Source organism: Rhizobium sp. SVR5-9E, assembly GCF_056755095.1.
The window spans coordinates 56,813-113,147 of the sequence record NZ_JBNDHS010000006.1 but is presented as its reverse complement, the minus strand read 5'-3'; the positions used below and the strand labels follow the sequence as shown (position 1 = coordinate 113,147).

The 56,335-nt window shown below is 60.1% G+C and carries 50 protein-coding genes and 2 pseudogenes (1 of these 52 only partly in view); 29 read left to right on the top strand and 23 right to left on the bottom strand.

Features of this window, described 5'->3' with window-relative positions; translation table 11 throughout:
* Positions 1-137: 137 nt before the first annotated feature.
* Positions 138-1,475: an MFS transporter gene (locus ACPYOJ_RS05740; RefSeq protein ID WP_481415375.1), complete on the top strand. Its 1,338-nt coding sequence runs from the start codon at positions 138-140 to the stop codon at positions 1,473-1,475.
* A gap of 59 nt (positions 1,476-1,534) precedes the next feature.
* Here the strand turns inward: ACPYOJ_RS05740 and gcvA are convergent, their stop codons facing one another.
* On the bottom strand, positions 1,535-2,467 hold the full coding sequence (gene gcvA / locus ACPYOJ_RS05735) for a transcriptional regulator GcvA (RefSeq protein ID WP_481415392.1): 933 nt from the start codon (positions 2,465-2,467) through the stop codon (positions 1,535-1,537).
* Positions 2,468-2,590: 123 nt separating this feature from the next.
* Here gcvA and ACPYOJ_RS05730 point away from each other — a divergent pair, with 123 nt between their 5' ends.
* The 4 genes from ACPYOJ_RS05730 to ACPYOJ_RS05715 are packed head-to-tail and all read left to right on the top strand — an operon-like array spanning position 2,591 to position 5,707.
* Entirely contained in the window at positions 2,591-2,977 is a 387-nt protein-coding gene (locus ACPYOJ_RS05730) for a Zn-ribbon domain-containing OB-fold protein (protein ID WP_168830117.1), read from the top strand.
* 10 nt (positions 2,978-2,987) lie between these two features.
* Positions 2,988-4,139 carry a thiolase family protein gene (locus ACPYOJ_RS05725; RefSeq protein ID WP_481415374.1) on the top strand — a complete coding sequence of 384 codons (1,152 nt, stop codon included), beginning with the start codon at positions 2,988-2,990 and terminating at the stop codon, positions 4,137-4,139.
* A gap of 1 nt (position 4,140) precedes the next feature.
* Complete coding sequence (locus ACPYOJ_RS05720; RefSeq protein ID WP_481415373.1) at positions 4,141-4,896, top strand: SDR family NAD(P)-dependent oxidoreductase; 756 nt, start codon at positions 4,141-4,143, stop codon at positions 4,894-4,896.
* Positions 4,856-5,707 carry an enoyl-CoA hydratase/isomerase family protein gene (locus ACPYOJ_RS05715; protein ID WP_481415372.1) on the top strand — a complete coding sequence of 284 codons (852 nt, stop codon included), beginning with the start codon at positions 4,856-4,858 and terminating at the stop codon, positions 5,705-5,707. Before ACPYOJ_RS05720 ends, ACPYOJ_RS05715 begins: the two co-directional genes overlap by 41 nt.
* A gap of 11 nt (positions 5,708-5,718) precedes the next feature.
* Here the strand turns inward: ACPYOJ_RS05715 and ACPYOJ_RS05710 are convergent, their stop codons facing one another.
* Both ACPYOJ_RS05710 and ACPYOJ_RS05705 read right to left on the bottom strand, forming a co-directional pair.
* The gene (locus ACPYOJ_RS05710; protein WP_481415371.1) at positions 5,719-7,983 is read right to left on the bottom strand and encodes a xanthine dehydrogenase family protein molybdopterin-binding subunit; all 2,265 of its coding nucleotides are present in this window, start codon (positions 7,981-7,983) and stop codon (positions 5,719-5,721) included.
* A gap of 11 nt (positions 7,984-7,994) precedes the next feature.
* Positions 7,995-8,462 (bottom strand): (2Fe-2S)-binding protein, encoded by a 468-nt coding sequence (locus ACPYOJ_RS05705; RefSeq protein WP_481415370.1) that lies wholly within the window; start codon positions 8,460-8,462, stop codon positions 7,995-7,997.
* 124 nt (positions 8,463-8,586) lie between these two features.
* Here ACPYOJ_RS05705 and ACPYOJ_RS05700 point away from each other — a divergent pair.
* Both ACPYOJ_RS05700 and ACPYOJ_RS05695 read left to right on the top strand, forming a co-directional pair.
* A pseudogene (locus ACPYOJ_RS05700) lies at positions 8,587-8,702 on the top strand (IS3 family transposase); the annotation flags it as partial.
* A gap of 80 nt (positions 8,703-8,782) precedes the next feature.
* Positions 8,783-9,178: a VOC family protein gene (locus ACPYOJ_RS05695; protein ID WP_481415369.1), complete on the top strand. Its 396-nt coding sequence runs from the start codon at positions 8,783-8,785 to the stop codon at positions 9,176-9,178.
* 17 nt (positions 9,179-9,195) lie between these two features.
* On the opposite strand, the gene ACPYOJ_RS05690 is transcribed toward ACPYOJ_RS05695, so the two are convergent.
* Positions 9,196-11,064 carry a sigma-54-dependent Fis family transcriptional regulator gene (locus ACPYOJ_RS05690; RefSeq protein WP_481415368.1) on the bottom strand — a complete coding sequence of 623 codons (1,869 nt, stop codon included), beginning with the start codon at positions 11,062-11,064 and terminating at the stop codon, positions 9,196-9,198.
* Between the two features lie 226 nt (positions 11,065-11,290).
* Here ACPYOJ_RS05690 and ACPYOJ_RS05685 point away from each other — a divergent pair, with 226 nt between their 5' ends.
* Both ACPYOJ_RS05685 and ACPYOJ_RS05680 read left to right on the top strand, forming a co-directional pair.
* A complete protein-coding gene (locus ACPYOJ_RS05685; protein WP_481415367.1) occupies positions 11,291-12,343 on the top strand; it encodes an NAD(P)-dependent alcohol dehydrogenase in 1,053 nt (350 codons plus the stop codon).
* Between the two features lie 97 nt (positions 12,344-12,440).
* On the top strand, positions 12,441-12,734 hold the full coding sequence (locus ACPYOJ_RS05680) for a ribbon-helix-helix domain-containing protein (RefSeq protein WP_481415366.1): 294 nt from the start codon (positions 12,441-12,443) through the stop codon (positions 12,732-12,734).
* 65 nt (positions 12,735-12,799) lie between these two features.
* Here the strand turns inward: ACPYOJ_RS05680 and ACPYOJ_RS05675 are convergent, their stop codons facing one another.
* Genes ACPYOJ_RS05675 through ACPYOJ_RS05665 form a run of 3 tightly spaced genes read right to left on the bottom strand, consistent with a single transcriptional unit; the run spans position 12,800 to position 14,444 of the window.
* A complete protein-coding gene (locus ACPYOJ_RS05675; protein ID WP_481415365.1) occupies positions 12,800-12,988 on the bottom strand; it encodes a hypothetical protein in 189 nt (62 codons plus the stop codon).
* A gap of 23 nt (positions 12,989-13,011) precedes the next feature.
* The gene (locus ACPYOJ_RS05670; RefSeq protein WP_481415364.1) at positions 13,012-14,127 is read right to left on the bottom strand and encodes a WD40 repeat domain-containing protein; all 1,116 of its coding nucleotides are present in this window, start codon (positions 14,125-14,127) and stop codon (positions 13,012-13,014) included.
* Positions 14,124-14,444, bottom strand: coding sequence for a hypothetical protein (locus ACPYOJ_RS05665; protein WP_481415363.1), 321 nt, complete (start codon positions 14,442-14,444; stop codon positions 14,124-14,126). The genes ACPYOJ_RS05670 and ACPYOJ_RS05665 overlap by 4 nt, the downstream gene beginning before the upstream one ends.
* Before the next feature lie 66 nt (positions 14,445-14,510).
* On the opposite strand from ACPYOJ_RS05665, the gene ACPYOJ_RS05660 reads away from it, so the two are divergent.
* Positions 14,511-14,774, top strand: coding sequence for a hypothetical protein (locus tag ACPYOJ_RS05660; RefSeq protein ID WP_481415362.1), 264 nt, complete (start codon positions 14,511-14,513; stop codon positions 14,772-14,774).
* Between the two features lie 16 nt (positions 14,775-14,790).
* On the opposite strand, the gene ACPYOJ_RS05655 is transcribed toward ACPYOJ_RS05660, so the two are convergent.
* Complete coding sequence (locus ACPYOJ_RS05655; protein ID WP_481415361.1) at positions 14,791-15,240, bottom strand: hypothetical protein; 450 nt, start codon at positions 15,238-15,240, stop codon at positions 14,791-14,793.
* Between the two features lie 489 nt (positions 15,241-15,729).
* Between ACPYOJ_RS05655 and ACPYOJ_RS05650 the strand changes: the two genes are divergently transcribed.
* The 8 genes from ACPYOJ_RS05650 (at position 15,730) to katG (ending at position 25,960) form a co-directional block, all read left to right on the top strand.
* A complete protein-coding gene (locus ACPYOJ_RS05650; RefSeq protein ID WP_481415360.1) occupies positions 15,730-17,397 on the top strand; it encodes an aromatic/alkene/methane monooxygenase hydroxylase/oxygenase subunit alpha in 1,668 nt (555 codons plus the stop codon).
* 98 nt (positions 17,398-17,495) lie between these two features.
* Positions 17,496-18,578 carry a 2Fe-2S iron-sulfur cluster-binding protein gene (locus ACPYOJ_RS05645; RefSeq protein WP_481415359.1) on the top strand — a complete coding sequence of 361 codons (1,083 nt, stop codon included), beginning with the start codon at positions 17,496-17,498 and terminating at the stop codon, positions 18,576-18,578.
* Between the two features lie 53 nt (positions 18,579-18,631).
* Positions 18,632-19,690 carry an aromatic/alkene monooxygenase hydroxylase subunit beta gene (locus ACPYOJ_RS05640; RefSeq protein WP_481415358.1) on the top strand — a complete coding sequence of 353 codons (1,059 nt, stop codon included), beginning with the start codon at positions 18,632-18,634 and terminating at the stop codon, positions 19,688-19,690.
* A 17-nt stretch (positions 19,691-19,707) separates the two neighbouring features.
* Positions 19,708-20,076, top strand: a complete 369-nt coding sequence (locus tag ACPYOJ_RS05635) for an MmoB/DmpM family protein (RefSeq protein WP_481415357.1) — start codon at positions 19,708-19,710, stop codon at positions 20,074-20,076.
* A gap of 77 nt (positions 20,077-20,153) precedes the next feature.
* Positions 20,154-21,176, top strand: a complete 1,023-nt coding sequence (locus ACPYOJ_RS05630) for an amidohydrolase family protein (protein WP_481415356.1) — start codon at positions 20,154-20,156, stop codon at positions 21,174-21,176.
* Between the two features lie 4 nt (positions 21,177-21,180).
* A complete protein-coding gene (locus ACPYOJ_RS05625; protein ID WP_481415355.1) occupies positions 21,181-21,990 on the top strand; it encodes an iron-sulfur cluster assembly protein in 810 nt (269 codons plus the stop codon).
* A 65-nt stretch (positions 21,991-22,055) separates the two neighbouring features.
* Positions 22,056-23,690 (top strand): chaperonin GroEL, encoded by a 1,635-nt coding sequence (gene groEL / locus ACPYOJ_RS05620; protein ID WP_481415354.1) that lies wholly within the window; start codon positions 22,056-22,058, stop codon positions 23,688-23,690.
* Between the two features lie 80 nt (positions 23,691-23,770).
* Positions 23,771-25,960 (top strand): catalase/peroxidase HPI, encoded by a 2,190-nt coding sequence (gene katG / locus ACPYOJ_RS05615; protein WP_481415353.1) that lies wholly within the window; start codon positions 23,771-23,773, stop codon positions 25,958-25,960.
* A gap of 91 nt (positions 25,961-26,051) precedes the next feature.
* On the opposite strand, the gene ACPYOJ_RS05610 is transcribed toward katG, so the two are convergent.
* The 4 genes and pseudogenes from ACPYOJ_RS05610 to ACPYOJ_RS05595 all read right to left on the bottom strand — a co-directional run bounded on the left by ACPYOJ_RS05610 (position 26,052) and on the right by ACPYOJ_RS05595 (position 30,261).
* Positions 26,052-28,109, bottom strand: a complete 2,058-nt coding sequence (locus ACPYOJ_RS05610) for a sigma-54-dependent Fis family transcriptional regulator (protein ID WP_481415352.1) — start codon at positions 28,107-28,109, stop codon at positions 26,052-26,054.
* Positions 28,110-28,184: 75 nt separating this feature from the next.
* Entirely contained in the window at positions 28,185-28,667 is a 483-nt protein-coding gene (locus ACPYOJ_RS05605) for a hypothetical protein (protein ID WP_481415351.1), read from the bottom strand.
* A gap of 337 nt (positions 28,668-29,004) precedes the next feature.
* A pseudogene (locus ACPYOJ_RS05600) lies at positions 29,005-29,289 on the bottom strand (IS6 family transposase); the annotation flags it as partial.
* 69 nt (positions 29,290-29,358) lie between these two features.
* On the bottom strand, positions 29,359-30,261 hold the full coding sequence (locus ACPYOJ_RS05595) for a LysR family transcriptional regulator (protein ID WP_481415350.1): 903 nt from the start codon (positions 30,259-30,261) through the stop codon (positions 29,359-29,361).
* Positions 30,262-30,663: 402 nt separating this feature from the next.
* Between ACPYOJ_RS05595 and ACPYOJ_RS05590 the strand changes: the two genes are divergently transcribed.
* On the top strand, positions 30,664-31,404 hold the full coding sequence (locus tag ACPYOJ_RS05590) for an SDR family oxidoreductase (RefSeq protein WP_481415349.1): 741 nt from the start codon (positions 30,664-30,666) through the stop codon (positions 31,402-31,404).
* A 178-nt stretch (positions 31,405-31,582) separates the two neighbouring features.
* Here the strand turns inward: ACPYOJ_RS05590 and ACPYOJ_RS05585 are convergent, their stop codons facing one another.
* From ACPYOJ_RS05585 to ACPYOJ_RS05555, 7 genes are read right to left on the bottom strand one after another with little or no spacing between them, the layout of a single operon-like run.
* Positions 31,583-32,812: an MFS transporter gene (locus ACPYOJ_RS05585; RefSeq protein WP_481415348.1), complete on the bottom strand. Its 1,230-nt coding sequence runs from the start codon at positions 32,810-32,812 to the stop codon at positions 31,583-31,585.
* A gap of 2 nt (positions 32,813-32,814) precedes the next feature.
* Positions 32,815-33,921: a mandelate racemase/muconate lactonizing enzyme family protein gene (locus ACPYOJ_RS05580; protein WP_481415347.1), complete on the bottom strand. Its 1,107-nt coding sequence runs from the start codon at positions 33,919-33,921 to the stop codon at positions 32,815-32,817.
* Positions 33,922-33,948: 27 nt separating this feature from the next.
* Entirely contained in the window at positions 33,949-34,842 is an 894-nt protein-coding gene (locus tag ACPYOJ_RS05575) for a carbohydrate ABC transporter permease (protein ID WP_168830143.1), read from the bottom strand.
* Positions 34,839-35,735 carry a carbohydrate ABC transporter permease gene (locus ACPYOJ_RS05570; protein ID WP_481415346.1) on the bottom strand — a complete coding sequence of 299 codons (897 nt, stop codon included), beginning with the start codon at positions 35,733-35,735 and terminating at the stop codon, positions 34,839-34,841. The genes ACPYOJ_RS05575 and ACPYOJ_RS05570 overlap by 4 nt, the downstream gene beginning before the upstream one ends.
* Positions 35,728-36,786, bottom strand: a complete 1,059-nt coding sequence (locus tag ACPYOJ_RS05565) for an ABC transporter ATP-binding protein (protein WP_481415345.1) — start codon at positions 36,784-36,786, stop codon at positions 35,728-35,730. The genes ACPYOJ_RS05570 and ACPYOJ_RS05565 overlap by 8 nt, the downstream gene beginning before the upstream one ends.
* Positions 36,773-38,350 (bottom strand): argininosuccinate lyase, encoded by a 1,578-nt coding sequence (argH, locus tag ACPYOJ_RS05560; RefSeq protein WP_481415344.1) that lies wholly within the window; start codon positions 38,348-38,350, stop codon positions 36,773-36,775. The genes ACPYOJ_RS05565 and argH overlap by 14 nt, the downstream gene beginning before the upstream one ends.
* A gap of 52 nt (positions 38,351-38,402) precedes the next feature.
* The gene (locus tag ACPYOJ_RS05555; RefSeq protein ID WP_481415343.1) at positions 38,403-39,740 is read right to left on the bottom strand and encodes an ABC transporter substrate-binding protein; all 1,338 of its coding nucleotides are present in this window, start codon (positions 39,738-39,740) and stop codon (positions 38,403-38,405) included.
* Between the two features lie 145 nt (positions 39,741-39,885).
* Here ACPYOJ_RS05555 and ACPYOJ_RS05550 point away from each other — a divergent pair, with 145 nt between their 5' ends.
* Complete coding sequence (locus ACPYOJ_RS05550) at positions 39,886-40,779, top strand: LysR family transcriptional regulator (RefSeq protein WP_481415342.1); 894 nt, start codon at positions 39,886-39,888, stop codon at positions 40,777-40,779.
* A 125-nt stretch (positions 40,780-40,904) separates the two neighbouring features.
* Here ACPYOJ_RS05550 and ACPYOJ_RS05545 read toward each other — a convergent pair whose 3' ends face one another.
* Positions 40,905-41,810 carry a LysR family transcriptional regulator gene (locus tag ACPYOJ_RS05545; protein WP_481415341.1) on the bottom strand — a complete coding sequence of 302 codons (906 nt, stop codon included), beginning with the start codon at positions 41,808-41,810 and terminating at the stop codon, positions 40,905-40,907.
* A gap of 215 nt (positions 41,811-42,025) precedes the next feature.
* Between ACPYOJ_RS05545 and ACPYOJ_RS05540 the strand changes: the two genes are divergently transcribed.
* The 7 genes from ACPYOJ_RS05540 to ACPYOJ_RS05510 all read left to right on the top strand — a co-directional run bounded on the left by ACPYOJ_RS05540 (position 42,026) and on the right by ACPYOJ_RS05510 (position 50,677).
* Positions 42,026-43,000, top strand: coding sequence for an ABC transporter permease (locus ACPYOJ_RS05540; protein ID WP_481415340.1), 975 nt, complete (start codon positions 42,026-42,028; stop codon positions 42,998-43,000).
* Positions 42,997-43,896 carry an ABC transporter permease gene (locus ACPYOJ_RS05535; RefSeq protein ID WP_481415339.1) on the top strand — a complete coding sequence of 300 codons (900 nt, stop codon included), beginning with the start codon at positions 42,997-42,999 and terminating at the stop codon, positions 43,894-43,896. Before ACPYOJ_RS05540 ends, ACPYOJ_RS05535 begins: the two co-directional genes overlap by 4 nt.
* 5 nt (positions 43,897-43,901) lie before the next feature.
* Positions 43,902-44,873, top strand: a complete 972-nt coding sequence (locus ACPYOJ_RS05530; RefSeq protein ID WP_481415338.1) for an ABC transporter ATP-binding protein — start codon at positions 43,902-43,904, stop codon at positions 44,871-44,873.
* Positions 44,870-45,907: an ABC transporter ATP-binding protein gene (locus ACPYOJ_RS05525; protein ID WP_481415337.1), complete on the top strand. Its 1,038-nt coding sequence runs from the start codon at positions 44,870-44,872 to the stop codon at positions 45,905-45,907. Before ACPYOJ_RS05530 ends, ACPYOJ_RS05525 begins: the two co-directional genes overlap by 4 nt.
* 27 nt (positions 45,908-45,934) lie before the next feature.
* Entirely contained in the window at positions 45,935-47,500 is a 1,566-nt protein-coding gene (locus ACPYOJ_RS05520) for an ABC transporter substrate-binding protein (RefSeq protein ID WP_481415336.1), read from the top strand.
* A 117-nt stretch (positions 47,501-47,617) separates the two neighbouring features.
* On the top strand, positions 47,618-49,522 hold the full coding sequence (locus ACPYOJ_RS05515) for a CocE/NonD family hydrolase (RefSeq protein WP_481415335.1): 1,905 nt from the start codon (positions 47,618-47,620) through the stop codon (positions 49,520-49,522).
* Between the two features lie 3 nt (positions 49,523-49,525).
* Entirely contained in the window at positions 49,526-50,677 is a 1,152-nt protein-coding gene (locus tag ACPYOJ_RS05510; RefSeq protein WP_481415334.1) for a CapA family protein, read from the top strand.
* A gap of 345 nt (positions 50,678-51,022) precedes the next feature.
* Here the strand turns inward: ACPYOJ_RS05510 and ACPYOJ_RS05505 are convergent, their stop codons facing one another.
* On the bottom strand, positions 51,023-51,991 hold the full coding sequence (locus ACPYOJ_RS05505) for a LysR family transcriptional regulator (protein WP_481415333.1): 969 nt from the start codon (positions 51,989-51,991) through the stop codon (positions 51,023-51,025).
* Between the two features lie 468 nt (positions 51,992-52,459).
* On the opposite strand from ACPYOJ_RS05505, the gene ACPYOJ_RS05500 reads away from it, so the two are divergent.
* Together ACPYOJ_RS05500 and ACPYOJ_RS05495 are read left to right on the top strand one after the other, a co-directional pair.
* Positions 52,460-53,107: an isochorismatase family protein gene (locus ACPYOJ_RS05500; RefSeq protein WP_481415332.1), complete on the top strand. Its 648-nt coding sequence runs from the start codon at positions 52,460-52,462 to the stop codon at positions 53,105-53,107.
* Positions 53,108-53,323: 216 nt separating this feature from the next.
* A complete protein-coding gene (locus ACPYOJ_RS05495) occupies positions 53,324-54,508 on the top strand; it encodes a GGDEF domain-containing protein (protein ID WP_481415331.1) in 1,185 nt (394 codons plus the stop codon).
* Positions 54,509-54,727: 219 nt separating this feature from the next.
* Here ACPYOJ_RS05495 and ACPYOJ_RS05490 read toward each other — a convergent pair whose 3' ends face one another.
* Together ACPYOJ_RS05490 and ACPYOJ_RS05485 are read right to left on the bottom strand one after the other, a co-directional pair.
* Positions 54,728-55,765 (bottom strand): Bug family tripartite tricarboxylate transporter substrate binding protein, encoded by a 1,038-nt coding sequence (locus tag ACPYOJ_RS05490; RefSeq protein ID WP_481415330.1) that lies wholly within the window; start codon positions 55,763-55,765, stop codon positions 54,728-54,730.
* A gap of 4 nt (positions 55,766-55,769) precedes the next feature.
* Positions 55,770-56,335: the 3' portion of an SDR family NAD(P)-dependent oxidoreductase gene (locus ACPYOJ_RS05485; protein WP_481415329.1), read on the bottom strand. The gene runs 250 nt beyond the window's last position; only the last 566 of its 816 coding nucleotides appear in the window; its start codon lies off the right edge, out of view — the gene reads right to left on this strand; it ends in the stop codon at positions 55,770-55,772.

Genomic DNA, 56,335 nt, shown 5'->3' with positions numbered 1-56,335 from the left:
CTTGGTCGGACGCCTCCGTTGAGTTTTTGTCAATCGCGCGGGCCGCAAAAGTCGTTCACAGCGATTTTGCGATTTTGCCATGCTGTGCCCCTCGGGTCCTATGGGAGAGACCTGCTTGACAGCATGGAGGATCAGCTATGTCGGACGTTCCCGGCACAACGCCTTTTACATCTGAACAAACGAACGAGAACGTCGGTGCGGCGACGGCCCTGACGGCCCATCAGAAGAAAGCGGTGGTCGCCGCGACACTTGGTACGATCGTCGAATACACGGACTGGGTCATCTACGCGACGTTCGCATCGATCCTGGCGAAAGAGTATTTTTCCTCCGGGGACTCACTCACGGCACTGTTGTCGGTCTTTGCCGTGTTTGCGGTTGGCTTCGTGATGCGCCCCGTCGGCGGCGCGATTCTCGGTGCATTTGCCGACAGGCATGGCCGCAAGGCGGGGCTCACCCTATCCATCCTTCTGATGTCAGCCGCGTCGCTTATCATCGGCCTATGCCCAGGCTATGCGGTAATCGGCCCTGCGGCTCCGGTCATCCTGGTATTCGCGCGCCTCGTGCAGGGCTTCTCAGCGGGCGGCGAATTCGGCTCCGCATCGACTTTCCTGGTGGAATCAGCACCTTCAGACAGGCGCGGCTTCGCAGGATCTTGGCAATGGTTCGCGATAAACGCAGGCACTTTGGTCTCGTTCGTGCTCGGCTACATTCTGTCTCAATTCGGCAACGATTCCGGCTTGACGGACTGGGGATGGCGAGTGGCGTTTATCGTCGCTGCGATCCTTGGGCTGATCACACTCTGGATTCGCCTGTCTGTCTCGGAAACTGATGTTTTCAAAAAGCGCGTGGCCGTTGAAGGCGTTCAAAAAAACCCAATGATGGATGTCCTGCTGAAACACCCGAAGGATGCTCTACGTGTCGTCGGCATCGCAATGTCCGGAAATCTGCTCAACTACGTGTGGATGGTCAGCTATCCGAGCTACATCCACCTGGTCACCAAGATGCCAATTGTCGATACGCTTCTTGTAGGCAGTGTCTCCGTGACCATCTCACTTTTCATTATACCGTTTGTGGGAATGCTCTCCGACCGGATCGGACGCAGGCCGGTGCTGATTACCTTCGCGATCGCGTCCGCGATCTGGGCGTGGCCAAGCTTCGCTCTGCTCGTACCCGGCATCACATGGTTCCAGGCGACTGCGTTAATGACTGTATCGATGATCATCATGACGGGGTTCGCCGGTGCGGCGGCCGCCATGATGGCCGAACAATTTCCAGCGCGTATCAGGGCAACAGGCGTCGCTCTTCCCTATGCAATCTCGGTCACTCTTTTTGGTGGGACGGCTCCCTACATCATGACCGCGATGAACGGCTGGGGATATGGCGATTTCATCTGGATCTATGTGGCCGCGATCTGTGTCGTCGCCGCAATCGTCTACGCGAGACTGCCGGAAACGAACGGACGCCCGCTGCGCTGAAGGATCAAGCGTCGGAGATATCGGAAGAGGCCCCGCCCGGTAGCGGGGCCTCTTCGCATCTATGGTTGCGTTTGTGTTTCCACGGGATTGAGCGCCGCAGATTGCGTGGCGGCCGCGGCCTGCTCCAGCAACCATATCCGGAAGCGCCTGAACGCAGGGTTTCGGAGACGGTTGCGGGGATAAATGAAGTAATAGGTGAAATCACCGCGATCCAAGCTGTGCTCAAACGGCTGGACCAACCGCCCGGATCGGAGGTCGTCGAGGAAGAGCGCCTTCTGTGCGATCATGACGCCCTGTCCTTCGAGCGTTGCCTGGTACGCCAGAGTAGAGCTGGCGTACTTGTCTCCAGCATACGGATCCACGGTCTTGCAGCCCGCCGACTCTAGCCAATAGCGCCAATCGTCGGGACGGATGAAGGAGTGAAGGAGGTGTATCCGACTGAGATCACCGAACTCGTTCAAGCCGTGGCTTTCGCGAAACGCAGGTGTGCAGAGCGGAACGAGTTCATTCTTCATAACTCGGTCGACTTCGACTCCGGGCCAGTTGCCGTCGCCCAGGCGGATTGCGCCGTCGACGTTCTCGCGGTCGAAGTCCACGGTCTCGTTGGACGTCGTCAGTCTGACTTCAGTGGTGTCGTTTGACGCGTTGAATGTGCTCAGCCGAGGGATCAGCCATTTCATCGCGAACGTGGTGTAGGCGCGCACACGCAGAATCTCGATCGTCCTCCGACCTGTCAGCTTCAGCGTCTCCTCACGCAGTCCATCGAAATGGCGGGTCACCGCGGCGAGATACTGTTCGCCTTCGGTCGTCAGAACGATCTCGCGGGGGTCGCGTCGGAAGAGCTTGACGCCGAGATAAGTCTCCAGGCGCTGAACCTGGCGACTGACAGCTCCAGGAGTGACGAGAAGCTCCTCTGCGGCACGCCGAATGCTTTGCAAGCGGCCTGCAGCCTCGAAAGCGCGCAAGGGGTTTAATGGCGGTAGCGAGTCCATGAGCACGAATATCTCGCGTGTTGCCTTTTAGTCAACGGTTTCGAGCGGCTTTGTCGTTCTGCCTCGGCGGCAAAATCCAATATTTTCAGGGTGCAAAACAATCCACGATTTGCGGAGGAAACCATGACTATCATCGACCAGGCGGCGCGCCCTGACGCCGCCGAAGTTTCCAAGACTGTGGTGCGTCTCGAAGCGTCCCGCGACAAATCCACCGGCAAGGGGATATTTCCCCGCATTCCTGCGACATCGCCCTCAGCCGATCGCTTCGAGCCGATCACGCTATCGGAGGTCGCCACACTCTACAGCTTTACAGTCATCCACCCAAATCCGAAAACTGGCCTGACACCTTTTGTATTGGTCTACGCCGATTTCCCTGAAGACGCACGCGTGTTTGGTCGCCTGGAGCTTCCCGAAGGACAGAGGCCGGCAATTGGCATGACGATCAGGCCGGTTTCCGAGCGCGCGGCTCCGATGAGTGCCAGCACCAGCTACACATTCGAACTGGCCTAGGGAGGCAGCAATGAACGAGAACGTCTATATCGCCGGTGCTTCAATGACGGCATTCGGTCGCCACAACGATCTTTCGATGCAGGATCTGGCGCAAGCCGCAGTCAGCGGAGCTTTGAAGGATGCAAGGGTCCGCAAGGAAGAGGTCCAGGCGATCTACGCCGCAAACGTCTATGGCGGCATGGTCCTTGGCCAGGTCCTGATGCGCGATCTCGGTATCACCGGTCCCGCGCTCTACAACGTTGAGAACGCTTGCGCGAGCGGCGCGACGGCGGTGCATCTCGCATGCCACGCGCTCAAGCTGGGACTGTACGAGACAGTCGCCGTTTTCGGGGTCGAGCAGCTTACGAAACTCGGCGGCGGCACGATCCCGCTTCAGCGCAACGACTACAAGACCGAGCTCTACGCATCCATGGGTATGACTTTGCCGACCGTCTACGCGATGCGCGGCACCCGCTACCTGCATGAGCGTGGTGAAAAACCTGAACTTCTGGCCGGCATCGCTGTTAAAAACAGGTCGCACGGCGCGCGCAATCCATTCGCCCAGCAGCGTACCGAAGTCACGCTGGATGAGGTCCTAAAATCGCGGCCGGTCGCCGAACCGCTCACCCTTCTGCAGTGCTGCCCGTCCAGTGTCGACGGGGCAGCTGCGATCGTCCTAACCACTAAGCGTCCGACGCAGCATGCGACGCCGGTACGCATTCTCGGATCGGCTGTCCAGTCCGGCCATCAAGAGATCGGGTCTGACGACATCCTCGACGCGGAAATTACAGCCCGCACCGCCCGGCTTGCCTACGAACAGTCAGGCGTTGATCCCAAAGATGTAAACCTCGTCGAGCTGCACGACGCGTTCACCATCGCAGAGCTCCTGTACTATGAAGCGCTGCAGTTGGCGAGGCCGGGGGAGGGCGCAGCTCTCCTGAAGAACGGCGACACTGCGCTCGGCGGTCGGGTTCCCGTCAACCCCAGCGGCGGGCTGCTTGCAAAGGGCCACCCGCTCGGTGCGACCGGCGTGGCACAGATGGTCGAGATCGTCTGGCAGCTTCAGAACCGCGCGGATGGCCGGCAGATTGAAGGTGCGAAGATTGGTCTGACCCAGTGCACCGGCGGCGGCATCGCGGGCGTCGACCATGCCGCTTCCGCCGTTCACATCCTGGGGGTCTGAGATGAGCCAGAAAGATATAGCTGTTGTCACCGGTGGCGCCCGGGGCATTGGCCTCGGGATTGTGGATGCGATGCTTTATGCCGGCTACAATGTTGCGTTGCTCGATTTCGACACGGAGACTCTCCATAAGACCGTCGAGGAACTGCGCGTAAAATATCCCCACTCCGAAATTCTCGGCGTCCGGGCCGACGTCACAGACCGCGAACAGGTCGAAGGCGCGTTCGCCGACATCCGGCGGAGTTTCAGCAGGGTCGACATTCTCGTCAACAACGCGGGTATCGTGCGAGACCGGCGCCTGGTGAAGATGGAGGAGGACGACTGGGATAGTGTCATCGCGACCAATCTCAAATCGCAGTTTTTGACCTGCAAGGCTGTCGTCCCCGGCATGATCGAACGAGGTTACGGACGCATCATCAACATCTCGTCGCGCGCCTGGCTCGGTGGATTCGGGCAAGCCAATTACTCGGCTGCGAAAGGTGGAGTGGTGAGCCTTACCCGCAGCTTGGCAATCGAGCTCGCTTCGGTCGGGATCACCGTCAACGCAGTCGCACCCGGCATCGTCGAGACGCCGCTCTTCCAGACGTTTACCAGCGAGGTGCAGGAGAAACTCAAGAAGAGCGTCCCCATGCAGCGTATCGGAACTCCCGAGGACATCGCCCAGGCGGTCCTTTTCTTCGCGGCCCAAGCGAGCAGTTACATTACTGGTCAACTCATCTATGTCTGCGGTGGCCGCTCCCTGTCTAGCCCTAGCGTGTGAGGCTGCCATGGCTGTTACTCTCACCATAGACAATGCCGTAGCGACGGTGCAGCTCGACCGTCCGGAAAAACTAAATGCCCTCGATGTGGAGCATCTTGTGGAACTGCGGAAGCACCTGGCTTCCGCATCTGCAGATCCATTTGTCCGGGCAATCGTTCTAACGGGGGGTACTGGTCGGGCTTTCTGCGTTGGTGCCGATCTTACGGCCAGCCGCCAGAACGACGTCGGTGTAGCCGAAGGCTTCGGCCTGACGTTGGAGGAGTCGGGTCAGAGAGGACTTTATATCCGACTCCTCGATCTTCAGGGCTTGCAGATCAAGAAGCCGTTGATTGCGGCGGTCAATGGATTCTGCCTCGGCGGGGGGCTAGAGCTTGCCCTGCAGTGTGATTTCATTGTCGCATCGCACGCGGCGTCGTTTGGGCTTCCCGAAGTCGTCGTCTCAAGCCTGCCAGGTGCGGGAGGTGTCCCAAACCTACTGAAAGCCATTCCGAGGAACGTCGCGATGCGAATGCTTTTGACGGGCGAGCGGATCAGCGCGCAACGGGCCTACGACATTGGGCTGGTGACTGACCTGTGTCCGCCCGAAGAACTGGCCGCTGTGTCAGCCTCAATTGCTTCGAAGATCGCCGAAAACGGCCCCTTGGCAGTGCAGTTGGTCAAGATGCTTGCCGTGCAGTCGGAAAACATGGCCGCATCGCAGTCCCAGCAGTTTACCGAGCTCGCCTGGGGATTGCTGCGCGATACCGAAGACCGGCGCGAGGGCAAAGCGGCTTTTGCTGAGAAGCGCAAACCCAATTACCGCGGTCGATGATCGCTGGCCCCTCAGGTGAGGCCAGCGGCGCGAAGTTTGTCCGGGGTGAACGGTGCCTGACGGATGCGCACCCCGGTGGCGTCGTAAATGGCATTGGCGATGGCGGCCGCCACCGGCCGCATGCTCGGCTCGCCGGCGCCGCTTGGCGCAATGTCCTTGCGATCAATCAGAACGACGTCGATCGTCTCCGGTGTCTCGGTGATGTCCAGGATCGGATATGTCTCCCAGTCGACACTCGTCACGATGTTCTCATCGAACTGCACCTCTTCGTGCACCGCCCGGCTGATCCCTTGGACTATATTGCCCTCGATGGTGTGCGTGAGTTGCCGCGGATTGATGATCATGCCGCAATCGTGGGCGACGGTGAATTTACGGGCCCAGATCTGGCCGGTCTTGCTGTCGATCTCAACCTCGGCGACGATGGCCACACGAGTGCCGCTACGCTGCGCATAGGCAATACCTTGTCCCTTGAGCTTGTCTCCGCCTGCGCTCTGGCGGCGGGCGGCCGTGCGGGGCTGCCAGCCAGCCTTTTCAGTGGCGGCCTTGACGACGGCAATGTCGCGAGGATCTGTCAGATATTTGAGACGGAAGGCCACCGGGTCCATGCCGATGTCATAAGCCACCTCATCCAGGAATGATTCAGAGGCGAAGTGGATTTGCGGCCCAACGGGGTCGCGCAGATGCGAGGTCCGGAGCGGTGAGGCGCGGTCGAGCAGCGGCGCGACCGTCTCCCAGGCCTTTCGTTTGGCGGGGAAACCGTAGGACTCCTCCGGTACGCCAAATCCATCACCTGACTGAAGCGGCGTATCGATGAGTTGGCCGGCCAGCGTGTCGTGGGCAGCGCTCTCATTGGAATTGACGTCTACCCGCGAAAAACCCTTAGATTCGAAATGCCAGGCCAGCACGTTGCCGCCATCGTCAAGGGCGACGCGAGCCGTATGAATCGAGGCTGGCCCTTTCGGATCCCAGCCGGTACCATCCCGCCGCATTCCCTGAACCCGGATCGGCCTACCGGTAAGCTTGGCAATCAAGGCGGCATCCGCGGCCGCATCGCCGGCATCGTTGCGGCCGTAGCTGCCTGGACCCGGAACCCAAATGCCATGCACGTTTTCTGCCGGAAGACCAAGAATGGCAGCAACGCCAGCGGCCGCGAAATGCGGCTTTTGCGAACCGGTCCAAAGGGTCGCCTTGTCGCCCTTGATCTCGACGACCGCGCAGGCCGGTCCCATGCTCGCATGGCTTTGAAATGGCCATTCATAAGCCGCCTCGATAACCTTCGCAGCGCCGGTGAAAGCGGCGTCGACGTTACCGACATCCTCGCCGGGATCGCGGTGGACGACGGCGGCTTTCCTGAGGTGATCGTGGACCCCTGTCTGCGTTGGGAAATTAGGCTTGGAATCCGACCAGCTCACCTTGAGTTGCTCCGCAGCCTTGATCGCATCCCATTCTTTCGGGGCGACCACTGCAAGAAAGCCTTTTTCACGAATGACCTGTACGCCGGGAATGTCCTGCACCGACGATTCATCGATCTCAAGGGGAAGAGCTCCAGCAACCTCCGGGCGGATTACCCGCGCGTGCAACATGCCTTCGACTTTGATGTCCACCACATAGTCACCGGTGCCCAGCACCTTCCGCGGCACGTCGCGGCGCATCGGCGACGTCCCGATAACCTTGTGATCGGCCACAGGTTTGATGGTGCCTTTGCCCTTGACGAAGAGAGCATTGCCGATCTTTTCGTTCCACTCGAGCTGGGTGTCGAAGAAACGTCCACCGATCAACTCGGTATAGGTAACCTTCTTCGCCGGATCGGCAGCAACACTGACGACACCGTCGTCCACCTTCAGGTCGGCCGCCGGAACACCGAGGTGACGTGATGCCATCTCGACAAGCTGGTAGCGAGCCTCAGCTGCCGCGCTTTGCAGAGCCTTGCCACCATTCTGGATCCCGGTAGAGCCGGAGGCTCCGCCCTGGTTGATGCTGGTGGCCGTGTCGCCTTGCTGCACGAAGACTTTGGATACGGGAAGATCGAGTTCCTCCGCCACCATCTGGGCAACGCCAAGATCGGTGCCCTGACCCATGTCCATCTTGCCCCAGAATGCCGAGACGGTGCCGTCCGCATTGACCTTGATATAAGAGGAAAGATTTTCTGGCTTCAGGGGCGGCTGCGTGGCGGCGCCGAAAACGGCGGCGCGCGCCTTCATGCCTGGCAGCACGACAGAAACGGTAAGGGCGCCAAAGGCGCCGAGCACGGCGCGACGAGTGACGTTCATAGTCATGGCCACCTCCCTTACGCTTGCGCTGCGCGCTTGACGGCGCGCATGATACTGTAATGCGTGCCGCAGCGACATTTGAGCCCCGTCAGCGCTTCGCGGATCTCGGCATCGCTGGGCTTGGAATTGGTCTCCAGGAAAGCGGCTGCAGTCATAAGCCAGCCGTTGAGGCAGTAGCCGCATTGCGGCACCTGCTCTTCGATAAAGGCCTCCTGGATCTTGTGGGCCTTGCCGTTGCCTCCTCCGAGACCCGCCAGCGTTACGATCTTGCTACTGCCGATCGAATCCACCGGTGTCACGCAGGAACGGACGGCCTCTCCATCGATTTGGACAGTACAAGCGCCGCACTGGGCCAGACCGCAGCCGAAACGAGGGTTTCTGAGGCCTAGATCGTCCCGAAGCGCATAGAGCAGCGGCATATCCGGATCCGCCGTGATCGTATGCATTTCGCCGTCGACATTGAGCTGAATACTTTTGGTAGCCACGTCTTCCTCCCGTAAAAGTCGCAATTCCCGAAGTCGCTTCAGCCTATGTACCACCCGATAGCCCGTCAAGATTGTATTATCATCGAGCGGTCACGTTGAATTTATCAGCAAAGGAACCGAGGCAGCACCGATGGTGATCCCCATGGCCGCCAATGATCGTTGGTCGCTGGCCGTCGTGTCGGATCAACTCGCCGATGGCCGCAGGTTCCGCTTCTAACAGTCGTCGACCATTCGATGCGAAGAACATCCAAAGTCGCCCTCCAGTACTACCTGAGGGAAGCTGTGCTAATCCATCCTAAAACGAGCGTGGAGGGACGAGCATGGCGAAGATGATTCATTCCATGATCCGGGTGCTGGACGAGCAGCGCTCGGTCGATTTTTATCGGCGGGCTTTTGGTCTTGCCGTCGCGGAGCGTCTGGAGTTCGACAACTTCGTCCTGATCTATCTCAGCAATTCCGAGAGCGGTTTCGAGCTTGAACTGACGGTCAACACGGGGCGAACCGAACCCTATGCGACCGGCGACGGTTACGGCCATCTGGCAGTCTCGGTCGACGACCTCGAGGCCCAGCACCGCCGCTTTCTGGCGCTCGGTTTCGAGGCGGGAAAGATCGTGGATTTCAACCACAATGGCGCGCCGCTCGCCCGGTTCTTCTTCGTTAGCGATCCCGACGGCTACAAGGTCGAAGTCCTGCAGCATGCTGGCCGCTATCTCTGACCGGCGTGGTCGACCTGTCACAGGACGTGCTTGTAGACCGTCGTGCGGGAGAGGCCGAGCTGGCGCGCCGTCTGTGAAACATTGCCGCCCGTCCGGCGGTGGACGGCGCGGATTTCCTGGCATTTCGCGCGGCTGAGCGGGCGGTCCCTGCATCCTTCGCAGCAATCCTGCAGGCTTTCGGCAACGGGGCTCACCTCGTCGAAACAATCCTCGTCGAGATAATCGGCACGGCGGCGAACCAATGCCCGCTGCAGTACTGTTTTCAGTTCGCGGATGTTGCCCGGCCACTTCCTGCGAAAGAGCGCGGCGACAGCCGCGTCCGTGATCGGCGTTCCGGGCGCCACCTCCTCCATCACCTGGCGGACGATCGCGGCGAAATCCGTTCGCGCCCTCAGGACCGGCAGATGGATAGCGAAGGCGTTCAGCCGGTAATAGAGATCCGCGCGAAACAGCCGTTGCGTCACCATCTCCTCGAGATTGCGGTTCGTGGCCGAGACGATCTGCACATCCACCTTCTCGGCCTTGTGCGCACCGACTGCTCGGACCTCCATGCTGTCGAGGAAGCGCAGGAGCGAGGTCTGCGCCGCCAGCGGTATGTCGGCCACCTCGTCGAGAAACAGGGTGCCGCGATGGGCCGCGCGCGCGAGCCCCGGCGCGCCTTTGGCGCGGGCATTGGTGAAGGCCCCGCCCTCGTGGCCAAATATTTCCGCGATGAATAGATCCTCCGGCACCGCACCGCAGTTGACGGGCACGAACTCGCCCTTCCGCTGGCTCAGGCGATGAACGTGGCGCGCCATCAGTTCCTTGCCGGTTCCCGTTTCCCCTGTGATGTGCACGGGCATCCCGAGGGCGACGGCGTCCGCGAGATTGGCAAGCGCCTGCCTGATCGAGCTGTCGTCGCAGGTGAAGTCCGGCATGCCCTCTTTCGGCAGCAGCGCGGGAACGGACGACGCGGTTCGCGGCGACGGCACGCTGCTTCGGCCCTGGGCGATCTGGCGGCAAGCCATGAAAACGCCGCTGCCGGCACGGTCGCGAATGCGGATGATGCCGCCATTGAGGAGCCCGTCCATCGCCGCTCCGAAGCCGGATTCGAACAGCGCATCGAAATGGCTGCCGAGCGTCGCCGGCAGACCGGCCAGCAACGCCTTTCCGGAACGGTTGATGGAGGTGACGTCGCCCGACGGCGATACCGAGATCAGGCCCGCGGACAGCGTGTCGAGATATTCCACGCGCGGATGGAAGGCGAAGACGAAGCTGCTGGAAAAATCCTGGAACACCAGGCCGTTCTCGATCTGGGCCGCGGCCATCCGCACGAGGGCATGCGTATGCTCCTGCCGCGCGTCATGGGCGCAGGAGGCATCGAGCAGGCCGAGGATCTCTCCGTGCGAATTGAAGATCGGCGCTGCCATGCAGCTCAGATGGCCATGGCAGGCGAAATAGTGTTCCCGCCCGTAGATCGCTACGGGCTTTTCGGTCATGGCGGCAAGCCCCAGCGCATTGGTGCCGCGCTCGCTCTCGTTCCACATGCTGCCAGGAATGATCGAACGGCCGGCGGCGCTGTCGGCGAATTCCTGATCGCTTATCGTATCGAGGACGATGCCATCAGCATCGCCGAGCGCGATCATGAAGTTCGATCCGGCGATCTGCGAATGCAGAAGCTGCATTTCGGCCAGCGCCAGCCGGCGCATGGAGATAGTCGCCTCGCGCCGGCGGCGGACATCGGAAAATGGCACGACGCTGCGTTGCGGCATGGCACGCGGATCAAGGCCGCCGTCGCGACATCGCTGCCAACTCTCGGCGACAATCGGCTGAAGGGTGCCGACCGGAAAACGGTCACCCTTCTCCAGCGCATTGCGTGCCCGGTCCATTCCCGAAAGATGCTGCATGGCTACTCCTCATGCGCCATGACACCGAGGATAACAGCCGCTGGCAGGATGACAATAGACAGAAACTGGACAGTTCTGCTGTTCACCGCGTTCAGTCAATGAACAGGCAGACTCCGTCGGCTTTTGGGTATCCTATTGATAAGAGTAGGAAATGTAATCTGGAACGGCAATTGCAGCTGTATCTTCCGCAACGGGCATCGATCCCGTCGATGGAGGAGACATCAGCATGAAGGCGCAGGTTCTGAACAAATATGACGACAATCTGAAAGCGGAGCAGTGGGTTTCGCTGCAGGAGGTTCCCGATCCTCAGATCAAGAAATCCACCGATGTCATCGTCCGCATCGGCGGCGCGGGAGTCTGCCGCACGGACCTCCACATCATCGAAGGCGTCTGGCGGCCCCATATGGATCCGACCGGAGATAGCCTCCTGCCGCTGATCATGGGCCATGAGAATGCTGGCTGGGTGGAAGCCATCGGCAAGGAGGTCGAAGGCATCAAAGTCGGTGATCCTGTTATCGTTCATCCGAAGATTTCCGGCGGCACCTGCCTTGCCTGCCGGCGCGGTTTCGACATGCACGGCCCCGGCAAGTTTCCGGGCCTGGACAGCAACGGCGGCTATTCTGAATATCTCTGCACGTCGGAGCGCAATATCGTGCCGCTGCCGAAAACGCTGGCCCCCAAGGATGTCGCGCCCTATGCGGATGCGGGACTGACAGCCTATCGCGCCGTCAAGAAGGCGACGCGGCATCTGCTGCCCGGCGAAAGCTGCGTGGTCATCGGCGCAGGCGGGCTTGGCCATATTGCCATCCAATGCCTCAAGGCGATGTGTGCCGCTGACGTGATCGTCGTCGATATGTCCGACGATTCGCTGGCACTCGCGCGCAAGATCGGCGCCGACAAGCTCGTGAAGGCCGATGGCAACGAGGTCGAGGCGGTGCTGCAGTTGACCGAAGGCCAGGGTGCCGAAGCCGTCATCGACTTCGTAGGCGAAAAGGGCACCACCACCAGGGGGCTGGCGATGACCCGGCCGATGGGCAGCTATTATGTCGTGGGATACGGCGAGGACATCCGCGTGCCGACGGTGGACATGGTCATCACCGAGAAGAACATCATCGGCAACCTGGTCGGAACTTGGGCCGAACTGGTGGAACTGATGGCGCTCGCCGACCGCGGTCTGGTGGATCTGACGACCGTGGAATACAAGCTCGCCGACGCCAACAAGGCGCTCAAGGATCTGCACAACGGCAAGATCCACGGGCGTGCCGTGCTGATCCCTTGAACGCATCGGCTCTGACACCAGGACATGCGCTCTCCGACCACAGTCCGGCCGGAGAGCATTGTCGTGAGCGAAACCCAGCGCGAGGGAGGAAGAAATGATGTGCAGAGTCTTGAGCCATCAGGGGCAGGATAGGTTCATCAAGGTCAGCCGATCGGTCCGGATTGCCGGGCATTCGACCAGCGTGCGGCTGGAATCGGCCTTCTGGAGTACATTGGAGGACATGGCCGCCGTGGAAGGGCTGTCGACAGCGAAGCTGATAGCGGCACTGTACGGCGAGGCCCTGGAGAAACATGACGACATGTCTAACCTTGCCTCGATGCTGCGGACCGTCTGCCTGCTCTACCAGCAGGAGCGTAATGCACAGGCCGCGAGACCGCTGCAGCCGGCCTGATCCGAGCGCGGCTGCCGTTGATGCAGCACGGGAAGCCGCGCGAGAAGGCATGTCCCAAGGCGGATTCACGCCTTGGGTGAAGTAACCTCGCTGCCGGCGTCGGCCTTGCCTTCGGCGATCCAGCGCGCGCCGAGCACCAGCGCGCCCATGCTGAAATCCCTGCCATGGGCTGCGACCATCTCCTGCGACAGTCTGGCGATCCTCTCGAAAAAGGCGTCCTTGCTCTTTTCCTCCACGGAGAGTTCGGCTTGCATGATTTCCTCCATTTGCGTTTTTTTCATTTGAAAAGCTGCACCGGAAAGGTGATGACGGCGACGTTGCCGAGCGCATCGCCCATGGCGAGATGCCGGCCGTCGACCGTCCACTGAAGCGCCGTAACCTGACCGCCGGCCGGGCGCACGACGAGCTCCTCCCGCGCGCCAAGAGGCGCCACCACCACCTGGCCGTTGGCATAGCCGGCGGCCACGAGACGACCGTTCGGCTGGGCCGCAACGGCCTCCACCTGGACGAGACCGGCGCGACCTGTCGTCAGCGCACCCGCGGCACTGTTATCGAACGGCGGCGTCTCCATCGACCAGCCGGCGATGCGGTAGGCGCCGGCGGCGACAAGCGCGTTTTCTCGCGTGCTCCAGGCCACTGCGCGAACCGGCCCCGGGAAATCGCCAAGCTGCATGTGGCGGCCGGAACCCACATCGACGAGACACAGTCCCGCGCTATCCACGCCCAAGGCCAACCAGCGGCCATCGCCGCTCCACCTCAAGCATAGGGAGACGGAGGGGAGCGGAATTTCCAGGAACGGCCGCAGACTGTCGCCGACCTCATAAAGGATGAGGCTTCGCGAGGCGGCGACCGCCAGCTTGGTGCCGTCCCCCGAAAATGCGATCCGCTCCGGGATCCTTTCCCCAAGGTCGATCTTCAGGGCAGGGGCGCTTCCGGCGAAACGGATATGAAGTCTGTCGCCGACCGAAATCGCCGCCGCCCCGGTCATCAGGCAATGATCGAAGGCCGAGATCGGCTCGGCGGCGGAGAAGACGGTGTCTGCGATCTCGCCGGCGCGGCTGAGCCGCACGAGGTCGCCCTTCATGCCGGCGGCGAGATAGCCGCCGTCGCTGTAGGCAGAGACGGAGTGGGCGTCCTTCACCCGCGTGATGATGAGCGGCGCGGCCTTGCCGTGACGGGGCCTTATCGTCGTCTGCCCCCCGTCGACCGTAATGCGGGCTTCCGGTGGCTCGTTGTCCGCCATTCTTGCGAATGCGATCGAACCGTCTTCGCAGACGACGGCAAGCAGCGTCTCATCGTCGTTGAAGCAGACATGACGAACCGCGGCCGGTCGTTGCCAGTTGCGGGCGAGAAGGTCGAACAGAGTGATGTTCGGAACGGCCTGCTGGTTCATGATTGTCCTCCTTTTGCCGCCGCGATAAGGCGATCGATGTCCGTCACCGCCACCTCCGCCGCTTCGATCTCGGCGACGCAATAGGCCTGGGCCGATCGGATGGCGGTCGCCTGCTCTTCAACCTCGCTCAGTTCCTTTGCGACCTCGCCGTTGGCGGGGTCCCGCTCCAGGGCCAATTGCAGGCGCAGGATCTCCATCTCGATGCCGGATGCTTCCTGGATCAGCTTGTGTGTCCTCGCGGCCAGGGCCGAGATGTGTGCCACGCAATCAAGTCGGCGCTGCAACAGTTCCTGGATCGGTTGGTCTTGACCGCTCATGGCGAAATCCTACGTGTTCTGCCGGCGCCGCCGCGCCGTGTGGATTGGAGCGAGAGGAGCCCTGGGATGTTCGACACGATTGGCAGCACGTTCTTCGATGCCCTGCGCCGGGCGGCCGAACGCCATCTGAAGCATGGCCATCCCTGTATCGAGGCGCTCGGCGCAGCAGCCCGCGGTGCCGATTCCACGGCGATTGCTGCGGCGCAGGATGCGCTCGCCGCTCTTGATCCGGCGATTATGAACGCGCTGATGGCTGAAGCACACAGGTTGCTGCGCGAAGATCCGGCAGGGATCCTCGGCGGCTGGAATCCCGCTGGCGTCAGCCATTGATACCGAACCGGGTCGCTCACGGACTGGTCCCTCCCGGTGCTTTCCAGGCTTCGAGCAGGGCCGGCAATTCCGGCATCTGCGTTCGGAACTGCCGTTCTGCCAGATCGACATGGCTGCGAAGCTGATCCCATACGTCTACGCGGATCATTGTATCTCCCGTCAACTGCTCGATCTCCTCGACGCGCAGCTGTCTCGACAGCGACACGCCCGAAAAGACGAAATCGCGGAGCAGGATCGCGTGCCTTTCCGCGAAGGCGTGTATCATCGGATGCGTCTCGTCGGTGATCCCGGCGGCGGAGAGTTCGCGAAGGATGAACCGTTGAAAATGGCTCTGCATCAAGTGCTGGCTTTCTCCCAGGAAGCGCATCACGAAGACGAGGTCTCGCTGCATGAGCCCGGCGAGTTCGGTGGTGATGTCGCCTCCGACGGGGCCGAGCGGCGTTTGTTGCTCGTCCTTGTCTGGCATGAGCTTTTCCAAACCTGAAATAGACAACCCTATGCGCGAAATATAAGTGATGAATATGGCGATGTCGATCCCTGTTTATTGCGCTCTTGCAAAAGCTTATAGGCAATCTTTGCAAATATAAATAAAGTTACATCTGTAAATTACGATTGTAAAATAACTTTACATCATTTCACTCTTCCAGCTCGTCAAACGCCGGAATTGCCGTAAAACTCACTTGGCACGCCCTTTGCACTGTCTGTTCTCATAAAAGCTATCGCGCTGACAGCGACGACAGAAGAACGAAGGAGTTGGGGAAGCGACTGACCGTCCGTCCAGGAGCCGGCACTTCCCCGAAGACCTTTGCCTCGATCGACTTGAATGGCCGGCCCGCCGGGACGCGCGCATGCGCATTCCGTTGTCGCGCCCTTCCAACTTTCGCTCGCGGCGTTTCTGGCGCCGTTCCGGCCGAGGCTTGAGGCCTGCGGCACAACAAAGTGGAGGCAGAGGACGATGTCGTCTTTGACACTCAATAAGATAACCTCGCAGCGGGGCATTTCCGTCGGCGAGGCGACCAAGCGGATTTCCGACCTCGGTTGGAATCCCAGCTACGTGCAGGAAGCGATGACGTTTCCGACGGACTACAAGATCACAAAGGCACCCCGTGATCCGATGAAGCAGGTCCTGCGCTCCTATTTCCCCATGCAGGAGGAAAAGGACAATCGCGTCTACGGCGCGCTCGATGCGGCGCTACGCGGCGACATGTTCCGCAATGTCGAGCCGCGCTGGGTGGAATGGATGAAGCTCTTCCTGGCGATCATCCCCTTCCCGGAAATTTCCGCCGCCCGCTCCATGGCCATGGTCGCCCGCATCGCTCCGGGTGAAGACCTTCGCACCGGCTTCACCATGCAGATGGTCGACGAGTTCCGCCATTCGACCATCCAGATGAACCTGAAAAAATGGTACATGGAGAACTACATCGATCCGGCCGGCTTCGACATCACCGAGGAAGCCTTCGGCAAGTGCTACGCCACGACGATCGGCCGCCAGTTCGGTGAGGGCTTCATCACCGGCGACGTGATGACCTCGGCCTGCCTGTACCTGACCGTGGTTGCGGAGACCGCGTTCACCAACACGCTCTTCGTCGCAATGCCGTCAGAGGCCGCCCGCAACGGCGACTATGCCCTGCCGACCGTGTTCCTGTCGGTGCAGTCCGACGAAAGCCGGCATATCGGCAACGGCCATTCGCTGCTGATGGCGGCACTGAAGGAGCCGGAAAACCACCTGCTTCTGGAGCGCGACCTGCGCTACGCCTTCTGGCAGAACCACGCCATCGTCGATGCGGCCATCGGCACCTTCATCGAATACGGCACCACGAACCGCGACAAGAACAAGGAGTCCTACGCGGAGATGTGGCATCGCTGGATCTTCGAGGACTACTATCGCACCTACATGCTGCCGCTCGAAAAATACGGCATCAAGATCCACCACGACGACGTGCATGAAGCCTGGAACCGCATCACCAAGAAGCACTACGTCCACAAGGTCGCGCAGTTCTTCGCGGTCGGTTGGCCGGTCAACTTCTGGCGCATCGAGGCCCAGCGCGAAGCCGACTTCGAATGGTTCGAGCACAAGTATCCGGGCTGGTATGCCCAGTTCGGCGAGTTCTGGCGGTGGTACGACAAGCTGAGCCGCCCAGGCGAAACGATCATCACCTTTAACGAGGATGTCGGCTACGTTTATCCGCATCGCTGCTGGAGCTGCCTCGTTCCCTGCCTGATCCGCGAGGACATGGTGGTCGACGAGATCGACGGCGAGCTGCACACCTTCGCCCATGAGCTCGACCGCTGGACCGCCGTCGAGGCATTCGCAGACGAATATCAGGGCCGGCCGACGCCCGCGATGGGCCGCTTCAGCGGCAAGCGCGAGTGGGAGACGCTCTACCACGGCTGGGATCTTGCCGACGCGATCAAGGACCTGAACTTCGTTCGCTCCGACGGCAAGACGCTGGTGCCGCAGCCGCACCTGCGCTTCGACTCCAAGGACATGTGGACGCTCGACGACGTCCGCGGCCACACGCTGCTGTCGCCGCTGACGCTGCTGCGTGAAATGTCGCCGGCGGAGCGGGAAAAGCACATCGCCGAATACCGCGCCGGCTTCACCATCAATCCTTGCAACTGAGCGCATGACAACGCGCGAAGGCCGTTCGCCGGCCTTCGCGGCATCCGGGAAGAGACCGCTCCCTCCGGGGAACGGTCGGATTTGGGAGATTTTTTGATATGGCTGACGCCCAAAAAGTGCATGTGGCCGCCCATAAGGTGCGGCTGGAGCCGGTCGGCGTGGAGTTCGAGGTCGAGAACGGCGAGACGGTCCTGAACGCCGCATTCCGACAGGGCATCGCACTGCCGCATGGCTGCAAGGAAGGACAATGTTCCGCCTGCAAATGCGTCCTGCTCGACGGCGAAGTCGACATGCTCAAATATTCGACCTTCGCACTGAACGACATGGAAAAGGATTCCGGTCACATACTGCTGTGCCGCTCCATGGCCTACTCGGATATGGAGGTCGAGCTTCTCAACTACGACGAGGAGGTGCTGTCGAAATCGATCGCCGTAAAGAGCTTCAAGGGTCGCATTTCCAATATCCAGAAGCTCACCCACGATATCAGAGGCATTGAAATCGAACTGGGTTCCCCGATGAAGTTCTGGGCGGGGCAATATGTCGACATCACGGTCACCACGGAAAAAGGGGAGACGATTACACGCTCGTTCTCCATGGCAAATACGCCGCGCGAAACCCAGAAACTCTCCTTCATCATCAAGAAATACCCGCAAGGAAAATTCTCCGGCGAGCTCGATTCAGGAGGAATCCGCGTCGGAGCAGACGTCACCGTCGTCGGACCTTACGGCACCTGCTTCCGACGGGAAGAACGTGAAGGACCCCTAGTGCTGGTCGGCGCCGGCTCCGGCATGTCGCCGGTCTGGTCGATCCTCAACGATCATCTGCTGAGCGGGGAATCCCGGTCCGTCTATTTCTTCTATGGGGCGAGGACGCCGGACGACCTCTTCTATCTCGACCAGATCGCCGCGCTCGTCGATCGCCATCCGGAAGTGACCTTCATACCGGTGCTGTCGCACGCCGACGAAACCAACGATTGGTCGGGCGAACGCGGCTTCGTCCACCAGGCGGTCGACGCCAGGCTCAAGGAGCTCGGGATCGACGGTGAAGGCGATGTCTATGCCTGCGGCCCACCGGTCATGATCGACGCGCTGCAGCCGGTTCTTTTCATGAACGGCTTCGAATCCGAACGCATCTTCTTTGACAAATTCACGACTTCGTCCGGAGGAGCTCCGGGTCACTAGAGCTGGACGAAGATCGGACAGCAACACCGCAACGCAACAAGGGAGCGAGAACTATGCCAGCATTATCAAGTTCAGTCGGATCAGGGGCCGCCGGAGCGGCGATATTCGCCGATTCCGACAGCCGCAGATACCGCTATTTCGAGCCGAAGGGCCAGCGTGCCACGCATTACGAGGACGTCACCGTCGACGTTCAGCCGGATCCCGAGCGCTACCTGATCCAGAACTGGATCATCTCCTTTGCCAATGGCAAGGGCGCCTATGTCAAGGACAACACCGCCGTCAGAAGCTCCAACTGGCATGCCTTCCGCGCGCCTGACCAGGAGTGGGAGCGAACCCATTACCAGCGGCAATCGAAGATCGAGACCATGGTGCAGAGCGTCATCGCCAATGCTCGCCGCGCCGGCGCGCCGAAGACCTTCGACAAGGCCTGGGCCAAGATCCTGCAGGCGCATCTCGGAGCCTGGAAGCATGTGGAGTTCGGCCTCGGCACCTCGCTGATGCAGGCGCAGCGCTACGGCTACACCCAGATGATCAACAACGCCACGCTCACCAACTCCTCCTACAAGCTCCGCCTCGCGCAGGACATCACCCTCTATCTCGCAGAGATCGGCATGGACATTCCGGGCTGGGACGATGAGCTCGGCAAGAAGACCTGGCTCGAGGACGGCATCTGGCAGCCCACCCGCGAGGCGATCGAGACCATCATGGGCGCGACCGACTATCTCGAGCAGTATTTCGCGATCAACATCGTGTTCGAGCCGTTGGTAGGCGAACTGTTCCGCTCGGGTTTCCTGATGCAGGTAGCCGCCGCCAACCACGATTTCGTCACGCCGCCGGTAGTCTCCGCGGCCGAGGCAGACTACGAGCGCAATCTCGCCAACGCGATCGACTTGATCTACCTGCTCGCCAACGACGATTCCTACGGCGACTTCAACAGGAAGATCGTCCAGGGCTGGCTCGCCAAGCATGGGGCCTTGGCTGAAAAAGCCGCGCAGGGGCTTCAGCCGATCTGGTCGATGCCGCATTCCAAGCCGGTTTCCTTCGCCGACGTCCAGGCCCAGAGCCAGGAACGCCTCGGCAAGATTCTCGGCGAACTCGATCTCAAGCGCTAATCGGAGGAGTGTTTTCCATGTCAACCGTTGCACGCGACAACTCGCACGACAACATCTTCAAGTCCATGAAGGATATCACCTTCGAGCAGACGATTTCCCACCAGTGTGGCGTCACCATGAACGACTCCGTCGAAGCGCGCGCCATTGCCGAATTCATGAGCAAGAAGCCCGGTGTGATCGTCACTTACCAGCCTGCCATGATCCGCATCGACGGCGATGGCAAGCTGATCTTCAAGATGGATGAGATCAGCGAATATCTCGGACGGGAGATGACCGCTGAAATCTTCGAGGTCAACACGTCCACGCACTATGGCCGCATGGTCCGTATCGACGACAACACCGTGATCCTCTTCGGCGATATGGATGAGGTGTTCGAATACATCTGACATCCCGAACGGCGATTGGAGGCGTGCCCTTCAAGGGCGCGCCTCCTCGAAACAAGACAGGTTTGGAGGAGAAAACCATGTACGTCACACCCGAAGGCAAAGAGATTTTCATCGTCGACGGCCATACGCATTTCTGGGACGGAAGCCCGGAAAACCAGCGAAACATTCACGGCAAGCAGTTCGTCGAATGCTTCTATGCCTACCACACTGCGCTCAGCCCCAAGGAGCAGCTTTGGGAGAAGAGCAAGTTCGAGAAATACAGCGCCGACGACCTCTACCGGGATCTGTTCATCGATGGTCCCGACGACGTGGCGATCGTCCAGTCGACCTATCTGAAGGATTTCTACAAGAACGGCTTCAACACGATCGAGCGCAATGCCGAGATGGCCAAGCGCTATCCGGAACGCTTCATCGTCAATGGCTCCTTCGATCCGCGAGATGGCGAGAAGGCCATCGAATACATTCACTACATGAAGGAGACCTACGACATTCAGGGCGTGAAGATGTACACGGCCGAATGGAACGGCGCCTCCAAGGGCTGGAGGCTCAACGATCCCGACGCCTATCGCTGCTTCGAGCTCTGCGAGAAGCTCGGCATCAAGAACATCCATGTCCACAAGGGCCCGACGATCATTCCGCTCAACAAGGATGCCTTCGACGTCCATGACGTCGACTATGCCGCGACAGACTTCCAAAACCTCAACTGGATCGTCGAGCATTGCGGCCTGCCGCGCCTCGACGACTTCTGTTGGATTGGCGTCCAGGAGACCAATGTCTATGGCGGGCTTGCCGTGGCCCTGCCGTTCATCCATTCGCGGCCACGCTATTTCGCCGAGGTGATTTCCGAACTGCTGTTCTGGGTCGGTCCCGAGAAAATCCTGTTTGGGTCCGACTACGCGATCTGGACGCCGCGCTGGCTGGTTGAGAAGTTCTGGGCGTTCGAATTGCCCGAGGATATCAAGCAGGAACGCGGCGTCGATCTGACGCTGGAGATCAAGGAGAAGATCCTCGGCCTGAATGCGGCACGCCTCTACGGCATCGACATCGCCGCGAAGAAGAAAGCGCTTGCCGGATCGCCATTCAGCGTTGCCGCGGAGTGAGCCGATGAGCGCCACCGGTCTGAATGAAAGCCGCCAGAGGGAGCTCTGGCGGCGGTTGGAGCAGGTGAACGACCCGGAATTGGATGAACCGGTCACGGAGATGGGTTTCATCGAGCAGGTTGGGATCGCCGACAATGGCGACGTCGAAGTCGACTTTCGCCTGCCAACCTATTGGTGCTCGCCCAATTTCGCGTTCCTGATGCTGGAGGACATGCGGGCGGCGCTCGAGGCGCTGTCATGGTCGCCGCGCTTCCGCATTGCACTGCATGACCACATGTTCGCGGAGGAAGTGAACCAGGGGATTGCAGACGGCAAGAGCTTCGGGGAGATTTTCGGCACATTAGCCGAAAAGGTCGATCTGGAAGCGTTGCGCGAGAAGTTTCGTCTCAAGGCTTTCAAGCGGCGGCAGGAGGCAGTGATCCTCGACCTCCGGGCTGCCGGACTTTCCGATGGGGCGATCGTCGGCATGACGCTCATCGATCTGGATGCTCTGCCTAGAGGAGAGAACGATACGGCCAAGCGCAGGCTCCGCTATCGCGAGTCTCTGCTCGCGCGCCGGCCCGGCCTGCGTGCGAATGCCAGGGTGATCGTCGATTGGGAGGGCACGCCGGTCGAAGTGGATGCATTGGCGACTCATCTCGCCCACCTCCGCAGCGTGCGCATCAACATGGAGTTCAACGGCGCGCTCTGTCGTGGGCTGAAGCAGACGCGATACAAGGAGATGGAAAGGATCGACGGCGAGCCGACCTTGGTCGACTTCATCGTCGGGCGCGTTCCGTCTCCCGCCATACCGCCTCACGCGACCGATCATTAAGACGACAGCCTGCAGGGAAAGATCCCACGCAACGAACCGCCGTTCAGGCGGAAGGAGGAGGAGTCATGCCAAAACTGATGCTACACAATTCCGAAGCTCGGCGCGCGCTTGCGCGCGGCGTCGGGCGGCTCGCCGCTGCGGTCGAGCCCACTCTCGGCCCCCGGGGAATGAATGCCATGATCGACCGTCCGATCGGCACGCCGCTGGTCACGCGCGACGGCGTCAGCATCGCCTCGGAGATCGAGCTCTCCGATCGTTTTGAGAACATGGGCGCGCAAGTGGTCCGCGAAGTCTCAATGCAGACGAACGATATTGCCGGCGACGGCACGACGACGGCCATCGTGCTGGCCAATGCGCTGGTGCAGGAGGGGATCGCGGCCAATGAGCAAGGCGCCAAATCCGTCGACCTCTGCAAGGGCATCGATCTCGCGGTGGAGAAGATCGTAGAGGCGCTGAGGAGCAGGGCCAGGCCGGTCAACGGCAATGGCGTTCTGTCGGCGGTCGCCAATATCGCCGCCACCGATCCGAAGCTCGGCGCGCTCGTCGCAGAGGCCTATGAACGGGTGGGAACGGAGGGCGTCATCACCACCGATTTCAGCGTGACGACGGAGACCACGCTGGATGTCGCCGAGGGAATGTTGTTCGACCGCGGTTACCTCTCGCATCACATGGTCACCGATAAGGACAAGATGGAGGCCGTTCTCGAACATCCCCTCATCCTGATGACCGATCTCAAGATCAAGGATCCATCCTCCCTCGACGCAGCCCGCCGCATCGCCGACGCGGCGGGCCGGCCCCTGCTGATCCTTGCCGAAGAGATGTCGCCGGAGGCCGTTGTGGCATTGCTCGGCAAAGAGGGCTCCGGCAAATATCTGGTCATACACCCCCCGGAATACGGCCATTGGCGAAAGGCGCTGATGGAGGATCTGGCGATTCTGACCGGCGGCCGGGTGATTGCCCGTGACCTCGGCGGCAGGCTGGAGGACATAACCTCCGACGATCTCGGTTCGACCGAACGGGTGAGAACCACTTCCACCTACACCACGATCGTCCGCGGCGGCGGCGATCCGGCGGCGATCGCCGCACGGCGGGCGCAAGTTCAGCGTCAATACGAGATCGCGCCGCCCAATATCGAGCAGGACAAGCTGCGCGAGCGGCTTGCCAAGCTTTCCGGCGGTACGGCCGTGATCTATGCCGGCGGGGTCACGCCCGTCGAGCAGAAACGCACGATCCAGCTCATCGAGGATTCCCTGCATGCCGTGCGCGCCGCGGTGGAAGAGGGTGTCGTCGCCGGCGGCGGCTCGGCGCTCGCCCAGGTCGCGCCGGTTCTGGATCACGTCCTGCAGACGGTCAGCGGCGATGTGGCGGAAGGAGTGCGCCTCGTCAGGTCCGTGCTGACGCGGCCACTTTCGCGAATTGCCGTCAATGCCGGTGCCGATCCGGCAGCGGTCGTCGAGGAGGTTACCCGCGTGAATGGCGGCTATGGTTATAACGCCTCGACCGGCAAGTACCAGAACATGATTGAAGCCGGCATCATCGATCCGGTGCGCGTCACCTACACGGCATTGCGCAACGCGGCATCGGTGGCGAAGCTTATCCTGACGACGGAGACGCTGATCGGCGACCTCGCCGAAGACGAGCTCGATCCGACCGCCGGACCGGCTCTGGGCGGCGGGGCAGAGCGACTGGGGCGACCCTAACCGGGATTGATTGCCGGCGGCGATCTGCCGCCGGCGATGCCTTTCGAAGGGCAGCTTTCCGAAACGACAAGGAAAACGTAATGGACCAGAAAACTGATAGCGTAAGCAAGTGTCCCGTGCCGCACGGCAATGCCGCAAATCGCCCGGCCAACCGCGACTGGTGGCCGAACCGGCTCGACGTGCAGGTTCTGCACGGCCACAATGTCCGCTCCGATCCGATGGGCGAAGCGTTCAATTATGCCGAGGAATTCAAGAAGCTCGATCTCGATGCGCTGAAGAAGGACCTTCATGCGCTGATGACCGACTCGCAGGAATGGTGGCCGGCAGATTTCGGCCATTACGGCGGTCTCTTTATCCGCATGGCATGGCACAGCGCCGGCACCTACCGCATCACGGACGGCCGCGGTGGCGCCGGCCAGGGTCAGCAGCGCTTCGCACCACTGAATAGCTGGCCTGACAACGTCAACCTCGACAAGGCCCGCCGCCTTCTCTGGCCGATCAAGCAGAAATACGGCAACAGCATTTCATGGGCCGACCTTTTGATCCTCACCGGCAACGTTGCACTCGAGTCGATGGGTTTCAAGACCTTCGGATTCGCCGGCGGCCGCGCCGATGTCTGGGAGCCGGAAGAACTCTATTGGGGTCCCGAGGGCACCTGGCTCGGCGACGAGCGCTACAGCGGCGAGCGCGAACTCGCAGAGCCGCTCGGTGCCGTGCAGATGGGCCTCATCTACGTCAACCCGGAAGGCCCGAACGGCAATCCGAATCCGCTCGCCTCGGCCCGCGACATCCGCGAAACCTTCGCCCGCATGGCGATGAACGACGAGGAAACCGTCGCGCTGATCGCCGGCGGCCACACCTTCGGCAAGACCCACGGCGCCGGTGACCCGTCCTTCGTCGGCTCCGAGCCTGAAGGCGGCGCGATCGAAGACCAGGGCCTCGGCTGGAAGAGTTCGTTCGGCAAAGGCAGCGCCGGCGACACGATCGGCAGCGGGCTTGAAGTCACCTGGACGCAGACGCCGACGCAGTGGAGCAACTACTTCTTCGAAAACCTGTTCGGTTTCGAATGGGAGCTGACCACAAGCCCGGCTGGCGCCAAGCAGTGGGTGGCGAAGGACGCTGAGGCGTCCGTTCCCGATGCCTTCGATGCGTCGAAGAAGCATCGTCCGACCATGCTGACCAGCGACCTGGCGCTGCGCTTCGATCCGATCTACGAGAAGATCTCTCGCCGCTTCCTCGAAAAACCGGCTGAGTTCGCCGACGCCTTCGCCCGCGCCTGGTTCAAGCTGACCCACCGCGACATGGGTCCGAAGGTCCGCTATCTCGGAGCGGAAGTTCCGGCTGAAGACCTGATCTGGCAGGACGTGATCCCTGAAGTCGACCACAAGCTCGTCAACGACGCCGACATCGCGGGTCTGAAGGAAAAAGTGCTCGCGACCGGTCTTTCCGTGCAGGAACTCGTTTCCACCGCCTGGGCGTCTGCCTCCAGCTTCCGCGGCTCGGACAAGCGCGGCGGCGCCAATGGTGCGCGTGTCCGTCTTGCTCCACAGAAGGATTGGGAAGCCAACCAGCCGGCGCAGCTCGCCAAGGTTCTCGGCATTCTCGAACGCATCCAGAAGGACTTCAACGCTGCCCAGACTGGTGGCAAGAAGATATCGCTGGCCGACCTGATCGTTCTGGCCGGTGCGGCCGGTGTCGAAAAGGCGGCAAAGGCCGCGGGCCAGACGGTCAACGTTTCGGTCACGCCGGGCCGCATGGATGCGTCCGACGCGCAGACCGACGCAGCGTCCTTCGCTGCGCTTGAGCTGCGCGCCGACGCGTTCCGCAACTATGTCAACGGCAAGCGCAGGCAGTTCATGCGGGCCGAAGAGGCTCTCGTCGACCGGGCACAGCTGCTGACGCTGTCTGCACCTGAGATGACCGTCCTCATCGGCGGCCTGCGCGTGCTGAAGGCGGGCGCTCCGGAACATGGGGTCTTCACCTCGCGGCCGGAAACGCTGACCAACGATTTCTTCGTGAACCTGCTCGATATGGGCACGAAGTGGGCACCGCTTGCCGGCAAGGACGGCGTCTACGAAGGACGCGACCGCAAGACGAACGAACTGAAGTGGACCGGCACCCGTGTCGACTTGATCTTCGGCTCGCATTCGCAGCTTCGCGCCATCGCCGAAGTCTATGGCCAGTCCGATGCCAAGGCGAAGTTCGTCAAGGACTTCGCCTTGGCCTGGAACAAGGTCATGAACGCCGATCGCTTCGATCTCGCCCGGTAAGACGGCGTCCGGGCGCGTGCTTCCCATTGCGCCCGGACTTCCTCGTGTTCCGGAGCGGCCGGCATTGCCCATGCAATGCCGGCGCACCTTTTCAGGCATAGCTGCGCTTGATCCCGAACTGGTCCATTTTCCGGTAAAGGGTCGGTCGCGATATTCCGAGCCGAAGTGCAACCTTGCTCAGATTACCACGCTCTGCCGCCAGCGCCGCAATGATTGCATGGCGCTCTGCCTCGGCAAAACTGAGGACATAATCTTCTGCCTCCATGGGGTCACTGCCAACCTGCCAATGTTCAGCCATCTCGGCAGGTAGGTCGTCAATGCAGACCAGGCGGTTGCCGGCAAAGAGATGCAGCCGCTCTACGAGATTTCGCAGTTCCCGTACATTGCCGGGCCAACGGTAGGCGACGATCGCATCAAGCACCTCGTTGGTGAAACGGAGCGAGGACACGCCTCTTCGATTGGCCATGATGCGATTAAAGTGATCGAGCAGCAGCAGACAGTCATCACCACGGTCCCTCAGCGGAGGGACCTCGATCGAAACGGCGCTGACGCGATAGAAAAGATCGCGGCGGAAACGACCAGCGGCTACCTCCTGTTTGAGATCGCGGTTAGTCGAGGCGACGAGCCTGACGTCGACAGATCGCGCACGGCTGTCCCCAAGGCGGTGAACTACGCGCTCTTCTAACACGCGCAGCAGGAACGGCTGGATATCCAGCGGCATTTCACCGATTTCGTCGAGACTGAGGACGCCGCCATTTGCCAGTTCAAAGACACCGGCCTTACCGTCGCGCGAAGCCCCGGTGAAGGCGCCGGGCACGTGGCCGAACAATTCGCTGCCGAAGAGTTCCTTCGTCACAGCGCCGCAATTGAGTGCGATGAAGGGACTGCCGGCGGATTTTCGGCTGCCGGCATGGATGAGACGCGCGAACAGTTCCTTGCCGACGCCAGTCTCCCCTTCGATCAGTAGCGACGTCACGTCCTCCGTTTCCGCGACCCGGCAGGCTATATCGACGGCCGTGCAAAGGGCTTCGCTTTCACCGACGATCTGGGCGCATGCTTCCTTCAACAGATCGGACGCGCGACTGACGATCGACACAGTTCGACCGCCGGCATTTTTCGGGAACACCAGAGCGGCGCCGCGAATATCACCGTCCAGTTCGAGCGGACAAACATCGCAATTGCGCATTGTTTCAGGAAGGCTGGTGGCGACGGTGTCCAAAAAGCCGGAGCCCGTCAGCTCCGGCGACCAACAGTTCGCGCCGCCCTGACGAACGGTTTCGCCGAGCCGCCGCCCTTCCGGCAACGGTACGTTGTTGTGGTAGATTGCCCGGCCTTGCCGATCGATGATCAGCAGACCATCGCTGGCGTGATAGTTGTTCGCGGAGGCGATGAAGGCCTCCAGCAGCCGCATTCGTTCAGCCGTCTGCGAGTCGGCGAGCGCTCTCTCTATCTCGCGTGCCGCGGCGGCAACGAGTGCGATGTTGTGGAGGCGGAAGATATCGGGGTGTCCCGAAAGATCGACAACGCCAATGATCTTGCCGTCGAAGGGATCCCGGATCGGCGCGCCAGCGCAGGTCCAGCTCTTGATGCCGGCGCAGAAGTGTTCGGCCGCGTGAACGAAGACCGGCTCGCCGGTCCAAAGAGCAGTCCCGATACCATTGGTGCCGACGACGTCTTCGGTCCACTTGCCCCCAACGCCGAGGTGGATGTTCATGCCGTCGAAGATGGTCCTCTTGTCGCCAATGACATTGATCAGGACACCATCACTGTCGGCGAGGGCGAGCATGGCGCCGGTTCCGTCCAGCATTCGGCCGATCATCGAAAATGGACGCGTTGCGGCCTCCATCAGTTCGGAGCTGCCGCGTGTCAGCGCCTCAACGGCATCGCGATCGGTCTCGATGGGTGCCTCATTGCGTTGGGAATTGATGCCCCCCTCGGCGCAGCGATACCAGGAATCGTGAATTGTAGAGCGCACCGGCAGTGTATTGCGCTTGGTTTCATTTTTGCCCTCCAGAAGTCTTTCCCAAGCCTTGGTAACACCGACTTCATCATAATCGGAGCGCAGCAGAGCGCCGCTCGGCATGAGAGCGGAGATGTGGGGTACTCGTTCCGGGTCAATTTCGTTTATGCCATGTGAATTCCGCTTCATGGAGCTCTCACAGATTGAGCATCGAGAAAAATTCGGCGCTCGCCAGCGGCCGCGGCCTTGCCGAAAATGGGGAGATCAGGTTTCCGGGACCATGTCGATACGGCGGCCGATATCGGCCGTAAGTTCTTCCACGTCATAGGATGTCCCAATTACTACGCCGTCCATGTCGACAAGTGCCTCGGTGGTCGCATCGTCAAGCGGCGCGATATAGCCATTACCCTTAACGGCCAGGGTGAAGATCTTGCCGCTGGGGGTCTCGCGGATGTCGCCGAAATGCTGAAGTTGGCGCCCCGAATTTACATCGACGGCAATCACGCGGCCATTGGGCGTCGCCCTGATCCGTGGCTCAGGTACGGATTCAACGGCCGGGGTATTGCCGATGTTGATGATGAGCCCATCCGGCTGCGGGAGCTCGCGCGGCTTTTGGGACAGGGAATAACGGCCATTGCTCAGATGGTCGGCAAGCTTGGTGATCACGCCACGATTTTGTTCGATGAAGCGCCTGATCTGGACGTCCTCGCGCCGAGGTCCATCCCGCTTCGAAAATATCTCGACCATGAATCCTCCCAGATCATGATTGCATTTTCTAACGCGTTGTTATCGCAAAGCGTAGCACATTTCCTCCAATGCACCAGCGTAAAGCCTTATCACCGGTGGGCACGAAATGGTGGTACAGGAGGGCGGCATACGGAGATATCGGTCGATCGGGCTCGAGATAATTCGTCTTGACCAACTCTCCTCAATTTTGATCTGCGGTCAAACCGGAAGATGACAACCCTCCGCTTACGGAAACCCGGTACACTCGATCGCTTGCCAATGATCTCCAGACGCTTACAAAAAACTAACTGCCTTTACCGGGTGTTCACCGATCGTGACACCGCTCGCGGGTGAGGCGACGCCAGAGCCAATGTCTCCTCCCGCCAATCGTCACGACCACTTCGTCCAGATGCCAGACATCGCTTGGGCCTGGCGGTTTTCGACGTAAACGGCCGGCATAGTCTGGGCCGAACTTCCCGGCCCAACAAGGGATCGTCTCAGAGGAAACGACGATACCGCGCTCCAACAGCATCTCTTCTACCAGACGCAGGCTCAGCGGAAATCGGAAGTAGAGCCGGACCGCATGGGCGATCACAGACGGTGGGAAACGATGACGCTTGTAACTGACTTTGGGCTGGAGCATGACCGCCGACTAGCAGCCAACAACGTCAACTCCGGTTAACCTGACATCACCCCCGCCGTTTCTGTTTTCTCAATCTCGAGGTCGCTCCGGAACGAAAAGGGCTCGGTCCATATGAACCCAGCGCTCTATCTCCTGCCAGACTGTCCTCACACGCGGGGATTCCGCAAGGTCGCTATGCACCACCATCCAATATGTGCGCTCCAGCCGGACAAGGTCTGGCAAAATCATTTCGAGCGACGGATCGATATCGGCCATGTAGCAAGGCAAAATTCCCATAACGGCCCCGCTTCTCACAGCCTCGAGCTGCGCGGTTACTTCCGTCGTTCGAAGATCCGGCGTGATGACAACATCGCCGAAGGTCATCATGTCGAGTTCGGTCGTATACAGTAACTCGTTGATGTAGCCGCACCAACGGTGGTCTCGAAGGTCCTCAATGACCAACGGGCGCTTTCTCGAGTTGAAATAGTCGCACTGAGCGTAGGCCGCAAGCACGTATGATGAAAGCTTTTTAAACCGAACGTCGCCCGTTTCTGGTCGATCCATGACAATGGCGATGTCGACATCGCGCATTCCGAGTGAAAACGTTCTCGGCAGTGCGACGAGTTCAATTTCCAGTCCGGGAAACATCTCCCCGAGCAGGGGAAGGCGGGCTGCCAGATAATGTGCGCCAAAGCCGACCGATGTACCGATGCGGACTCGTCCTGATATTTCCCGATTGCTCTCTCTGAGGCTCATGACATCGCGAATTATGATCGACTCCAGCCTCTCCGCCGCTGCGAGGAGTTTTGAGCCCTCACTCGTCAAGCTCAAGCGTCGGCCAGCCCGCTCGAAAAGCGAAACGCCCATCTTTTCTTCCAAGCGCACGATGCGCCGGCTGATCGTCGATTGTTCGAGACCAAGTGTCCGCGTCGCTCCGGCCATCTGTCCCGCCCTGGCAACCCCCAAAAAGACCCGTATATCGCCCCATTCCATGCCTGGTCGGCTCCATTGTTAATCCGCATTTCGCAACTGCATCGCATCCTTGAAGAACGGCCAGACGGGTCCCCCCAAGGCTCGATCATCGTCTGACAGGTTACCATGTCGCTGTGCAATCATACGATGCAAGATACGTGGGTTATGTCAGAGCAATTCGTCGCACATACTGCATGGAGATTGCTCCCCGAATGGAGATGAAGACGATAAATCCCGGGAGGACGGATCGTCCGTGAACCGCCACCGAGACTGTGAATTTTGCAAAAGCCAATCCCGATCTTTCGCATTGAACCTTCGTTCAAGGCCAGTCATGTCTCGTGGCGGGAGATTTCATTGAGGATGAGCTTGGCAGGAAGAGGTCAGCAATTCTCATAGATAGCACAGCGCCAAAAGGAGGCGTTTATGAACAACGGTATCAACGATAAAGTTGTGCTCATTACTGGTGGTGGCTCCGGCATCGGTGCAGAGACGGCGCGTCATCTGGCCTCCAAAGGGGCTAAAGTCGCTGTAGCGGCGCGCCGGAAGGACAAACTCGACGCGGTCGTGCAGACGATCACCGAGGCTGGCGGAACCGCAAGGGCATATGTGCTGGATGTTGTGAACAAGGATCAGGCGAAATCCGTCGTCAACGCTGTACTAGCTGATTTTGGCAGGCTTGACGTTCTGGTCAACAATGCGGGCATCATGCCGATACGCCCCATGTCGGAGGTTAACACCGAAGAATGGGACGCCATGATCGACGTCAATATCAAAGGGACCCTCTACGGCATTGCTGCGGCGCTTCCGATTTTTCTGAAGCAGGAGAGCGGTCATATCATCAATCTGACTTCGATCGCCGGCATCAAGGTCTTTGCACCTGGCGGGACAGTCTATTCCGGTACCAAATTCGCCGTGCGAGCCATTTCCGAGGGATTGCGGCAAGAAGTTGGTACCAAGTTGCGGGTAACGACTGTTGCGCCTGGAGCGGTGGACAGCGAGCTCAAATTCACGACAACCGGAACGGCTGAATCGGCGGTGCATGATTTTTATAAGATTGCCATGCCGGCAAGTTCAATTGCCCGAGCAATCGCATACGCCGTCGAGCAACCAACCGACGTCGATGTCAACGAAATCGTGGTCCGTCCTATCGTGCAGGACTTCTGACGCCTTAGGAGACATTTGTGGGGACCGGTCTAAGGATCGGTCTCCCGAATTGCCGGTCAACCTGCCGAGGCAGGCTCAGAGCTTTCTTGACGGGCCACTCCTATCGTCCTCCTTCAAGATCGCTGGCTCCAAAATTAGCGGTCTGGCTGGCGTACCGCGCATCGCCACAGCGGATTGCCTATCCTGCCTTGGTTTTGTGTGCCGAAAGAGCAGCAAAGCTCGCGAAATGTGCGATTGCGAGAACGGTCAGGGCGCCGATTGCAATCGCATAGCCGCCAGTCAGGTCATAGAGCAAACTGGCAATCAAAGGACCGCCTGCCATGCCCATGCCTGACGCCAAGCGGCAGAGGCTGAGGACACCGGCCAATGCCGTGAGACTTACGATCAGCCGAGCTCCATTCGCAAGCAGAACCTGCTGGCCGCCAAAGGCGACGCCGAGGACCAGGGGGTAGATGAAGAGCATCGCACTGCTGCCGGAATTCACGACGACCGTCAGTGTCAGGAAAGTGATGACGGCAGCCAAAGCTGCAATGAGCATGGTCCTTGCCGGTCCCCAGAAGTCGCAGACCCAACCTGATATCAGGCGCCAGGCGAAAACGACGAGACCGGCGATCGCGGCCAGCCAGACTGCATTGTCTTCACCGATGTTCTGCTCATCGAAAAGCGCGATCTGCTGCGTCAGGAGGCCATGATAGACCGCAGAACCGCAGAAATAGCTGATGATGAGAGCAGCGAAGACGAACAGCGGCAGCCCACCGGTCCCTTTCGCGGACTGAGACCGCCGGACCTTCTTGATACGATCCATCAGCAGCAGATGGATTGGAAAGCCGATAAGCGCGATCGCCACTCCAATCGAAAAATATGCGCTGCGCCAGCCAAGATGTACAATCAGCAAGTGGATGACCGGGATGCCGAGAAATGCGGCAAGGCCCGAGCCGGCGTCAGCTATAGCCATCGCAGTCGCCGGACGTTCGCGAAAACGGCCCGCAAGGACCGTAAAGACTGCATAGGAACTTGTGCAATGCGTGCCAAGCCCCGCAAGTAGTCCAAAGGCGAGCCAATATTGGGTGATGCTACTGACGGCAGCTGTCAGCATAAACGCGAAGGCGAGCAACAGCGAGGCGCCCGCTAGGAGCCTGCGGCTGTCATAGCGGCCGAGGAGATAACCGAAGAAAGGCGCGGTAACCGCGTTGATAAGGGCGAAGGCACCATAAGCGCCGGAAATCGACGACCGCGACCAGTGGAATTCGGCTTCAAGTGCTACGAGAAACAGCCCGAACGAGTTCCAAACAAGGCCCGAGACCATCATCAGCAGGAATGCGGCGGCAAGCCTGACGCGCTTTGCCGTCCGCACCTGGCGTTGCCGCGTCGTATCCGCAGCACGGATCATGATTGCGGCAGTCGTCATTGTCAGTTCACGCGATAGCGCTTGACCATGTCCCAATCGAGCTCGATCCCGAAACCGGGGCCTTGCGGAACCTGAATGATGCCGTTGCTGGGATTGGGCCTGTTGGCGATCAGCCCGGCCCAGATCGGGTCGCGCGCGGGCTCAAAGCATTCGACGCAAACCCCGTGCGGGATTGCGGCGATCATATGCATAGCAATCTGCGACTCCTCATGATGGCCGACGCGCAGGTCATAGAGCGCGCACATAGCCGCCGCGCGACGCCATTCCGTAATGCCACCGGCTTCTGACGCATCAAAATTGACGATATCGACCGCACCCTCGGCGATCAGGCGGCGGACGCCTGCGGCGCTGACCTCGCTCTGGCCGGCGTCGATCGGAATGCTCGTCGAGCGCCTTACCTGCGCCATCATGCGAGCATCGTCGTACCAGTGGCAAGGCTCTTCGAACCACGCGATATTGTACTTCTCGATCAGCCTTGCAAAGGTCACGGCTTCGGAAGCCGACCAGCCACGGTTAGCATCGACAGCAATCCAAAAATCGTCGCCGCCGCCCTTGCGGGCTGCCTCGACGCGCTTGGCGTCCTCTTCCGGCGAGAGACCGCCAACCTTGACCTTGCAGCCGGCGAGACCCGCTTCGCGCAGCCGCTCCATTTCCTTTCCTAGATCGGACAGCGTCTTGCCTTCCTCGTAGTAGCCGCCGATGCAGATGATCGGGATTTCCTGGCGATAGCCGCCGAGAAGGCGGCAGACATTGACGCCGGTGGCCTTGCCGATCAAATCCCAGATGGCGCTGTCCATGCAGGCGATCGCTTCCATCACCAGCTTCCGGTCGCGGTTCCACTCTGCCGCCTTGAACATCTTCTTCCAGAGGCGTTCGACGGCGAAGACCTCTTCACCGATCAGCATCGGCACCAGTTCCTTTTCGATGATCTCGACGACGTCGCGCATGTGATCGCGATTGTCACCGTTGTAGATTTCGCTGATTAGTCCTGTATCAGTCTCCATGCGCGTGATGATCGTGCAGCGCTTGGTGACGTTGTAGCGGCTGCCGCCGAAATTGCGGGCAAGTGGGATCTCGACGGCGATGACCGTCACGTTCTTGATCTTCATTTTTTCCTCTGGATTAGACGATGAAAGCTATTCGCCCTTGCTGCCGCCTTCCGACAGACCGACGACGAGTTTTCTTTGGACGAGCAGGTAGAAAAGGATGACGGGGATAGTCACCAGCACTGCCCCCGAAAGCAGCATGCCCCACGAATAAATGTTGTCCTGTCCGATCCAGGTTGCGAGGCCAAGCGGCAGCGTCTTGTTCGTCTCCGAGGAGATGAAGACCAGGGCGAAGAGAAACTCGTTCCAGGCGTGGTTAAAGCTGAAGACGCCGACCGATACGATGCCCGGAAGTGCGAGCGGCACCGTGACCCGCATCATCGCTCCGAGCCTCGTGCAGCCGTCGATCATGGCGCTCTCTTCGAGGCTCACGGGAATGGCGTTGAAATAGGATCGCATGAACCAGAGCGCGAGCGGCAGCGTGAAGGCCGTATTGGCGACGATCAGCGAAATCAACGTATCGGCCATGCCGAGCTTTACCACGTAGATGTAAAGCGGCAGTACGATCAGTACTTCGGGCAGCATGTAGCAGATCAGCGTCGCGCTCGAAAAAGCCCTGATGCCGAAGAAATTGAAACGGCTGAGGCTGTAGGCGCCGAGACCGCCGACAATCAGCGATAGGAATGTTGCCCCAAAGGCAACGATCAGGCTGTTTGCAAAATAGGTGAGGAAGTTGGTCTGCACGAAGAGGTCGCGATAATTCTGCAACGTCCACTCATGCGGCAGAAAGGTCGGAGGCGTGGCGTAAAGTTCGCCGCCGGGTTTGAACGAGCAGATCAGCATCCAGAACAGCGGGAAGCCGATCACGGTCACTGCAGTCAGCACCAAGAGATACAGCATGATCTTGCTGGTGAGATAATGAACGTCCATCATTTCGCGATTGCGCGGAGCGGACGTGTCGACGCTTTGAACGATGGCGGTCACTGGCGTGCCTCCGCTCTCTTGATGAAGAAAAAGTAGATCGCAAGCAGGACGCAGAGGATGGCGAGCGTGATGATCGCGATCGCGGCAGCACGACCGAACTCGAAATCCGAGAATGCCTTGAGATAGACGAGAACCGGCAGCGTCGTCGTTGCATCCAGTGGTCCGCCGCCCGTCATCAGGTAGATGATTTCGAACTTGTTGAAGGACCAGATGGTTCTGAGAAGTGTCGTCAGCAGGAAGACAGGCATCACGTAGGGCAGGGTAATGCGCCAGAATTGTTGGAAGCTCGAAGCCCCGTCGATCTTGGCGGCCTCATACTGCTCCTGCGGGATCGACTGGAGGATGCCGAGGATCGCGATGACCGCGAAGGGGAAGAACTTCCAGACCCCCACCATGATGACGGAGACCATTGCCAGCGATTGACTGTTCAGCCAGAGCAGCGGCTGGCTGATCAGGCCGATGCCGATCAGGGTGGCGTTGATGATTCCGACGATGTCGTGAAGCATGTAGCGCCACGTAAGCACGGCAACGACGGTCGGGACGAGGTAGGGTGCCAGAATGACGGCGCGGGCAGCGCCGCGGAACTGGAAGCTCTTGTTAAGCAGAAGCGCCAGTCCCAGCCCCAAGAGCATTTCGAGTGCTACGCTGCCGAAGACCCAGACGAAGGTGTTCCATAGCGCAGTTAGAAAAGTCGGTTCGGTCAGGGCCCAGGCAAAGTTTTCAAGCCCAACGAATGGCCCGCTGGTGTCACCCATGCCCACATCCTGCATGGAGGTGAAGAAGACGGTGATCGTCGGGACGCCGGCAAGCAGGAGCAGCAGGAAGGCGCTCGGCGCGAGCGTTGCGTAGGCGAGCAGCCGGTCACCGGCAAGGGCTGTCTTGGAGTCAGCCATGTGCGGTCCTCCGTTTGGGAAGAGTTGCCGTCTGCGCGACCGCTTTGCCGCTTGCGGTATCGAAGCGTCGCAGCTCCTCGTTGGCGACGGCGAAGGCAACGTCGGTGTTCAGCACCGGCGTGTAGTGGATGCTGGACGGGATACGGGCAATGACCGGCGTTTCAGGAAGATCGCCGCCGATATTGCCGTAAAGCAAGCGGTCACCACCGAGATATTCGACGCGGTGAATTCTGAAGGTGACGCTGGTAACAGAGCTTGCTTCGGGGAAATGCGACTTCGGCAGGAAGTTCTCGGGCCTGAAGCCGAGCGTCATGTCCCCGGTGACGACCAGGTTCATGGGCGGCGACCCCATGAAGGTGGCGACGAACGTGTCCGCCGGATTGAGGTAGATTTCTTCTGGCGTGCCGATCTGGCGAATGGTGCCCGCCTGCATGACCACGATGCGGTCGCCAAGCCCCATCGCCTCGACCTGGTCATGGGTCACATAGATGGAGGTGACGCCCACACGGTCCTGAAACTGGCGCAATTCCTCGCGCGCCGAATGGCGAAGCTTGGCATCCAGGTTCGACAACGGTTCATCAAGCAGGAAGACATCGGGATCACGCACCAGCGAGCGGGCAAGCGCCACACGCTGACGCTCGCCGCCTGACATCTGGCGCGGCTTCCGCTTCAGCATGCGCGTCAAGCCAACGAGTTCTGCGGCCCACTTGACCTTGTCGTCCGTCGTCTTCTTGTCGACGCCGCGAACGTTGAGCGGAAAGGCGATGTTGTCGTAGACGGACAAATGCGGATAGAGCGCATAGTTCTGGAAAACCATCGCGATATTGCGGTCCTTCGGCTGCAGCCGTGTCGCCCGGCGCTCGCCGATGAAAATGTCGCCATAGGTTGGCAACTCGAGGCCTGCAATCATGCGCAGAAGCGTGCTCTTGCCGCATCCGGAGGGTCCGAGAAGCACGAGGAATTCGCCATCGTTGACCGTCAGGTCGACATTTGAAACGGCAGTATGATCCGTGAAGATTTTGCTGACCTGCTTGATTTCAACTCGTGCCATTGTTCTCTCTCGCGTTCGCGGCATTGGAATTTGCAACGGCATCGCCGGCGAGCCGGTGCGCTTGCTCCATGAGCGTCTTTTCCGCCGCGGCAATGCGCCCGGAAATCTCGGCTATTTGCCGAAGATCGGCATCAAGTGTTGCTTTTCTCCTGCCGATCATTTCGTTCATGCGCGCCGGGGCAGGCCCGCCTGTCACCGTACGGCTGCGAAGATTTTCGCCAGGCTTCAGCGCCTTCGCGACTTCGTCTTCTGAAATCCCCAGGGTGTGACCGAAGAGAGCGACGGAAGCGTCGTCGATGTCGGCGGACGTGATATCCATTGCCGTAAGATGCGCTTCAATCGTCTGCCGGACAATCCGGCCGACAACGTTATGTGCCATGCGGAAAGACATTCCGGTTTCGCGAACGATGACGTCAGCGAGTTCTGTCGCCGTGCCAAAGCCTATCTCGGCAAGATGCAGCATCTTGTCCGGCTTGACCGTCATGGTACGCACCGCACCTTCGAACACCGTCAGCGCCTTGATGACGCGCTCGATCATGTCCATTGCTGGAGCGTTTCCGGCCGAGACGCCGTCATTGACGTCGGCAAGGGCGGTATTCTTCGAGGCCGCAAGAACGGTCGTCAGGTTACCTGTCGCCATCGCGGCAACGGCTTTGACATGCTCCAGCGCTTGCGGGTTCTTCTTCTGCGGCATGATGCTGCTGACGCTGGAATAGGCATCGTCGAGCTCGATCATACCGAACTCCATCGTGTTCCAGCTCTGCAAATCCGTTGCGACGCGTGAGATGCCCGTCATGAGGATGGCGAGCGCGGCCGAGGCTTCCTGCAGATCGTCGCGGATTGAAACAGCGTCATAGGCGACCTCCGCAAGACGCGCGAAGCCAAGCAGACCAGCGGTTCTTTCGCGATCGATCGGAAAGCCCGTGGTGGAAAGTGCACCCGAACCTAGTGGGCTGCGGTCACAGCACTCCAGCGCATGCTGGATACGAATGTAGTCGCGCTCGGCAAGATCGGCGGCCGAAAGAAGATAGTAACCGAGGGAAATCGGCTGGGCATGCTGCGTATGCGTATAGCCCGGCATCACCGTCTCGATATGCTCCTCGGCCAGACGGAGCAATGTGCCTCTCACGGCGGCAACCGTCTCAAGCAGCTTGATCAGCGATGCGCGCAGCGCAAGACGCCAGGAGGTGGTGTGCAGATCGTTGCGGCTGCGCCCCGTATGCAGGCGCCCACCGGTCTCCGGCCCGAGTTTCTCGACGATATAGCGCTCGATGTAGGAGTATAGATCCTCCTGCTGATAGTCGATCGTCAGGGCCTGGACACCGGATGCCTTGAGGTCGAGCAGGACTGCGATGATCCGGGCGATGTCCTCACGGGCCACAATGGCGCATTCGGCCAGCATGACGGCATGGGCGAGATGGATGCGCATCTCTGGCTCGAACTGGAAGCGGATGCCTGCGGCCACCGCCGGTCCGAAGTAAGAATCCACCATCGCCTGAGCAGGCGGCGACTTGACGCGTTCGCGCAGCGACACCACCGGTGCTGCCGGGTGTTCCTGAGACATGAATTTCTCCTGAATGAGAGGTCTGCGCGCATTTCGCGCAGACCGGATTCCGTTATTTCTTCAGATCTTTGACGATTGCTTCCATACGGGTCTGACCCCATTTGGCAGCTTCAGCCGGATCCTCGCCCTGCAGCACGACGCGCTGTACGACCTGAGCTGGGATGTCGCGGGCAACGATCGATCCGATGTAGGGATTGACCACGCCGGAGCGGATGACCTTGCCATCCTTGAACTGCGCGCCGGCCTCGGATTCGAAGTCCAGAGAATTCGATGTGTCGAAGGCGGTCCGCGAAATATCTTCCCGCCCGCTGAGGCTTGCAGCCGAACCTGCTTTGATCACCTCTTCCTGCACGTTCTTCAGCGGCGGGATCAGATGCGGATGCACCGTCAGCGAAAAGTCCTTGAGGCGATCGCCAGAGACGATGAATTCGAGGAACTTGCGCGCGGCGTCGACATTCTTGGCGCCAACCTTCTCGGACGAGAGCGCGAAGCTATTCGAGTTCACGAATTTCACGCCCACGCCGCTCGGTCCGATGGGTGTCGGAGCGGCACTGGTGTTCTTGAAAAGATCCGGAGTGTTCAACGCCGCATTGGCAATCAGGCGTGGCGCATATTCGTCAAGACCGATCTTACCGGTCAAATAGACGTTGATCATGTCGCCGTAAGAATAGGACCCAACACCCTGCGGTGAGAATTTCGCCATGTCCTTCAGGAAGGTCAGCGCCTTGACGGTGCCCGGGTTGTCGAAGGTGACGTTGAGGTCCTTGTCGAAATAGGTGCCGCCCGCGCTCCAGATCATTTGCGACAGGAAGATGCCCGTCATGCGGTTCTTGCCGGCCGGGAACATGAAGCCGAAATTGCCGTCGCTTGTAAGCTTTTCGGCAGCACTCTTCAGATCTTCCCAGGTCTTCGGCGTGGCGACATCCTTTGCCTTCATGAGATCGTCGCGCTGCCACAGTACGCCATAGTTTCCGAGCGTATAGGGAATGTCGTAGACCTTGCCCTCAACAGGGACGAGAGATCCCGGAACGTATTCGTTGCGGCCGATCTGATCGACCATGTCGTCGAGCGGAACCAGGTAGCCCTTGCGCGCGAATTCGAAGCGCTCCTCGGGAAGGATCTTGAAAATTTCCGGCATCGTCTTGGTGTTGATCGATGCGAGGACCTTCTGAAGACGGCCATCCGTGCTAACAGCTTCCATCTCGATTTTGATATCGGGATTCTGCGCTTCGAATTCCTTGATGGCTTTGTTGAAGAATTCAATGCTCGGCGGATCGGTCTCATTATGCAGGAAACGAACCACCTTCGTTTCCGCCCAAGCCGCGCTGGACATCAGAAGCGCGACAAGACCGCTACTGGCACCAATGACCAAATGTCTTCTGGAAATCATTCTATTCTCCTCCCTTGGTATTCCGATGCACACCGCCAGCGAACCGGCGGCCTCCTATGTGCTTAACGAATAAGTAAGCAGGCTTGTTGTCATCCGTCCACAGCATGTTATCTATATCGGATATTCATTTTTCGGATGGCTTGCGATGGAACTTGGCGAGTTGAGGATTTTTGTCCGGGCCGCAGAGCTTGGAAGTTTCAGCAAGGCAGCCGTATCGACGGGCGTTGCGCAACCGACGGTAAGCCGCGTCATCGGCGAGCTGGAAGCGGAATGGGACGGCCCGCTTTTTTACCGGACAGGCAGGGGCGTTTCGCTTTCGGAACTCGGTGAAGAAGCACTTACGAAGGCTCGGTTTCTATTACGAGAAGCCGACCAGGCGAGCGAAGATCTGCGCGCCTTTAGCCGGCTGCCCAGCGGTATCGTGTCGCTCGGTCTGCCGACGTCTCTCGTTGAACCCGTCGTGCCGGTTCTGGTCAACGAATTGCGGCGAGACCTGCCCGGCATTCGCCTTCAGGTTTACGAAGGGTTCAGCGATCAGATCGAACGCTGGCTGGCCGAAGGGACGATCGATATCGGCGCCTATAGCAAATATCGCGAAGGTGAAAAGACGTCTTCTCTCCTGCTGGAATCGCGCCTGGTCCTTGCCGGGCCGCTGGAAAGCTGGAATATCCCTCCGGAAATCGACTTCGAGCGCCTTGCCGATTACGACCTCGTCCTGCCGGCAAGAACGAACGGCCTGAGGATCATGGTCGATTCCGTCGCGCGGCGTCTCAAGGTGCCGCTCAATGTCATTGCCGATATCGACTCGACCATCGGACAGAAGGCCATGGCTGCCCACTGTGGCTGCTACATGGTGAAGGCGCCTCACACCATCGCCGATGAAACGGCCCGGGGCATGTTCGCAAGCAGCGTCATCCGCAACCCGTTCATAACCAGACATGTCACGCTCGTCACCGGCCACCAGCGTCCGCTCAGCCGGGCAAGCAGAGAGGTTGCTTCTAGGCTGACCGCAACCCTGGAAAGGCTGACACGAGAGTGACGCAGCATTGCGCCGGAAAATATGATGCCTGCGGTTCGGATCCCCTCAAGGCCCCTGTTCTGCGCAGCGCATGAAGAGACGGGAGGACATCGCAGGCCAATTCTGTGGCTGCTGCTGAGCCGGAATCAGGGGCGGTTCAACGCGAAACTGCCGCCGCCGTTCTTCAAGATGTCGATGAATGCCTCCGCTGGCCAGGACAGCGGGGCACCGGGTAGAGTGATGATGCCATATTCAGACGCCTTGTCCGAGAGGAAGGGACGCATGACGATCGCATCGCTGCGGAAGAATTCGGCAATCAGCGTCGGAACGATGGCAATCCCGAGCCCTTGAGCTGCGCAGGCGCATGCAGTTTCCACCGAATGGACTTCGAGGCTGCAGCGATAGGACGGTACCATGCGCCGCAATTCGTGCTCGAGTTCATTGCGGTTGATCCGTTGCCGACCAAGCAGAATGAGATCGTTGCGCGCAAGGTCGTTCACGTTGACCGCCTCCTTGCTGGTAAGCGAATGGTTGGCCGGCATGACGCAGGTGGTGCCGCTCGCAAAAAGCGGGCGCGTTTCGAAGGAATAGTTCTCAGCAGGTAGGCGCACGAAACCAAGATCGGCAACGCGATTATGCACCAGCCGTTCGATCGCGTCATAAGGGCCGCTGAGGATTTCGACCGTCACGCGTGGATGATCCGCCTTGAACCGCGCAACGAGGGGCGGCAGCATGGTGGTCGACAGGCTGTGCGGAAAGGCGACGCGGACCAATGCCTCTCCGAAGACGCCGGATTTCACGTCGCCGATCTTGACGCGTAGGCGCGACACACTTTGGGCGACCTCGTCGACTTCGTCGACGAGCAGATGTGCTTCCGGGCGCGGTATCAAGCGCCCCTTGTCCCGCAGGAAAAGCTCACGACCGATCTCTTCTTCCAACGACGCAAGTTGCCGGCTGATCGCTGATTGCGAAAGGCCAAGCTGCGCGGCTGCCGCCATGGTGGAGCCGGTGTCCATGATCGTCTTGAAGATTTCGAGCTGTCGGAAATTCATGGCGCGATCCTATGGGCAAGTTCATGGGGAGCACAAGGCCAACCGGCGGCTGACCTTTGCATGCGCAGGAAATGCATAGGCCAATGCGTTCTGCTCATAATATTGCGCATCTTTTCGGCGTCGTTATCGTCGTCATCAACAAACAGAAAAAGGGAACGTCGTTTCATGAAATGGACCTGTCCTTGGCGGACGAAATGTAAGCGGGAGCGAACGCTATGACGGTCTTCGTTATCCGTCGCTTCCTCCAGAGCATTGCCGTCCTATTGGTGACCGCAGTCATCGTCTTCATTGGCATCTACGCGATCGGCGATCCCGCCGAAATGCTGATCGCTCCGGATGCGAGCCCCGCCGAACGCGCCCAGGTCATCGCTTCGCTCGGCCTCGACAAGCCGCTCTGGGAACAGTTCTTCACCTTCGGCTGGAATGCCCTGCATGGCGACCTCGGGCGCTCCTTCGTTTTCAACCGCCCCTCGATCAGCCTGATCTTCGAACGCCTGCCGGCCACGCTAGAACTGACCCTGGTCGGCCTTGCCTTCGCGCTCGTCGTCGGAATTCCGCTTGGTCTGCTCTCTGGCCTGAAGCCGAATTCGGCGACTGACGAAGTTATCATGACCGGCTCGATCTTCGGCTTCTCGCTGCCGAGCTTCTGGCAGGGCATGATGCTGATCATGATCTTCTCGGTCTGGCTCGGCTGGCTGCCATCGACGGGCCGCGGGCAGACGGGCGAATTCCTGGGGCTCCATTCCAGTCTTTTCACGCTGGACGGACTGAAGCACCTGATTTTGCCAGCGATCAATCTCTCGCTCTTCAAGCTGTCGCTGGTGATCCGCCTGACGCGCACCGGTGTCCGCGAAACCATGCCGCTCGATTTCGTCAAGTTCGCCCGTGCAAAGGGTCTCTCTGAAAAGCGGATCGTGTTCGTGCATGTCTTCAAGAACATCCTGATCCCGCTGATCACAGTGATCGGCCTGGAGCTTGGCAGCATGCTGGCCTTTGCCGTCGTCACCGAGACGATCTTTGCGTGGCCGGGCATCGGCAAGCTGTTGATCGACAGCATCATGAGGCTCGATAGGCCGGTGGTCGTCGCTTACCTGCTGGTCATTGTCAGCCTGTTCATCTTCATCAACTTCGTGGTCGACGTGCTCTATTCGCTGGTCGATCCGCGTGTTCGCCTCGGAGATGCATCATGAGCGTCACCGCCCTTTTCAACGAGGACATGCTGCTCGGTCGTCTGGTTATTGGCATCGGCCGCAGCCCGAAGGCGGTGATCGCCGCCATCGTCTGCATCCTTCTCCTCTTTGCGGCCCTCGTCGGTCCTTATCTTACGCCGCAAAACCCCTTCGATCTCGCCGTCCTCGACATTCTTGACGCCAAGTTGCCGCCGGGCTCTCAGAGCATGGACGGGCTGACCTATATTCTCGGCACGGACGGCCAAGGCCGCGACATGTTTTCGGCGATGATCTACGGCCTGCGCACCAGCCTCGGCGTCGGTGTGTTTTCCGGCCTCGTGGCATTGATCGTCGGCACCGTGCTCGGCCTGATCGCCGCCTATTTCGGCGGTCGCATCGATGCGCTGATCATGCGCGTTGTCGACCTGATGCTCGGCTTTCCGACGATTCTCGTTGCGCTGATGCTGCTCGCTCTTTTGGGGCAGGGGCTCTGGAAGGTCATCTTTGCGCTGGTCTTGGTGCAATGGGCCACGTTCGCCCGCGCCGTGCGAAGTGCCGCGCTCGTCGAAAAGAACAAGGACTATATCGAGGCGGCCAGGACGCTCGGCATCTCGACGCCGCGCATTCTCATCGGCCACCTTCTGCCGAACTGTCTGCCGCCGCTGATCGTCATCGGCATGCTGCAGGTGGCAAATGCGATCTCGGCGGAGGCGACGCTCTCCTTCCTCGGCATCGGCCTGCCGATCACCGAGCCCTCGCTCGGCCTGCTGATTGCTAACGGCTACCAGCTGCTGATGTCCGGGGAATACTGGATCAGCGTCTATCCGGGTGTTCTGTTGCTCCTGCTCGTCTTCTCGATCAACATCGTCGGCGATCGGCTCCGCGAAATACTGAACCCCCGTCTGGGCGAAAGGTGAGCGCGATGCCCCCTGTTCTCGACGTCAAAAACCTTTCCACCCATTTCATGACCCGCCGTGGCGTGCTGAAGGCCGTCGATGATGTGAGCTTCACAGTCGGACAGCGCGAGATCGTCGGTCTCGTCGGTGAATCCGGCTCGGGCAAGTCGATTACCGGCTTCTCGATCCTCGGCCTCGTCGATCCGCCGGGCCGCGTCGTTTCCGGCCAGATCCTCTTTAACGGCGAAGACCTGTTGAAAATGCCGCCGACCGCCATGCGGACGATCCGGGGAAAACGCATCGCGATGATCTTCCAGGATCCGATGATGACGCTGAACCCGGTGCTTTCGGTCGGCACGCAGATGGTCGAGGCGGTTCTCGCCCATGACAAGGTCTCCCGCGCGAAGGCCCGCGCGCGGTCCCGCGATGCGCTTGGACTTGTCGGCATTCCCTCACCGGAAGAGCGGCTGGATTCCTATCCGCACCAGTTCTCCGGCGGTATGCGCCAGCGCGTGGCGATCGCCATCGCGCTCTTGCACCGACCAGACCTGATCATCGCCGATGAGCCGACGACCGCGCTCGACGTGACGATCCAGTCGCAGATCCTCTTCGAGATCAAGCGGCTCGCCGCTGAATTTGGCATGGCGCTGATCTGGATCAGTCACGATCTCGGCGTGGTGGCGGCACTCGCCGATCGTGTCATGGTCATGTACGCAGGCAAGATCGTCGAGGCCGGCCAGGTGGACCGCGTGCTTACCGAGCCGCGTCATCCCTATACGTCCGGCCTTTTGAGCGCCGTCCCGGCCGCCGTGCCGCGCGGCGAACCGTTGCGACCAATCCCCGGTTTTGCACCGTCGCCGCTCTCGCGTCCCTCGGGCTGCGCCTTCCGCGACCGTTGTGTTCGCGCCACAAACGTCTGCGCAACCGAACCAATGCTGGAGATCGCCGCTGATCGCGAATTCCGCTGCTTCCACCCTCATCTCTGGAGCGCCGCATGACGACACCACTTGTGGAAGCAATCGATGTCAGCCGCCGCTTTTCGCGCAAGCTCGACTATGCGGAAAAGATCGCCAACCTGTTTGGCGCCGGCCTTGAGGAAAAGACTGTGCATGCGGTCGACGAGGTCAATCTCTCCGTCTATCCGGGCGAGGTCGTCGGTCTCGTTGGCGAATCCGGCTGCGGAAAATCGACGCTCGGCCGTGTCATGGCCGGCATCATGCCGGCGAGCGGCGGCGAGGTGCGTTGGCAGGGCAAACCGCTCACCTCGCTGGAGGGCGAGGAAAAGCGTTCGATGCGACTTGCCGCCCAGATGATTTTCCAGGATCCGATGTCGACGCTCAATCCGCGCAAGCGGGTGACCGACCTTATCGGCGAAGCGCCGAAGGTGCACGGTATCGTCAAGGGTCGTGACATCCGCGACTACGTTTCCTCTCTTGCCGAGCGCGTCGGTCTGGACGCGTCCTATCTTGATCGTTACCCACACCAGTTTTCCGGCGGCCAGCGGCAGCGCATCGGCATTGCCCGCGCATTGGCGGTGAAACCGACGCTACTCGTCTGCGACGAATCCGTCGCCGCGCTCGACGTATCGATCCAGGCGCAGATCCTCAATCTCTTCATGGATCTGAAGCGGGAATTCGGCCTCACCTATCTCTTCATCAGCCATGATCTCGGTGTGGTGAAGCATATCTGCGACCGGGTCGTCGTCATGTATCTCGGCCGGGTGGTGGAAAGCGCGAGGCCGGACGAACTCTTCGACAACCCGAAGCATCCGTACACCCAGGCACTGATCCGCGAACTGCCGACGGTCGCCGACCGGCGCCGTGTCTTCACGCCGATCAAGGGCGAAATCCCGTCACCACTCCATCCACCGCCGGGATGTCATTTCCATCCCCGTTGCCCGAAGGCGTTCGACCGCTGTCGCGTCGAGAGGCCCGCTCTGAAGGAAAATTCCGCCGGCCACGTCAGCGCCTGCCATCTGAACGATCTGGCCCCAAACCAAACAACGAACTCAACGGCCGAAACGGCCATCTAAAAGGAAGGGAACGAATTGATGAAACCGATGAAATATTTAGCAGCCGGCGTCGCCGCGACGGTGCTCGCATTGAACTCGGCTCAGGCTGCCGACCTCGTGATCGGCAGCGCCACCGAGCCGTCTGCAATCGACCCGCAGTTTTCGCGCACCGGTAACAACCAGAACATCGCCCAGTCGGTGTTCGACCGCCTCGTTCAGACGGATGCCACAATCAATATGGAGCCGGCGCTTGCCTCGTCCTGGACCAATACCGATCCGCTGACCTGGCAGGTGAAGCTGCGCGACGGCGTCAAGTTCCATGACGGCAATCCGCTGACCGCCGATGACGTGATCTTCTCGCTCACCCGCGCCAAGAACATCCCGAACAGCCCCGCGCCCTTTTCCGGCAACGTCGCGGCGATCGACAGCATGAAAGCGCTCGACAACCTGACGATCGAATTCAAGACCAAGAAACCGACGCCTGACTTCATCGAGCAGATCGGTTTCGTCTACATAGTCGAGAAGAAGGTCGCCGAGAACGCCTCGATCGAGGATTTCAACAGCGGCAAGGCGGCGATTGGCACCGGCGCTTACAAGTTCAAATCCTGGACGCCGGGCGACAACCTGGTCCTGGCCAAGAACGACGACTTCTGGGGCAAGAAGCAGGACTTCGATAACGTAACGGTCAAGTTCATCTCGAATGATGCCTCGCGCGTCGCGGCTCTGCGATCGGGCGCCGTCGACCTGATCGATGCAGTGCCGCCGGGAGACGTGAAGACCATTGAAGGCGTTTCCGGCCTTAAGGTGTTCTCGATCCCGTCTGCTCGCCTGATCTATCTCGCGCTCGACAGCGCCCGCGACAAGAGCCCCTTCGTCACCGACAAGGACGGCAAGCCGCTGGACAAGAACCCGCTGAAGGAAGTGAAGGTCCGCCAGGGGCTCTCCGAGCTGATCAACCGTCAGCTGATCATCGACCGCATTCTCGACGGTTCGGCGGAAGCGGCCGGCCAGTTGGTGCCGAACGGCGTTGCGGGCAACGATCCGTCGATGAAGGTTCCGACTTTCGATGCGGCTGATGCCAAGAAATTGCTTTCCGAAGCCGGTTACAAGGATGGTTTCGGCATTACCATCCACACCTCCAACGACCGCTTCCCCGGTGATGCGGAAGTCGCCCAGGCGCTCGGCCAGATGTTTGCCCGCGGCGGCCTGAAGGTGAATGGCGTCGTCGCCCAACCCTATAACGTTTATACCAAAGGCGCTTCGGCCGGCGAATTCTCCGCCTTCATCTTCTCGCTCGGCAACTCCACGCCGACGTCCGCGACCGGTTTGCGCAACCTGTTGATGACCGTCAACAAGGATGCCGGCACCGGTTCGTTCAACCGCGCAAAATATTCCAACCCGGCCTTCGATGAAGCGATGGTCGCTGCGACCGCTGAATTCGATGCGAAAAAACGCGTGGAAATGCTGCAGGCGGCGACCAAGACAGTCTTTGCCGATGTGCCGGTCATCCCGCTCTACTGGCAGAAGGTTCACTGGGCCGGCAAGGCGAACCTCAGCTATGTCGCCAATATGACGGAAGACACGACGCCAGTTCTTGCTGGTCTCGCCAAGTAAGCAGGACATCACGAGATAGGTCGCCGCGCCGTTTCTTGCGGCGCGCGGCATTTACCGGAGCCGGCCAAGGTGTGGCGGGCCGGCTCGGGACTTCCCTTTGATTTTGAGGATACGGACATGGATACTCTGACGCCATCGCCCTTCGAGGTGATTGCCGACGACATTGTCGTCGAGCGCGATGTGATGGTGACGACGAGGGACGGCGTAAGGCTTGCAACCGACGTCTACCGGCCTGCCAAGAACGGCAAAGTAATCGAAGGCAGGCTGCCGGCGATTCTGGAACGCACGCCTTACGGCAAACAGGAGCGTTCCCGCTCGGAAATCGAAGTCGGCATGCCTACGCCGATGAAGCGTCACGAAGTGGCGAGCTTTTTCGTGCGCGCCGGCTATGTCGTCATCTATCAGGATTGCCGCGGCCGCTACAATTCAGAGGGCGTGTTCAGCAAGTATATATCCGAAGCCGATGACGGGTTTGACACTGCTCAATGGCTCGTGGAGCAGCCCTGGTCGAACGGCAAATTCGGCACGATGGGTCTTTCCTATGCGGCCCACACGCAGGCGGCGCTCGCCTGCCTCAACCCGCCTGGTCTCGCCTGCATGGTCATGGATTCCGGTGGCTTCTCGAATGCCTATCAATGCGGCATTCGTCAGGGCGGCGCCTTTGAGCTGAAACAGGCGACCTGGGCCTATAATCAGGCAGTCGGAGAGGGTAGCGAATTCGCTCGCGCGGCGATCGAGGCCGAGGATATTCATGCCTGGTTCTCCGTCATGCCCTGGCGCGAAGGCGTCTCGCCGGTGCGCTGGATGCCGGAATACGAAAACTATCTCCTGGAGCAGTGGCGCAGCGGCACGTTCGACGAAAGCTGGCGCCGCGTCGGCCTCTACATGGAAGGTTTCTATGAGACCTTTCCGGAAGTGCCCTGCGTATTGATGTCGAGCTGGTACGACGCCTATGTGAAGTCGACGCTTGACAACTACCGCGGCCTTTCCGGCAAGAAGAGCCGGCCGCTGCAGCTCATCATGGGGCCGTGGCTGCATGGCAACCGCAACACTACGCTTGCCGGCGACACGTCCTTCGGCCCGCAGGCGCCCCTCGGCGGCAATGTCGTCGAAACCTGGCTCTCCTTTCGTCGCAGCTGGTTTGATCACTGGCTGAAGGGCATGGAAAACGGCGTTTCAAAACAGCCTGTCGTGCGTGTCTTCGTCATGGGCGGCGGTACCGGCGCCCGCAACGGCGAGGGCCTGTTGGAGCACGGAGGCCGCTGGATCGAGGCGGCCGACTGGCCGCTGCCGGGCACCGAGTTCCGTAATTTCCACATCCACCAGGACGGCTCTCTTTCCGCCGACACGCCAAAGGCGGATGCTGCGCCCTTCACCTATGACTTCGACCCGAAGAACCCGGTACCGACCATCGGCGGTTCGTTGACCAGCGGCCAGCCGATCTTTGATGGCGGTGGTTTTGATCAGCGTGAAGACGCAAAGTTCTACGGCTCGAAACACCCCGGCCTGCCGCTGTCGGCCCGCGCCGATGTCCTTTCCTTCGAGACCGAGGTTCTCGAAGAGGACGTCGCTGTCGTCGGTCCGATCACCGTCGAACTTTACGTCTCCTCAGATGCGGCGGACACCGACTTCACCGCAAAGCTCATCGACGTCTACCCACCGAGCAAGGACTATCCGACCGGATATGCACTCAACATCACCGACGGCATCATCCGCTGCCGCTACCGGAACTCCTTCGAGAAGCCACAGCCAATCGTTGCAGGCGAGGTCTTCAAGGTGACGATCGAGCCCTTCGCCAGCGCCAACCTTTTCGCCAAGGGGCATCGTATCCGCTTGGACATTTCCTCCTCCAACTTCCCGAAATACGACGTCAATCCTAACACCTACGCGCCGGAAGGCCGCGGCCGCACGACACAGGTCGCCCGCAATACGGTGTTTTGTGACGCAGGGCGGCCGTCGGCGATCCGCTTGCCGATCGTCAGCAGCGACGCCCTGGTGGCGTTGAAACCGGCGAAGGGTTAACCCATGTCGCTCACCGTCGCCGTCACCGGCCAGATCCTCATCCACGGCCCGCTCGATTTCTCCGGTGACGGACAGCGGCAGGTCATGGCTTTCCTGAAGGCCGATGTCGCCTTTGCAAATCTCGAGGCGACGGTGGAGACGGCAGGCGCCTGGCCGACCAAGACCAAGACGCTGCATCTCGCGCCGCCGGAGGCGCTCTCCTCCGTGCGCAAGCTCGGCTTCCACGCAGTGACGCACGCCAACAATCACGCCTTCGATCTAGGTCCGCCGGGCATTGCGTCAACCCGGGCCGCTGCCGAAGCGGCGGGGTTGAAACTCGCCGGCAGCGGCGCGGATATCGATGAGGCGGCCGCCCCTGTAATCGTTGCGGGCGAGAAAAAAACCCTGGCGATCTTTTCGGTCGATCTCGGCCCGCAGCCTGATATCAACTATGCCTCTTGCGACCGTGCCGGCATTGCGTCCCTACGTATGAAGCGGACGGTGAGCGTGCCGCCGGCAGAATTCGAGACCCTGCTACGGATCACCGGCGCCATAGGCGACGATAAGCGCTCCGCCGCTCGCGCTGCTGTCGGCTACGATATCGCCGAGCGGGCCGCCCTTGACGTTTTCGGCACGCCGGTCGCTCCCGGCGATACAATTGGCGTTTCCTGGTCGGCCGACGAAAAGGAGTGGGGTCGGCTCATGGCTGGCATTGCTGCGGTAAAAGCGGCCGGCAATCTGGTGGCGGTGGCGGTTCATACTCATCATTGGGATGCGAACTGGTTGGAGACACCCGAATGGATGCTCGAGCTCTGCCGAGGCCTGATCGATAATGGTGCAGACATCATCCTCGGAACCGGTGCGCCGGTGATGCAGCCGATAATTTTTCACCGCGGCAAAGCAATCATCCCCGGCCTCGGCAACTTCGTCTTCCACACGAATCGCGCCACGACCTACGATGAGAAGGGTGTCGATGTGTGGAGGAGCGCCGCTTTACGGCTGACACTTGCCGACGATGGCGTCTGCAAAGGCCTCGATATCCTCCCGATTGCGGTTGGCCGACCGGCGGGCAAGATGTCACCTGCACCAGTTCCCCTGACGGAGGATGACGCGGAAGCAATTCGTGCACGGGCTCTCTCTAAAATGCCTGCGGAAATTGATGAATCGCCTCGATAAATAGAGGATGTGGCTGCGGTTGGGAGATATCGAGCCAACGGAGGTTTGTTATCCTACTTCGTTGCGGTGGCCGAGGCGCTGAGGTCGGCGGTTCGATTCCGTTCAAGGCGGTCGTTTGGGCCATGCCTGCTTAAGAGCGCTCACCTTAGCCTCTTTCTTATCTAAACGACGCCCCGCTTGCCTGAATAGCGGCTAAATCTGCAATCGGAGATTCCTCGGTTATCGAACGCCGGTCGAAGCCTTCGGAACGAAACTGCTGATGGATTGTATCTCGATGCTTCCGATGCCGGTTTGATAGCAGAGCGTGGAGCGCGACCTGGCAATAGATGCGGCCGCCCGTAGCGATCAATGCTCTTGGTGCAGGCTCAGCAAGGCAGATTTTTCATTCCGTTCAGAGCCCAATTCCCAAGGTAGAGGCGGAGTGAAGAATGCAACGAGATAATCGATGAATGTCCGGACCTTCGCCGATACGTGATGTGTTGGCGGATAGATTGCGGAAATGGTGTACGGCGGCTGGGTGAAACTTGGCAGCGCTGGAACCAGTTTACCTTGGCGAAGTGCCTCGGCCGCCAGGAACATAGGCATTGACGTGATCCCCAGGCCGGCAATTGCCATATCTCTCTGCGCCGTGCCGTTGTTTACAACGATACGGCTACGCATCGAGACCGAGATCGGCGGCGCGCCCTTTTCTTTGCCCTCGAATTGCCAGAGCCGGCTGGCATGAACGTAGGCATAATCGATGACGGTATGCTGAGCGAGTTCGGCGACGGTCTTGGGAAGGCCGTGCGCTTCGGCATAAGCCGGGCTGCAACAGACGATTCGAGCGCAATCGCAGAGTTTTCGCGCCCTCAGGTTTGAATCTCGGAGGTTGCCGATGCGAATTCCGAGGTCATATCCTGCGTGCACGAGATCGACGAGCCGATCGTCATAGTCGACTGCCAGTTCCAGGCTGGGATGACGGCGAGCGAACTCGGCGATCACCGGGCCGAGATATATGGCACCAAATGCCATCGGAGTGGTAATGCGGAATTGACCCCGCAGCGATTGTTCGCCCTGCGCTGACAAATTCTCCGCCGTATGATTGATTTCATTTATGAGGGGGATCATCCGCTCGTAGAATGCGTCACCATGTTCGGTGGGGCGCAACTGACGGGTGGAACGTTGGAAAAGCTCCACGCCGAGCGCCGCTTCCAGATCGCTTATGCGTTTGCTGATCCCCGACTTCGATACATTCATTCGCTCGGCGGCAGACGTGATGCTGCCGCATTCCATCACGCGTACGAACGCCAGGATATCATCGAAACGCCACTTCATTCTTTGATCACAGCCGACACGAATCCCACTCGGATCATTTGATTTTAAGCACTATCCCGGCTTCGGGCGGAGCGAGCATACAGATCAAAAGCGTTAATAAAAGGTTGAAAAGTCTGACGCCATGCTCGACCGTCACGACGATGCAATATCCGAGGGATTTCTACGATCTCGTCCGAGTGGATGTCATGGGATTGTGTAACGTCCGGATTGGCCCTCAGAGGCCCAAGCGTCGAAGCTATTCGTCATATTCCTTGAGCTGAAGTGCGGTCTGCGTCTGCAGCGGCGGTCTTCGCCAGGACTGTTTTTTGTTCGATGAGAGCGAACGCCGGAACCGCCGGCGGTTGGCTTCCGGCGTCGTTGCAAATGGCTAGCATCGTCGCCGCTCGATACTTCCCAAGCCGAGCAATTTTGGCGCCCCGCATCCTGCGAAGCGTTTTTCCGCAGCAATCTAGCCTATGGAGAAAGAAAATGCCTGAGACGAAGAAAGTCGCCTCTGTTCTCACCCCCGACAATCACGCGGTCATTCTGGTCGATCACCAGTATATTCAGCTTCTGGCGGTCCGTTCGCACCCTGTCGAGACGGTCATCAACAATGTTACGATGTTGGCGAAAGCCGCCAAGATTTTTAAGGTCCCAACGCTGCTGACGACCGTCTTTGGCGAACGGCAGGAACTCCTTCCGCAGATTCAGGCGGTATTTCCCGAACAGAAGCCGATCAACCGCACGGGCCTCAATGCCTGGGTTGAACCGGATGTCTACCACTGGGTTCAGAAAACCGGAAAGAAGAAGCTCGTCATGGCCGGTCTCTGGACCGAAGTCTGCCTGAACCTGCCGACTTTGTCGGCACTTGCGGAAGGTTATGAGGTTTATATCGTCACTGATGCATCCGGCGGCAGCAGCAGCGAGAGCCACGAACGCGGTGTCCAGCGCATGCTGCAAGCGGGCGCACGTCCGCTGACGGTCGCGGCCTATCTCAGCGAGCTTCAGTGGGATTGGGCGGGTGAGGAAACCGCTGACGAAGTGTCGAAGCTGTTTGCTGAATTGGGCGGCGGCTTCGGTCAGGCTCTGCGTTGGGAGTGGCAGCTTCTGGGACTCACCTCGAGTGGCGGACATTAATCCCCCAGTCTACGATCGCGCGGCGGTGGACGCCGCGCGATCAGGCGAGGTCGTTGGCTCATGCCGAGAACGACGCAACCTTGGCCGCGATAGCGTCGAAGGCCATAAGAAGCGCCTCTGCGACCTTCAGGCATTAACGGTTTCTTGTCCATGCGCTTCTAAAATCCGCGCTGAACGGTAAGCGGATGGCGTGCAGAGTTCTGCACAAACGGGTTGATGAACGGAGCGGCCTTTTTCCTAGCGGTGAATTTCATCATCGCAATGTCCTTTGCGCTGGCCTTTGCGGTGGTCTCGACCCGCAGCCGGTCGCGGGCCTCAGCTCTCTGGTTTGCCGCAGCTTTTGCCATTGCCTCGCTTTCGGCGCTCTGCGAACTGCTGGTCGCATATGCGCATCCGGCCAAGTTCTGGGCGATCGGGGCATTTGCGAGCGTGCTTGCCGGCATGATTCTGCTCAGGGTCGGCATCGGCGAGCTTTACGGACGCAAGATCGACCCGCTGAAGGCGGTCTGTTTCCTGTTGGGCGGCATCTTCCTCGATCTGCTGATCTACGATCTGCCGCGTGGAACTGCCTTGCACGCTTTTTCCTATCAGACGCCTTTCGCGCTCGTCATCTTTGCGAGCGCGGTTGCCGTCTTATCGTCTACGCGCCGGCTGATGATTGATCGGGCGCTCGGCTGCCTGCTGCTGGTGACCTGTCTACATTTCTTCACCAAGGCAGGTCTTGCGATCCTCGTGGGGGCAGGGACGACCGCAAAGGACTATATCCACACGAACTATGGGTTGATCTCGCAAAGCTCGACCGCCGTGCTCATGGTCGCGGTGGGATTGACACTGCTATCCGTGCTCGTTCTGGAGATCATGGCGGATGAGCGCAGCAATGCGGAAAAGGATTCCCTTTCCGGCCTTGCCAATCGTCTCGGCTTCGAGAACGGCGTAAAGGCCGCCCTGACGCTCGCACCCAACGACCGACATGCGCTGATCCTCTGCGATCTCGACCATTTCAAGAGAATCAACGATACCTTTGGCCATCATGTTGGCGATCTTGTCATCCGGGCATTTGGCGACCTCTTGCGGGCGAACACCGAAAACAGTGCCGTGGTCGGACGTATCGGTGGCGAGGAATTTGCGGTTTTCATGCCAAATACAACGTCGGAGATCGCCGCCTTATTTGCGCAGTTACTGAGAGGCGAGGTCACGGAAATTGCCGTGAGCGAGCTGCCGTCTTCCTTCACTGTGATGGCGAGCTTTGGAGTTGCGGAATTCGCTCCGGGGGAGAAACTTGCCTCTGTCATGCGCACTGCCGATGCCGCTCTTTATGAAGCGAAGCGCTCCGGCCGCAACTGTGTTAAGCAGGCGCGGACAAGAGGTACGGAGCCCGCGGCAATCAAGATCATGAAATGAAAACGGCCGCGCAGTAGGCTGCCTGAGAACTTGGTGACTTGCACTCTCGGCCTACGTCCGCCACGACGGCTAACCATGGCAGGCGTCGCCGAGTGCCGCCATCAGAGCCTGCCCAACGGAATCGACGTTACAACCTCAGCCAAGCTAGAGAATATACCTCTTGTACAAACTACATCGACTGCGGTGCGATCCGCAGTCGACAAAAAGCGGTGATGAAGTTTATTCGGCGTTGCCGGCGATCAGCTTGCGGATTTCGCTGACGACCTCGGGCGAGGTGGCGTAGGCTTCCTTCAGTGTATCGGCCAGCTGCTCGCCGTTGCGGGGGGAGTCGACCTGAAGGCCAAGCCCTTCTGCGTCCGAAATGAACGACGGATCTTTCATCATATCCTCGAAGCCCTTCCGCAGGGCGGCGACGCGATCGGCGGGAACTTCCGGCGGAGTAAGATAGGGACGACCGAAGGCGAGCGGAGCGAAGGCGACCTTCATCAAATCCAGCGTCTTCGGATCGGAGACGAGGTCGTTAGCGAAGGGGGCATCGCCAAGTTTCGGTTCCTTTTCCGTACCAAATTGAACCAGCACGCGCACGCTGCCATCCTTAAGCCAGGTCGGCCGTGTCGCGACGAGCGAGCTATAGAACAGGCTGGGAGCGCCCTGGACCTCTCCACGTTCCATCGCCAGGAAGACCTCGTTCTGGCCCTTGTAGCCGTTGATGATGTCGAGTTTCGTGCCGAGCGCGGCGTTCAGCAGGCGGGCATAGAAGCTCGGCGTCGAGTTGGCGCCGGTCACCCCGACGGTGACGGTCTGCGCCTTCGCATCCTCGATCGTCTTCGCCGGCGAGGTCTTCCAGACGGTCAGCATGCCGGTTTCGACACTCGGCGAGCCGAGCCATTCGAACTTGGTCGCGTCATATTGCGCTTCCTTGGTGCCGTAGAGCGGTTCGAAGGGCGTGTTGTTCTGGACGCCGCCGATGACCGTGCCGTCCTTGGCCGCGATGTTATAGAGGTAGTTCGTGGCGACGATGCCGCCGGCGCCCGGCATGTTCTGGACGATAAGCGTCGGATTGCCGGGAATGTGATCCCCGAGATGGCGGGCGATCGTGCGGGCCAGCGTATCGTAACCACCACCGGCCGAAGAGCTGATGACGACGGTAATCACCTTGCCCTTGTAGAAATCGGCGACGTCGTCCGCGAGTGCCGGGGCGCTGAAACATGCGCCCATGAGAAGGGCGGCGATATATTTGCTGAAGGCTCTTACCATATGTCTATCTCCGTACGCTTGAGGTTGACGATGCAGTTGCGGATGGTCGGCTGCCCTTGAACGCGAGGTAGCCGCCGTCGATGAGAAGGTCGGTGCCGGTCATGAAGGAGGATTCCTCGGATGCGAGGAAGAGGGCGCCGGCGGCAATCTCTTCGACGCGCCCGGTGCGCCCGAGAAGGTGGTTGGGGCCGCGTGCGCGGTTGGCCTCGTCGCGGGATCCGTAGCGGCGCATGGTGCGTAAGGTGTCGATCGCGCCCGGCGAAAGCGTGTTGGCGCGGATGCCGTCGCCGGCGTGATCGACGGCGAGGCATTTGGTGAACTGGATGAGCGCCGCCTTGGTCGTGGAATAGACGGCCCGCCCCGGCGGTCCGACATAGGCGAGCTGGGAAGCAATGTTAACGATCGTTCCGCCGCCGGCCCGGCGCAGATGCCGGATGGCATATTTGCAGGTCAGGAACGCCCCGGTCAGATTGACCGCCAGTGCATTGGCCCATTCGTCGAGATCGAGCATCTCGACGGTGCTGTCCGGCGTGACCGCGGCAGCCGTATTGACGAGCGAGGTCAGCTTGC

What these genes read in the sequence shown, in the direction of transcription:
- ACPYOJ_RS05740 (WP_481415375.1), top strand. Translation starts at nt 138, where the DNA reads ATGTCGGACGTTCCCGGCACAACGCCTTTTACATCTGAACAAACGAAC.
- gcvA (WP_481415392.1), bottom strand. Translation starts at nt 2,467, where the DNA reads ATGGACTCGCTACCGCCATTAAACCCCTTGCGCGCTTTCGAGGCTGCA.
- ACPYOJ_RS05730 (WP_168830117.1), top strand. Translation starts at nt 2,591, where the DNA reads ATGACTATCATCGACCAGGCGGCGCGCCCTGACGCCGCCGAAGTTTCC.
- ACPYOJ_RS05725 (WP_481415374.1), top strand. Translation starts at nt 2,988, where the DNA reads ATGAACGAGAACGTCTATATCGCCGGTGCTTCAATGACGGCATTCGGT.
- ACPYOJ_RS05720 (WP_481415373.1), top strand. Translation starts at nt 4,141, where the DNA reads ATGAGCCAGAAAGATATAGCTGTTGTCACCGGTGGCGCCCGGGGCATT.
- ACPYOJ_RS05715 (WP_481415372.1), top strand. Translation starts at nt 4,856, where the DNA reads ATGTCTGCGGTGGCCGCTCCCTGTCTAGCCCTAGCGTGTGAGGCTGCC.
- ACPYOJ_RS05710 (WP_481415371.1), bottom strand. Translation starts at nt 7,983, where the DNA reads ATGACTATGAACGTCACTCGTCGCGCCGTGCTCGGCGCCTTTGGCGCC.
- ACPYOJ_RS05695 (WP_481415369.1), top strand. Translation starts at nt 8,783, where the DNA reads ATGGCGAAGATGATTCATTCCATGATCCGGGTGCTGGACGAGCAGCGC.
- ACPYOJ_RS05690 (WP_481415368.1), bottom strand. Translation starts at nt 11,064, where the DNA reads ATGCAGCATCTTTCGGGAATGGACCGGGCACGCAATGCGCTGGAGAAG.
- ACPYOJ_RS05685 (WP_481415367.1), top strand. Translation starts at nt 11,291, where the DNA reads ATGAAGGCGCAGGTTCTGAACAAATATGACGACAATCTGAAAGCGGAG.
- ACPYOJ_RS05680 (WP_481415366.1), top strand. Translation starts at nt 12,441, where the DNA reads ATGTGCAGAGTCTTGAGCCATCAGGGGCAGGATAGGTTCATCAAGGTC.
- ACPYOJ_RS05675 (WP_481415365.1), bottom strand. Translation starts at nt 12,988, where the DNA reads ATGCAAGCCGAACTCTCCGTGGAGGAAAAGAGCAAGGACGCCTTTTTC.
- ACPYOJ_RS05670 (WP_481415364.1), bottom strand. Translation starts at nt 14,127, where the DNA reads ATGAACCAGCAGGCCGTTCCGAACATCACTCTGTTCGACCTTCTCGCC.
- ACPYOJ_RS05665 (WP_481415363.1), bottom strand. Translation starts at nt 14,444, where the DNA reads ATGAGCGGTCAAGACCAACCGATCCAGGAACTGTTGCAGCGCCGACTT.
- ACPYOJ_RS05660 (WP_481415362.1), top strand. Translation starts at nt 14,511, where the DNA reads ATGTTCGACACGATTGGCAGCACGTTCTTCGATGCCCTGCGCCGGGCG.
- ACPYOJ_RS05655 (WP_481415361.1), bottom strand. Translation starts at nt 15,240, where the DNA reads ATGCCAGACAAGGACGAGCAACAAACGCCGCTCGGCCCCGTCGGAGGC.
- ACPYOJ_RS05650 (WP_481415360.1), top strand. Translation starts at nt 15,730, where the DNA reads ATGTCGTCTTTGACACTCAATAAGATAACCTCGCAGCGGGGCATTTCC.
- ACPYOJ_RS05645 (WP_481415359.1), top strand. Translation starts at nt 17,496, where the DNA reads ATGGCTGACGCCCAAAAAGTGCATGTGGCCGCCCATAAGGTGCGGCTG.
- ACPYOJ_RS05640 (WP_481415358.1), top strand. Translation starts at nt 18,632, where the DNA reads ATGCCAGCATTATCAAGTTCAGTCGGATCAGGGGCCGCCGGAGCGGCG.
- ACPYOJ_RS05635 (WP_481415357.1), top strand. Translation starts at nt 19,708, where the DNA reads ATGTCAACCGTTGCACGCGACAACTCGCACGACAACATCTTCAAGTCC.
- ACPYOJ_RS05630 (WP_481415356.1), top strand. Translation starts at nt 20,154, where the DNA reads ATGTACGTCACACCCGAAGGCAAAGAGATTTTCATCGTCGACGGCCAT.
- ACPYOJ_RS05625 (WP_481415355.1), top strand. Translation starts at nt 21,181, where the DNA reads ATGAGCGCCACCGGTCTGAATGAAAGCCGCCAGAGGGAGCTCTGGCGG.
- groEL (WP_481415354.1), top strand. Translation starts at nt 22,056, where the DNA reads ATGCCAAAACTGATGCTACACAATTCCGAAGCTCGGCGCGCGCTTGCG.
- katG (WP_481415353.1), top strand. Translation starts at nt 23,771, where the DNA reads ATGGACCAGAAAACTGATAGCGTAAGCAAGTGTCCCGTGCCGCACGGC.
- ACPYOJ_RS05610 (WP_481415352.1), bottom strand. Translation starts at nt 28,109, where the DNA reads ATGAAGCGGAATTCACATGGCATAAACGAAATTGACCCGGAACGAGTA.
- ACPYOJ_RS05605 (WP_481415351.1), bottom strand. Translation starts at nt 28,667, where the DNA reads ATGGTCGAGATATTTTCGAAGCGGGATGGACCTCGGCGCGAGGACGTC.
- ACPYOJ_RS05595 (WP_481415350.1), bottom strand. Translation starts at nt 30,261, where the DNA reads ATGGAATGGGGCGATATACGGGTCTTTTTGGGGGTTGCCAGGGCGGGA.
- ACPYOJ_RS05590 (WP_481415349.1), top strand. Translation starts at nt 30,664, where the DNA reads ATGAACAACGGTATCAACGATAAAGTTGTGCTCATTACTGGTGGTGGC.
- ACPYOJ_RS05585 (WP_481415348.1), bottom strand. Translation starts at nt 32,812, where the DNA reads ATGACGACTGCCGCAATCATGATCCGTGCTGCGGATACGACGCGGCAA.
- ACPYOJ_RS05580 (WP_481415347.1), bottom strand. Translation starts at nt 33,921, where the DNA reads ATGAAGATCAAGAACGTGACGGTCATCGCCGTCGAGATCCCACTTGCC.
- ACPYOJ_RS05570 (WP_481415346.1), bottom strand. Translation starts at nt 35,735, where the DNA reads ATGGCTGACTCCAAGACAGCCCTTGCCGGTGACCGGCTGCTCGCCTAC.
- ACPYOJ_RS05565 (WP_481415345.1), bottom strand. Translation starts at nt 36,786, where the DNA reads ATGGCACGAGTTGAAATCAAGCAGGTCAGCAAAATCTTCACGGATCAT.
- argH (WP_481415344.1), bottom strand. Translation starts at nt 38,350, where the DNA reads ATGTCTCAGGAACACCCGGCAGCACCGGTGGTGTCGCTGCGCGAACGC.
- ACPYOJ_RS05555 (WP_481415343.1), bottom strand. Translation starts at nt 39,740, where the DNA reads ATGATTTCCAGAAGACATTTGGTCATTGGTGCCAGTAGCGGTCTTGTC.
- ACPYOJ_RS05550 (WP_481415342.1), top strand. Translation starts at nt 39,886, where the DNA reads ATGGAACTTGGCGAGTTGAGGATTTTTGTCCGGGCCGCAGAGCTTGGA.
- ACPYOJ_RS05545 (WP_481415341.1), bottom strand. Translation starts at nt 41,810, where the DNA reads ATGAATTTCCGACAGCTCGAAATCTTCAAGACGATCATGGACACCGGC.
- ACPYOJ_RS05540 (WP_481415340.1), top strand. Translation starts at nt 42,026, where the DNA reads ATGACGGTCTTCGTTATCCGTCGCTTCCTCCAGAGCATTGCCGTCCTA.
- ACPYOJ_RS05535 (WP_481415339.1), top strand. Translation starts at nt 42,997, where the DNA reads ATGAGCGTCACCGCCCTTTTCAACGAGGACATGCTGCTCGGTCGTCTG.
- ACPYOJ_RS05530 (WP_481415338.1), top strand. Translation starts at nt 43,902, where the DNA reads ATGCCCCCTGTTCTCGACGTCAAAAACCTTTCCACCCATTTCATGACC.
- ACPYOJ_RS05525 (WP_481415337.1), top strand. Translation starts at nt 44,870, where the DNA reads ATGACGACACCACTTGTGGAAGCAATCGATGTCAGCCGCCGCTTTTCG.
- ACPYOJ_RS05520 (WP_481415336.1), top strand. Translation starts at nt 45,935, where the DNA reads ATGAAATATTTAGCAGCCGGCGTCGCCGCGACGGTGCTCGCATTGAAC.
- ACPYOJ_RS05515 (WP_481415335.1), top strand. Translation starts at nt 47,618, where the DNA reads ATGGATACTCTGACGCCATCGCCCTTCGAGGTGATTGCCGACGACATT.
- ACPYOJ_RS05510 (WP_481415334.1), top strand. Translation starts at nt 49,526, where the DNA reads ATGTCGCTCACCGTCGCCGTCACCGGCCAGATCCTCATCCACGGCCCG.
- ACPYOJ_RS05505 (WP_481415333.1), bottom strand. Translation starts at nt 51,991, where the DNA reads ATGAAGTGGCGTTTCGATGATATCCTGGCGTTCGTACGCGTGATGGAA.
- ACPYOJ_RS05500 (WP_481415332.1), top strand. Translation starts at nt 52,460, where the DNA reads ATGCCTGAGACGAAGAAAGTCGCCTCTGTTCTCACCCCCGACAATCAC.
- ACPYOJ_RS05495 (WP_481415331.1), top strand. Translation starts at nt 53,324, where the DNA reads ATGAACGGAGCGGCCTTTTTCCTAGCGGTGAATTTCATCATCGCAATG.
- ACPYOJ_RS05490 (WP_481415330.1), bottom strand. Translation starts at nt 55,765, where the DNA reads ATGGTAAGAGCCTTCAGCAAATATATCGCCGCCCTTCTCATGGGCGCA.